Raw genomic sequence first — 53112 nt, forward strand, 5'->3', positions numbered from 1 at the left:
ATATTCGATAGGAAGATTAACCATTTTGGTGAATGTTGATCCTGTTAAAAATCCCCTTTTTTATCCTCCATTCAAACAATTATCAATGTTTTTCTATTCCTAATGCATAATCACGGTTAAAGCATGGACATTTTACAAAACATCAGCAATTCGGTATATAAGATCAACACGGCATTTGGTTCGGGCACGGGCTTTTATAGCGCTCAGGATAGGGTGATTATCACCAATTACCATGTTGTTTCTGGAAGCCTGGCCGTCAGTGTTGAAGACGCGAATAAAAACAGGTACCTCGCTAAAGTAATCTTTGCCAACCCAGGAAAGGACGTTGCTTTTTTAAAAGCTGAAGACCTTCCTGTGCCTATTCAATCGGTCCATACAAAACACGGTACCAACGTGTCGACCAGAGACAAACTGTTGGTATTGGGCTTCCCCTATGGTATGCCTTTCACCGTCACAGAAGGGACGGTATCCAATCCCCGTCAAACCATTGGAGGAAGGGATTTTATCCAAACCGATGCAGCGATCAATCCAGGAAACAGCGGTGGACCCGTAGTGAATGAAAAAGGAGAGTTGTTGGGAATCGTCACAGCTAAATTTACCCAGGCTGATAACATGGGATTTGCCATTCCTATGGAGACCCTACGTGAAGAACTTGAGATCATTGAACAACTATCCGGTGATTTTACTTTGGGATGTACCAGCTGTAATTCCCTGATCCTAGAGAAAGCTGGCTATTGCCCCAACTGCGGGGTTGATATGGATGAGGGCTTGTTTGAAGAAAGTCCCTTGGCAGACTTCAGTGTGAAGGTGGAAAAAGCCATTCATAAGTTAGGAATCAACCCAGTGTTGACACGCTCGGGAAATGAGTACTGGAAATTCCATCTGGGAAGTGCTGAGATCCGAATGTTTGTCTATGATACCAATTACCTCTTCGCTACCTCTCCTCTGAATGAGCTTCCGCGAAAAAATCTGGGGGACATATACGAATACATCATGACAGCAGATACTGGAGAACATAGGCTGTCCATTTCTGACAATCAGATCTTCCTTTCTTATCGGATTCATATCAGCGATCTCTATTCTCAAAACGCCGAACAGGTATTGAAGAACCTATCCCAGCTAGCTGCCAAAGCAGACGAAATGGACAATATGTTTGTTAAGGATTTTGGTGCAGAAATGACAAAATATAGCCGATAAAAAATATGTAAAAAGTTGCGTAATTTTTATGCACCTGTTGTAACCATTCTGCATATAACAGAACATAAATCAAAGATTCTACCATGAAAAATAAATTCGCCTTCAGTCTGATATTACTTGCATTCATTAATTGTGCTAATGCACAGGAAAAATCAAAGAATGAACAATTATTAGACAGAATTATATTTTTAGCTCAAGAAAATTCTGTGAATACAGAAAAAGTTGATTGGAACATGGTATCTAAAATAATCAAAGAAAATCTAGATATTAAAGATTCATCAACAAATGCACTTGCAATACCGGTACGGTTATTACTTACAGAATTAAATGACTTTCATGGAGCATTGATAATCAATGGTGAAAGATATATGGGTGATGTCAAAAAAAATGATTTTCAACTTCCTTATGAATTGAATCAAGAAATTCCTTCTACATTATATAAAGAATCGTTGGAAGGATATAAAATTAAAGCCGAAATTCTAAGTAAAAATATTGGTTATATAGTAATTCCTGCCATAAATATTGGCAGCGACCAAAATGCTATAGTTTTAGCTACAAACACCATAAGAGATAGTATCTGTAATCTCCTTTCAAAAAAACCCACAAAACTTATCATCGATCTGCGTACCAACATAGGTGGCAATATGTATCCAATGCTATCGGGCTTAGGTTTATTGTTTCCCAATATGCAATTAGGAGGAGACTCAAAAGATGGAAAATCATTTTACTCAGAATGGGAACTAAAAGATGGAAATCTTTATATGGGAGGAAGTCAGATGACTTCACTTCCAATTAATTGTAAGTGTACTAATAAAATCAAAAAATATGTTGTATTGACAAGTAGATATACTACAAGTTCCGGCGAAGCAGTAGCTTCATCATTAAAAGGTCAGCAAAATATTACGCTATTAGGTGAGCAAACCGCTGGCTATTCCTCTACAAATAGTTGGTATCAACTAAGTGAAGAAATATTATTTAGTCCAGCAATAGCATACTACATGAGCATGGATAAAACGTTTCATATAAATGGAATATTTCCTGACATTCAAATTAAAGAAGTCTTTGATTTGGACAATTTAAAAAAAGGAAAAACAATAGATAAAGCCATTGAAATTCTAAAATAGGACTGGCTAGAGCAGCTTGTATTGAAAATAACTGATTGAGTGATAAATCAATGAATCAAGCTTTAGTAAATAATCAATACCATATTTCCTTTTAATAGTCAACTTATTTTAAACTCAAACGGGACTTCTGCCGCATCCTTAAACCTATCCCATTAGCCCAAGCAAAACTATGCAATGGAAAAATGTAAGTCTTCCTTTCTTAATCCTAATTCTTTTAGGATCCTGCAAGAGCATAAAACCTAGTGCAGAAGACAAATTGGTTTATGCCAGTTTGAAGGAGATAAATTTCCCTTTCAAGGAGATTAAAACTGAGGAAGGAGCGCATTTTATCACAGAATTTTTGGATGAAAAACAACTTGAGACACTTGCAAGCTGGAAAGGATCCAAGCCTCCGATAAAAAGTCTGCTTCAGTCTGAATGCCTAGGTTGCCCCGACCCTGTGAGCAAGCTATCCCCTATGTACCGCTTCAAAAAAGGAAAATTCATTCATTATGGGTTCAAAAATAGCCTGGGTGTCCAAAATTGGGTTTTCCGCAAAAACGGGGCTTTTATCAGGCAGTTTTATATGTATCAAGGCGATAATCCCAATCAAATCATAGCCGCAATGAGCAATAAGAATCTTGAAGAGTATTCAGTTATTGAAGGCATTTATCCGATTGAAGTCACCAAAAAAGAGGTTTATCAGGAAGTAGTGGAGTACAACAATTCCCAAGCTCCGGAGAATTGGTACTCATCCCCCTTCCCTACCAAACTAGCGATTCTTCAACCCTTTCAAACTAGCAAAGTTGAAGTCCAATATAAATTCAACAGCGGTTTGTATTCCCATCAAGAGACCGATCTTACGGGAAAATTCAAGATCATCAACTTTGTTGAACCTGTTTTTATAGCCAATGCTGTCTCTCAAAATCAACATCCAAGCTACATTTCTAGCACAGACGGTTATTATGCCAATGCCACTTTTTACCTGATCACACTTGACGAGGATGCAGCGCTAAGCATAGAAGTGAATTCAAAAATAAAAGCACAGCAATTCAAATTCTCGGTCTTTGAAAATAACGCATATCGCTCCCTAGAGGAATATAGAACACTTCCAGCAGAACTGTTGGAAAGCTATCAGGGCAACTTGAAAAAAGGAGGGGGGTATTTGATTCGCATCATTCACGAAGGGCCCGAATACAGAGAAGAACCCTTATTCAAAATAAAAATCAAAAAAGTCCTCCAATGAGCTGTAATAGAAAATGAGCTTTTCACTACAACTTTTGATCGCATCCGCTGTTTTAGCTTCGTTTATTTTGTTGCTGCTGGCAAAGGCAAAGCAGAATATTATCAACTATTTATTGCTCCCCGGCTCCATACTTTTCTTTAGTGCAGCAACTTGGTTTCTAAGCCTGGAATATTCCGGATATCAGAAAAGGAATAAGCTAGACGGGGCATGGGAAATAAACTATATGAGTCAACTTTCGGAAAAGCAGCTCTTTGATAAAGAACTAAAGAGTTTTTCATCCTTGCTAAACTATCGCAATGCCTGGAAAGGTTATGAAGCCTTTTTTATGGATTTTGGTAAATATGAAGGCATGCCATTTTCCTATGAGCAGACCATGAAAGATGAAATCTTTTCCCAGATGGAAAATGAGGAATACGGAGAAAGCTACTGGACTAAGGCATTCAATCTGATTTTCCATTATAAAGACAGTATCCAAGACTATCGTAATCTGAATTATGAAGCTGTTTTTGGAATTCCCACTGCAAACCCTAATCAGGAGATGGAGGATGATTTTGGCGATCTGACTATCCCTGAGAACTACCTGTATTTTGAAAAAGTAAGCCAACTGGAATACCTGAGCCAAAAATTAAGATTTCTGGATAGGTCTCCGCAGCATATACATATGCTATGGAAGCAAAACAAGACCTACTTCTATACCTATTTTTCCAAAAACAGGTATGACCACTTGTGCAAACGGGTAGTTGATGAGCTGATTTCTGTGCATAATGAGATAGTTGCAGCTCCTTTCCACCGGGAATTCTTTTCGATGTATGATGTATCTGATGAGGGTTTTCTGGATTTTCCTTCCCGTTCATTTACAAAAAATTTCATGTATTCATGGCCATTTAGCTTTTGGGATAGGCGATTTACTGAAAATAATGACCGAGAGGTATATAGCATCTTAAAAGAAATCCAAAACCATTACCAAAATTAAGATGAAGGGCGCAACTACATTCTTTATTTTAACTGGACTTTCCTTTGTAGGACTGACATACTATTATGCCTTGCTGTCAAAAGAATTGATAGAACAGGAGAATGAGCGAGTCTATATAGAACAAGTCATTTTGGAAAACAATTTGATTTCCATGGATGATGAAATTGCCGCGCTTCAGGATAACAACTCCGCCCCTTACCAGTACATGGAGCTCGATAAAACACAGCTACAAACGGTCATATACTGCATGGGAAAATTCCATGGAGAAGGTGAACTTACACCAGTTTGCGCCACTCCTATTTTGAACCTTATTGAAAAAGAAATCGGAGAGTTGGGTTTCTTCCTAGCTGTCATAGGCTCAACCATAGACTATGCTACTATTTCCTATAATCACACCTTTTTAAATCAATTGTTTACTGAAGATGCCCCCATATCAGACAGGCTTTCCTTGTTTTTTTTGAATCGATACAGAAATCCGGAAATACTTCAGAACTCCTTCGAAACCCATCAGAAAAATCTCTTCGAAAACATTCCTGCAAGTTTATATCGGAAGGTATTTGAAAAGCAGGTTCATGAATACTTATCCGCCTATGAAGAAATCAAGGGAAAACCCGACAAGGAGGCATTTTTCGAAGACATATACTTCAAAGCAAACAGTCAGAATCTGCATGGAAAGTATAGCAAATACACGTTCTGGAAAAGAAGGGAGTTAGAGAAAAATGAAGAAACAGTGTTGTCCATTTTACAGGAAATAAAAATGCACTACAATGGACTCCAGTAATTTAAATTACATGGTAACCTTACTAAACCTAAAACCATGGAAATAATCCTTATTGTATTCTTGGTAGGCCTGCTTGGTTTCATCTTATACCTTGCCTATAGCTTTCTTAGATGGATAGTTAAGGAAAAGCTCCGGTACGTGGTTTTTCTAAGTCTTGCCATCGTTTTGGTTTTGGGCATTAGCATACACCAACTGTTCTTTGAAAAAATGGAGTTTATCCAATCCCAGGTATACCCGGAGCTGTATCTGATAAAAGATCCCAGTAAGGCAAAAGGGGGATTACATCAGGCTATTCAGGAAAAAACACTTGAGCACCTCCGAAAGAATCTACCTGAGCATGAGGTCAGCACACTAGCCACTGACTATTCCATAAAATTTTATGAGTATACCAGGAGTTGGAGCATCAACCTTTTTGCCGATGCAGGAACTTCCTATTTCCTTGAAAACGAAGAAGACCTGGGTGGTTTTGTGGTAGAAGATTTAGGAATGTACAGCAAGCAACTTTTGGCTTCTTTTCAATTCCTCAACTGCAACAATGACACAAACAGTCCCTGTGGAGAACTCAGTTATTTCAATGAAGGTCAATTGATGAAAACAGATATCCTACATCAAATCTTCCCTTTCTCCCCATTCAGGAAAAATCAGGACACCCATGAAAACGTAACCGAACTTCATAAGATCCGAGAATTGCAAAATGCATTTGCCAATCAAGATGAACTGCAATTTTTAAAACTCTTCCCATCAAACTTTAGCGAATTCAAGGGCTTTTTTGGATGGAATGAAGACCAGGACAAACCAGAAAAACTTTACCAGCAATCCACCAACTACATCACCTATTTTTTTCAATTAATCAAAGAACCGGATTACCAAAAGTTTGACAGCAAGCTTATCGCCATTGCCAAAAACGGAAAATGGCAAGCTGATGCCGTCAATCATTTTCAGGATCAAGCTATGGACTACATCAAACAATCACAGCGATACAACTTAATCAATGAATTGGAATTCGATGAAGCAAAATCAGTCCTCTTTTTTCTCTTTGATGGGCCGCATCCACAGGTTGATTTTGAATTTACCGAAGGGCTGAACAACCACAAAATGCATATTGTCAATGATTTATTTGCCCATGGGATTCAGGATTGGGATCATAATGAACCGATGAAGGAGGACTTAAAAAATTACCTTGAAAATGAGCATTTCTTTATCCGGGATATAGATATCAATAAGGACATGATCCTGGACAAGGTAGTGAGTGCGGTCCCCTATCGGGGAGATGAACTACTGCTCTTTGTCAAGAAGAGCGGAAACTATGAATTTGCCCTAAAAACTAGCAATTTCTCGCAAGACGGGGGCAATCAAATTGTGGATATCAAGGCTTACGAAGAAGGGTTTATTGTCCTCACCGCATTTCCTGACCGTGGATTTTCTGAGGCTGAATTCTATATCACATTCAAACAGGACCAGTGGATCTTATCCAAAACGGTTTATAGGGAAAAATCAGGCAATCAAGCAGATGCAGCAATACAGGTTTGCGAAGTGCTGCAGGATTTAGATTTAGCGGATCCTGATTTATTTATGAAACTCAAGCCGATTCCAGAGGAAGGGGAACGCAGTAATTCTTGTGTCTTTTTATGAATAAGGGAAAAAACATATCAATCAAAAGGTTAACAAAAATCCTTTTGGAATATACCCTTTGGTTCATTGCTTCGGTGACTTTAGGTATATACTACATGTATCTGATTCTGGGATCGCCACTGGAACCTGACAGCCTGATTACAATTGTAGGCAATGAAATCTACTTTTTTGCCCTTACCCGGGTAGGCTTCATCATAGGTAGTATAGTTTTCATTCTATTCCTCCTGGTTGATACTACCCTGTTAAAGTCACATCTCAAGTCATTCCTACCTCAATTACCAGTACGGATAGTATCCTTATTAGCCCTCACGGTGATGGTGGGTATGATTCATTATCTGTTGGAAAAAACCCTAAATCTAATTTAAAGTCCAAAGAAAGTAAAAATAAGTAGCCATGAAAGTGAGAAAGCCAAGTCCCTTAAAAACCAATACTAATCAAATGCAAAAGTCCGCTACTTCCATCCTCATTTTGGGTTTAATTTTGTTGATCTCCTGTTACCAAAAAAAAGAATCAGGCAACGCTGAGCAACGTGTTTTGATTGAAGACGCAGCTTCTGCTATCCATACAAAAGACAACCTCTCCCGCTTTCAGCAATATCTTTCAGGCCTTAAAACCAGAAACCTACCACATATAGACAGAACAAACTTTGACAGTTTTATCGATGAGGACGATCTGGTAGAAATTGATGAGCACGCATTAAAACTTGAAGAAATATATCCGGAAATCCAAAATAAGAACTCGAAGTATTATGTCATTTATGCTTACAGGTTAACCTTGTCTACAAACTTTTACACAGCAGTGGTCACGGTTAGAATCGGGGCTCATGAACTGGAGACCACCCTGATCAACTACGATCTGAAGGGCAAAATCATAGCTCGATTACCCATTGCCTATGAGGAAATAGCTGAGGAAATGACTCAGCAAGGATCCAGAATAAGCGAAAACAAAATCACAACCCAGCTGATTACCTGGGATTTAATCAAAGAAATAGAAGAGAAAGAGTTCAGGATCCTTCCTGATGGGATGATTGAGGAAGTTAGCGCAAAAAAACTAAGTGAGGTAATCGAGGAATACCCGTTGGTTTTGTCTGTATTGGAAAACCTTAATCTGGATCCTTTGGCGGTCAAAAGCGACTTGATCAGAACCAAGGCTCTACCTCATGAAATTAATGAGTTCATTCTTTTGATTCCTGAAATTGTGGACGAAGAAGAACAGTATATTAAGCTCAACAGCCATGTATTACTAACAAATCCCCACACAGGAGCAATCACACACAGCTTTTTTGAAAGTGCAGCTACCAATCAATGGGTTTCAGATGCTATTGAGCTGCAGGATATAAGCCTGGATACCGCCCCGTATCGAGTCAGTGATAAGCTAAGAGCTTTTGGGATTCGGGTTTCCTACCGAGGCATGTCAAGAGTAAATCCTTACAATAATGAAACGCTTTCACTCTTTATCAAAGCAGGAGATCATCTTAAAAAAATCCTTTCAAATTTCCCTATTTCCACATTCACCGGTGAGTGGAACGGGGACTGTGACGGAGAGTTTCTCGACACAAAAAGCATTTTCATCTTATCTAACGAACAGACCCACGGTTATTATGACCTATTGGTGAAAAGAATGCTTACCCAGACCAGAAACCAAGAAGATGAAGACGGGGAGTGTGATTCCACAGAAAAGATTTCTAACCTAACTACAACCTTAACATTCAACGGCCAGGAATACCTGCAATCCCCAGTCAAACAGTAACGACTTGTAATCTGAATCCAAAATCAAAAACCTAAAATGAACTAATAAAACCACATCATGGAAATCTACATCATCCCTGCAGTATTGCTTTTGATCCTTCTGATCGGCATACTGACCAACAACCGGATCATTGCCAAAAAAAACACGGTATCCCAAGCTTACGGCAGTATTGAAATCTACCTTAAAAAAAGGTTTGACCTACTCCCCAACTTGGCAGCGATGCTCAATAGGTATATGGCCCACGAAAAGGAGCTATTACTCCAGGTAACGAAGCTCCGCAGTCAGGCAGAAAAGGCAGGAGATCATAAAGAAAACATCGAAGCTTCCAACCAACTAACAAAACTTATAGGCGGACTATCGGTGAATATGGAGAGTTATCCGGAACTGAAGGCAGACCGGCAGTTTATCAATCTACAGGTTGAGTTATCAGACATGGAAGAACAAATTTCCGCAGCCCGAAGAGCCTTTAATGCGGCGGTAGTCCAATACAATAATCAAATCCAGATGTTTCCCGCAAACCTGATTGCCAGCATTCGAAAAGATCAGCAAGAGCTCTTGTTGGAAATTCCCAAAGCAGAACAAAAAGAAGTAAACCTCAATCAACTTTTAAATTAAAACGCTATGCAAATGTTTGAAAACCTTCCTTGGTACGGGTATGTAATCTTGGCCCTAGCTATTGGCTCCTATGCTTATAAATACTTTAAGATCGGTAAAACCGAATTCGATAAACCTACCCATCAAAAAGCAAAATTCAAGAAATCACCAGACAGCCAACTTAAAAAAGACCAACTTTTCTCCCTTGCTTTTTATACTCCTATTGCAGAATGGTGGGGTGCGGACACCAACACCCTCACGTTTCTGGATGCAAAGGCTATTCAACCCTATATGAAAGGTTGGGGAATAGATACGCAAACCGATTATTGGAATCTTGCAGAGTATTTCATGAAGGATGGTCGGCGCTTGTATTTTGATTTTATCCATCAGATGATTCAGACTGTACCGAAAGAAAATTGGGAGGTGATCTTAGATCAAAAATTCGGAAACAATGAGCTGGCTCAGAGCTATTTGAAGCTATTAAGCACTGGAGAATCCTTACATAAACTAAAGGAGAAAGGGATTCTCACGTTTGATTCAGAATTGGACTTGGGTATAGCCGGTTATGATGCAGCCATTTTGGTAGGACAGGCCAGAAAAGCCTTCACTGCTAAACTAATTACAGAGGAAGATGCCTGGAAAGTCATTGACTTTGCCAAACAATTGGCCAAGAGCAAATTCTCCTCATGGAAAGAATTCGGAAAAAGTTTCGCCCTGGGATTGGAAATGGATATGAGGGATGACCATAATAATTACACAGAGGAAATTTTGCATCTCTACAAACAAGCTTTGGAAGCCGAATCCAGCCCTTGGAATAACATTAATTGGTCTTAAGCAGCTTATGGAACCTCTACTCATCCGAGAAACCTTCACCCAGGTCCAAAAATCCCTGAATGATATTCACTTGCAGCGGAAACGAACCCTTTTGTTGCTTAAAATCATGTGGGGCATCACCGTCATCTATTTTCTAGGAATGCTAATGGTGCTGGCGGCTCATTATTTTCCAGCTGTTGCCATTCCCTTTCCACAAATTCAGCTTAGCCCATCCAAGCCCTATACCCAGATGTACATGGTCATGGGCTTGATGGTATTGATCTATGCTTCTTCTTTTTATTTTGTCAGGGTATTTCAAAAATTCAAAATATCAGAAAGCAATACCATGGTCAAAATGGTCCAGAGACTATTTCCCGGAATGGAATTTACCCAGGGAGCCAATGCTCCCAAAATGGAAATTCAAAACAGTAAACTGTTTGCCCGGGTAAACAAAGAAAGCACTATAATCAATTTTGGCCAGATACGGAGTAAATCCAAAACTTCAGAAATCAACCTAGCTGATATTGGAATACTCGAAAAAAACCTATCCAACACAGCCACAGATGTATTATTACAGATACCGCTCCTGAATATGCTGGTGGTACTTTATCAATACATAGTTAAAAACTTGCTCAGCAATGTACCCAAAGACAGTTTGAATTACTCCTTCAGGGGCATGTTTTGCTGGCTAAGGTTTCAGAAAAAACTAATTGGCCATACCGTGGTGATTCCCAGAAATCAGAATATCAAAATAGATCGATGGGCCAGTTTCAATTTTAGGGATGAAGAGCAGGTCCACTTGGAGGACCCTAGATTCACCGAAGAGTTTATTGTCTATGGTACAGACCAGGTGGAAGCCCGATATGTGATATCAACTGCCTTGATGGAAAGAATATCAGCATTGAAGTCCAAATTCAACCGCCCAATTTTCCTATCTTTTCAGGATAGGCAAATGTATTTGGCTGTAAAAAATGAAAATGGGTTGTTCTCTTTTACCTCTGAAAATTTGAATAGTTTATCAGTAGTTGAAGAGTTAGCCAGTGAAATTGAGACTGCATTAAACATTGCAAAAGACCTTAGGCTTTCCGTTTAATCTCAGCTACATAGAACCATCAATTTTTCTTTCGGAAGTTTCCATAATCTTTTTCGTTTTTGCGGAACAATGAATTACGAAACTGCTACTATTATAGGGCAGCCCACTTCTGGTACCAATGGAAATATCAACAGCTTTACAATGCGGGGGATTTCATCGTCTCCTTGAGACCGTTGCAAGGATAAAATTCTTTTATGTAGTTTATTTGTAGATATTTACGCGTGTTTTTATCTATGTTTTTTGAATGGTTTTATGTATTTTAGGGTATGAAAAACGAACAGAAACTTGGCTTTTCGGATTATTTAGTTCAAAAGAGAAAAATCAAACAGGAATTCTTCAGCCAGGTTCATTTCTGGATCGGTGCAGATAACGTAGGCAGGATCTCTGTAGAGTAATCGGGAGTTTTTTGTCTTCCTATAAGCTATCGGGCGGATGATGACCAGAACCTCTTACTGCACCATTGTAAAGATATGTCCTAAAGAGATTTAAACAATCTTCCCAAAAGCTCCAAATCCGCCTCAAAATGGTTCAACTTTTCTATCTCCAGTTCCAGAATACAAGCATTAACTCCGATTATTTAAAGCTTAGAGTTCTGAATGCAGCTTCAAAACCCTTTCAAAATCTTCCATAAATTAGTTCGATATAACTATGGCTTTGCCAGCTCCACTCCTTCTAAAAATCCCCTTACCTACTCGACTAATTATTGTAATTTTACCATTCTGATATGCATAATTTTACTGCAGACTCATCTAAACATAAAATCCAAACACCCTTAGCCGTACTTTTTGGTCGAAATCCGGATTGGCCATTTTTTGACCATTCTTATAAATAACCCATAATTCTTAATTATTAGTGGTTTTTAAAAGCGAATTCCCTGATCTATTACCATGTTTTTTTATGAATGTACCATCTTTTCGGTAATAAGAATGTTTAAAAATATCTTAATATACAAACTTATAGTTTGTATATTTGAATCAAAATAAACAAAAAGATATTTTTATAGTTTAAAAAAAGTTGAAAAAAGAAACTATTGGTTTGGAAAAAGAGCAAAAAATAAACCGTCTTCTTAATTTACAACCTCCGAGAGTCGTGTATTTAAGTTCGTGGTTAACGGAAAATGGGTTCTCCACGCAATTGCTAAACCGCTATAAGAATAGCAATTGGATATATTCCATAGGAACGGGAGCTTGGATGAGATCGGGCGATAAGCCTACCTATCAGGGTGCATTGTTCGCATTGCAACAACAAGCTGGCCTGAATATCCATCTTGGAGGAAAAACGGCTTTATCTTTATTGGGAAAGGCTCATTATCTAGAGCTATCCACAAAACAAATAATATTGTTCGGGGGAAGCGAAGAGAAATTGCCCGCTTGGTTTTCAAAATATGACTGGGGGTTAAAAGTGAACTACTACAGTTCTTCTTTTCTACCACCCAAAATAGGGCTGCAAGCTTTGGAACAGGGGACTTTCAGTTTGTTGGTGTCAAACCCTACAAGGGCCTTAATGGAATGCCTGTACCTAACACCCAAAAAGCAAGAACTGGTCGAGTGCTACGAGATCATGGAGGGATTGAACAACCTCCGGCCAAAACAGGTACAGGAACTTCTGGAGGCATGTACCTCCATAAAAGTAAAGCGACTTTTCCTGTATATGGCAGAAAAGGCACGGCACGATTGGTTTAAATACATCGATTTGGAAAAAATCAGTCTTGGAAAAGGGAAGCGCTCAATGGTAAAAGATGGTGTTTATATATCCAAATACCGTATCACTGTCCCTAAAGCATTGGAAAATTATGAGTAAATACAAACATCAGGTTTCTCTATTGTTACAGGTGTTGCCGGAAGTGGCAAAGGAACCTGTCTTTGCACTGCACGGTGGTACGGCTATCAATCTATTTGTACGGGACATGCCTAGATTGTCCGTAGATATTGATTTGACCTACGCACCCATAAAGGACAGAAAAACGTCCTTTATGAATATTATTGATGGTCTCGACCGTATAAAAATCAAGCTTGAAAAAATTCTGCCAGAAGCAGTGGTTTCCTTAAAGTCGGAAATTTTAAAACTTCAAATTACTACTGCAAATGCACAGATAAAAATAGAAGTGAACCAAATCAACAGGGGTGTTATGGATGAAACGGTAACCTTGCTGCTGTGTGAAACAGCCCAAGTAGAATTTGATGCTTTCTGTGCCGTTCCGGTAGTTCCTTTAGGGCAGTTGTACGGTGGAAAAATCTGTGCGGCATTGGACCGTCAACATCCCAGGGATTTGTTCGATGTAAAATACCTGTTGAAAAATGAAGGATTTACCGACGAAATCAAAAAGGGTTTCATGTTGTTCCTTTTGAGTAGCAACCGTCCTCTGCACGAAATGTTGCATCCCAATTTTATCGACCAAAGGGGAACTTTGGTCAACCAATTTGAAGGCATGAGTCCGGAACCCTTTACTTATGAGGATTTTGAAAAAATCCGAGAACAATTGGTTAATGTAATCCATCAAAGCTTAACGGAAGAAGACAGGGAATTCATACTGAATTTTGGCAAAGGAACACCTGATTGGAGTATCTATGATTTTGAACGGTTTCCTGCCGTACAGTGGAAACTACAGAACCTTATTAAACTTAAAAACGGCAACCCTGAAAAGCATGAAAGTTTTGTTGCTTCATTGAAGAAAATATTAAAACTATTGACCCTAGATGGATAGATGTGGCTTAGCGATATTGTTGTGCTGTTTTTTCTTTCCATTTCATTATCCAAACGTTTGGATAATGAAATGGAAAGAGCCATACGCAAGATCAAGGTAAAACAAAAAGTATCAGGACAGTTCAAGTCAGTAGAAGGAGCAGACCGCTTTTGTGTAATCAGATCCATAGTGGATACCCTGATCAAACGTTCCCAGAATATCTTCGAAAATCTTAATTACATTACCCAATTACAACCTGAGTAGTTCCAACTTTTTAAATACAATGAGGAAATATCTCCATAGTATTCTTCGTCTTCCACTCCATATCCACATCGGCCAGTTGTGGTACAGGGTTGCACGGCAGACACTCCATGACCGCCTAAAACAAAAGAACGAGCCCAAATGGGAATCTGGACCCGGTTTTTTAACTTAGGATGCCAGAGTTTATCAGCAGATCCTAATTAAAGAAGTTGCGTGACCCGTGCGTAGGAAAGTTATTTTCATGTAGATCTTGACCCGTATAGACTCTTTTATTTACACACCTACATGCTGTATCACAATGTTAATGTTTCTTACTCTATGACCTGAATCAAAGCTAGTCTCACCTCCTCTAGAAAAAGTCCGAGGTTTTGGGCATTTCACAAAAGACACTTTCTAATATAGAAAGTAACAAATCCCAGCCTACTGTTACACAACTCGCTTTGATGGGAGAGATTTGTGCGTTGGATGTACTGAAATTATTATCCGAAAACGGAATACATTTTTCTCCCCGCAAGCGCTCTGTAGCTGAAAAAGAATTACGAAATCTAAAGGATACCCTTAAGAGAATTATTAGGAAATAAATTCTATAATATCCGAAAAACGGTAAGTTCAACTCTTTTTTTTAAGAAGCATTTATTATTCCTTCATTCGACCTTACCAATCTCTAAAATGAATATACTTTTTCTCTTTTAGCCTCATTTTAAGCGAAAAAAAAAGACGATCACATCAGTCAAACTCATGAAGTTTAAGAAATCTCAAACTTCACCTTAATATGTAATTTAGCGCTAAAGAGATTTAAACAACCTAGCCAGAAGCTCCAAATCCTGCTCGAAATGGTTCGACTTCTGTATAGCTAGCTCCACCACTCTGGGCAAAGTCATTTTTGAATGGTTTTGCCCATTTTTTTTGCTCTTTTATTCATTATTAATCAAGTAAATAAAGTTGATCACCTCTTTTATTCTGGTGGCTCGATGTTCTTCGCCGTCGAACGTCAGGTTTTCAGGGAATATCGAACCAATCAAACGCCTTTTTTGACTTAAGCCACAGGATGAAAAAATAAAATCAAGCTTTCCAGCAAATTAAAATGCTTTTTGAAAGAGTTTTCCAAATTTATTATCTGGTTATGGAATAAAAGATTTTAGCTGGGCAACAAACTTATCATTTACCACACACATCTTACTGCACAAACTTCATTTTTTATTGGCTTTGGTCTTGACCCTACACCTAAGAGTTAAAACCTCAAAACACGGACATTTACCCAATCTTTTAATCAATCAAACAGCAAACAACTAACCTGTGCCGTCACTCCCTTTCTGCCAGACTGCCGGTTACTTTTTTTAGAGTTTTCATCAACCTCATGTTTTTGATTTTTGCTGAGGTCATCACTTCTCAATCGCTTTCCCTTTATTAAATCAAATTCTAGTTCGGTTTTCTAAATAAATTAAAGAATTATTTTAAAGCCTTGGGAATCATTTAACCTAAGTTTTACTCCCTACGTAGCTACTTTTGTGCAGTTGATAATTTACGATGAAAAAGAGTCGATTTTATAGAAAAAATGTAAGCGAATGCGTTTACAAAATTTTACTTTGCACTAACTTTGCACTATAAAACGAGGGAAAAATATATTCTATATTTAAGATTGATACTCCCAAATTCATAAAAAAAACAAGTCAAAAATCTCAGAAAAGAACTAAGTGATTTTGACTTAGTATGTTCCAAAAATAGCAATTCCGCGATCTCCTCAGTTTTGAATCTTAAGGTTATAATTTTATCGTCTTTCCTTGTCATCATCCATTTTGCAACCTTGATCTCAGGGAAAGTAAATGTTTATGCTCAGTCGGAAATTTTTTTTCAAGATTCCACCATAGTTCCCGGCAATTACCTCATGGAAATCTGGGACAATTCGAATGGTCTACCTCAAAACACCGTTTACGCACTGGAAAAAGATAATCACGGTTACCTTTGGACTGCCACTGAGGAGGGATTGGTCCGATTGGACGGAACCAACACCAAAGTTTTTGACCAAGAGACCAACCCCCTGATGACCGAGCAGACATATTACACATTTTTCAAAACTCAGGAAGGAATCTGGGCCTCTGCTAATCGGAGTATTGCGCTTTTGGAAAAGAACATAATTAAAGTTATCGACTGCCATGAAATCACCGATAAGACCTGGATAAGGGCAATTTCGAAGACCCAAAAGGGCGAATTATTGATAGGTACCCATACCGGAAAAATCCATACTTGGAAAAATGGAACATTCGGCACTCTTGATTTTTGGAAACCTGACTTTCCTTTGGAAATTTTTTCATTTTACTCGGTCAGCCCTTCCAAGCTACTGGTGGGTACCACGCGAGGACTCTATGAATTGGATTTGATCGCCGAAAAATCCCAATTAGTATCCTCAGATTCATTTGTAGCCCAAAAAGTGTTTGGCACTACTCACTTCTTGCTCGTATCCAATCCAAACGAAGGTATTTATCGATTGAAAGAGAATTATGAAACGGAATTAATAGTTTCTTATCGAGAATATCCAGACATCAACGCAACTAGCCTGACCGTCGATTCCAAAAACAGGATATGGGCAGGGTCTCTGGAAAAAGGGATTTTATCAATCGAAAACGGCAAAATATCCCGTTTTATCTACCCAGAGTTGAAAAATTATTCAGTCAGAAAAATCATCAAAGAGGATGATATCATCTATTTGGGAACCTTAGGAAAAGGTCTTGCGGTAGTGAAAGATGCAAAAGTCAAACAACTGACTTTTGATGTGCTTCATGAAAAAAACATCAAGCCCATTTTTCTAGCTCAGGACAGCAGCATTTGGATAGGAACCATGGCAGACGGGCTTCACCGAACCAAGGGCCAAAACATCCATTCCTTGACCACCAGAGAAGGACTGATCCAAAACAGAGTGACTACAATAGGTGCTTCAAAGGGGAAAATATATGCTGGTTCGTCGACCGGCATCTCAGTCATAGACCAAAAATCCGGAAAAGTGATCGATACCATCACTTCAAAGGATGGGCTCAAAAGTCACTATGTTCAAGCGATTTATGAGGATTCGAAAGGATGGCTATGGATTTTGACCCGATCTGGTGGCATGCACTATTATGATGCAGAGGGAATCTTCCATTCGGTAGATCTTCCTTCCGAATTTGATCGAACCAGCTTTATTAGCATCCTGGAGCTGAAAAACAAGCAAATTATCATTGGAACCCTAAACGGAGGAATCTTTAGGATCGAAAACGGCCAATTCCTCAGTAACCAAAAACTGCCGCTTACCCCCGGTGAAGACGTAGTGTACGATATCCATGAAGATAAGAGTGGCGATTTGTGGTTTGCAACACACGGAGGGATTCTGTTTTTTTCCGAGGGAAAATTCAAAGCTATCAAAAAGCCAAACGGACTCAAATCACAGAGTGTATATAGCATCACCGAGGATCCGGTAGATGGGATCTGGGTTAGCAATAATTTTGGGGTTCAATATTTTTCAGATACAGAACTGGCTAAGTTTAAAGAGAATCCTGACCAGGATTTTTTCCTTGCCTCCACCCTTTACAACCATGAAATGGGGATGCCGAATTCGGAGACTAACGGATTGATTTTTCCGGCTGCAATTTTTGATTATTCCAGGAAAATTTGGGTTCCTACGGTAGAAGGTGTGGGTATTATAGATCCTATTTCACTCTCAGAGATTGCGAAAAATCCAATCAACTTTATTTGGGACGAGCTTATTATCGGCGATCAAATCACAGCGATTGAAAATCAAATCATAATTCCAGCAGGGGTTCGGATGTTTCAGATTTCTTTCAGTGTAATTGATTTTGAAAACCCTTCCCAGTATTCACTTTTCTATAGAATTGGCAAAAAAACAGGCCCTTGGATTCCCATAGAGAATCAGCGACAGTTAAATTTTAATGGGTTAAAACCCGGAAAATATGAATTGGAAATAATCATCCTTCGATATGGTCAGCTCGAAATGAACCAAACTATTCCTATCGAAGTAGTGGCTACATTTTTTGAAACTCCTTACTTTTGGGTTCTTATCGGCTTGGCAATTATTCTTTTGGTGTATTTCATCTTCCAACACTACTTCAACAGCAAGATGAAAACGGAACTGGAGGCAAAAGTAGCTAAGCGGACATTGGAACTCAGCCACTCCAATAAAAAACTGAAAATCGCTGTAAACGAAATTGAGGATCAAAATTTCATCCTAAAGGAAATCACATGGAATCAATCTCATCTGGTACGAGCACCACTAACCAAAGCACTAGGAATCAATCAACTGTTGATCAACTATCCAAAGTACACTAATGTGGGAAAAAGCAAAGAACAACTCGAATTGGAACTTTTGGAAGCTTTGAGACAACTTGATAAAATAGTAAAGGAAACACATTCCATGTCCGAAAATCTCCAAAAGTAATGACAATTAATACCCCTCAGGTACTTATTATTGACGATGATCCCGGAGTCCTCTTTCTCCACCAAATCATCGTCATAGAAGGTGAGCTAAACAGCTACCCAAACACTTTTCTTGATGCAGAAAAGGCTCTGGACTACATTATTCCTATAGATGCGTCTACTACCAAAATTTTGATTTTTTTAGATATCAATATGCCCCGAATCAACGGGTGGGAATTCTTGGAAATACTACTCGAGAAAATCAAACATGCGGACATCAAAGTGGTGATGGTCACTTCATCACTAAGCAAAAGTGAACGGGAAAAATCCAAGGAATATGAGTACGTTATTGATTTTTGGGAAAAACCGATGAATGAAGAACAAGTATGTCTTCTTAAGGAAAAATTGGGGAGTTGGCTTGGGGAATAGTTAGCTAATCAAATTTAAAAGTGAATGGGATTTGCAATACAGATGAAGGTTCATGGGCTTTTCTCGGAATAATTTTGGGATTTATATTTCTATTTGCTTGAGCACTTTGGCAGGAATTCCTCCTACCACATAATTGCGGGCCAAAAAGCTCTAAATCCTCCTCAAAATGGTTCGACTTCTGTATCTCCAGCTCCATAACTCAAAAGGACAAACCCCTTGTAAATCAGTATTTTACAGGGGGTTTATTTTTAATCTAGTCACAAATGAGTCACAAACCCTGTTTTTTATATAATTATTTAACTCAATTGGTCATTTAAGTAGGCAACCAATGCCAACCTAATAACATCGCTTTTATTTTTATTTGTTAGCTCTATATGAATTATAGTGGGTAAGTGTATAAACTAAATTAATTTCTCAGAGTAAAACACTCATAACCCACAAAACCCTCCATTTCTGACGGGTTTTGATCTATTATATCAGCGTATCTTAATCCTTCAGGAAATCCCTTAGCACGTAATTCAAAATCCCTCCATGCTTATAGTAAGCGATCTCGACCTCTGAATCCAATCGGGAAAGCACCTCGATTTTCTTCTCCTGAGAATCTGATGTTACGATTACTTCAAATTTCTGTGAAGGCTTCAATCCCATCTCAATTCCTACAATACTGAATTCTTCCTTGCCTGTCAAGCCCAAACTCTCCGTGTTTTCTCCAGGTAAATACTGAAGTGGAAGCACGCCCATTCCTACTAGGTTGCTTCGGTGAATACGCTCATAGCTTTGAGCAATCACTGCTTTGATTCCCAGTAAATTGGTACCTTTGGCAGCCCAGTCACGGGAAGATCCAGAGCCATACTCCTTACCTGCCAAGACTACTAGCGGCACATGTGCAGCTTGATATTTCTCAGAAGCTTCAAATACACTCATTTCCTCATTACTAGGAATGTAAGTGGTGAACCCTCCCTCCTGGGTGCTGAGCTGGTTTTTGATCCGCACGTTGGCGAAGGTTCCCCTTACCATTACTTCATCATTACCTCTTCTGGAACCATAGGAATTAAAGTCTGGTCGCTCTACTCCTCGTCCATTGAGATATTTACCCGCCGGGGTATCTGCTCGGAAAGACCCTGCCGGAGAAATATGATCCGTGGTGATGGAATCTCCGAGCTTCAATAGTACCCTAGCATTTGTAATGTTTTTAGGTTCTGGCACATCCACAGATATTCCTTTGAAAAACGGCGCTTCCTTGATATAGGTACTGCTGTCATCCCATGGATAGATTTCTCCTTCACCGGCTTGCAATTCTTTCCAGATATCATTCCCTTCAAAGATCTCTCCGTAGCTTTTCTGATAATCATCTGGAGTTAGAACTTTTCTTGCCACTTCAGCTATTTCCTCATTAGTTGGCCAAATATCCTTCATGAATACCGGTTCCAAATTTGGATCATAACCCACCGGCTCATTGTACAGATCCACATCTACACGACCTACAAGTGCATATACCACCACGAGCATTGGTGACATGAGGTAGTTCATTTTCACCTGAGGATGAACTCGAGCTTCAAAATTTCTATTTCCTGAAAGTACCGAAGCAACCACTAGGTCATTATCCTCGACCGCTTTCGCGATATGTCTTGGAAGAGGGCCTGAGTTACCAATACAAGAAGTACATCCATAGCCTACCGTATGAAATCTCAAAGCTTCAAGGTCTTCTAGCAAATTAGATTTCTCCAAGTAATCCGTTACCACTTTCGATCCCGGAGCCAGGGAAGTTTTCACCCATGGCTTCACATCCAAACCTCTTTCACGGGCTTTTTTGGCTACCAAACCGGCTCCTAGCATCACAGAAGGATTGGAGGTATTGGTACAGGAAGTAATTGCTGCGATGACGATAGATCCGTCATATAATTCAAATTTCTCATTATGGAGACTGACCGAAACGGTCTTTAAGCCATTTTTAATCTTGGTTTTAATCTCTGTTTCTGCAGGTGCTTGTACCCCCGATTGATCCTCTGTCTGTCCTCCTCCTTCTTCAAGAAATCGGCCCAAATCTTCTCTCTTATCAATTGGAATGTACTGCCGCCCATGAACTGACTCAAGTAATTCACCGAATTTCGGTTTGAAATTTCTGACCAAAATCTTATCCTGAGGACGCTTAGGGCCGGAAACGGTAGCTTCTACAGTTCCCAAATCCAACTCCACCACAGAGCTATACTGGATCAGATCTTCTTCTTTTCTCCAAAGCATATTGGCCTTACAATACTCTTCCACCAATTTGATCTGCTCCTCAGATCTATTGGTTTTGCCCATGTAATCAAGTGTGCGGTCATCTATGGGGAAATAAGTCACTGTGCAGCCAAATTCAGGAGACATATTGGCAATCGTAGCTCTGTCTGGAACAGACAGGTGATCCAAACCTGGACCAAAAACCTCCACAAACTTGCCTACTACGCTCTGTCTTCTCAATAACTCTGTGATCGTAAGCACCATATCGGTTGCGGTCGTTCCTGCCGGAAGTTTACCTGTCAGCTTTAGACCTACGACTTCGGGCATGATGAAGTAAATCGGCTGACCAAGAATAGCAGCTTCCGCTTCTATTCCTCCCACTCCCCAGCCTACTACTCCGATTCCATTTACCATAGGGGTATGAGAATCTGTGCCTACTAGTGTATCTGGAAAGACCAAACCATCGCGTTTGATCACTCCTTGTGCTAAATATTCTAGGTTTACTTGGTGGCAAATCCCCATTCCGGGAGGAACTACTGAAAAATTATCAAAAGTTTTCTGAGCCCATTTGAGGAATTTATATCGCTCAGAGTTCCGCTCGTACTCCACCTCTACATTTCGCTGGTAACTGTAGTTTGTACCAAAGTAATCTACCTGAACCGAGTGATCAATCACCAGATCCACAGGAATCAAAGGATTAATTGTGCTTGGGTCTTTACCTTTTCTTTTTGCTTCAGATCTTAACGAAGCAATATCCACTACGGCTGGGACGCCTGTAAAATCCTGCATCAATACTCTCGCAGGTTTGAAAGGAATATCTTTGTCTGAGAGTTTTGGTGACCAATTTAGCAACGTTTCCAAGTGCTCTTTGGTGATAGCAAAATCATCGAAATTCCTTAATGCATTTTCCAACAAAATTCGAATTGAAAATGGCAAATGCTTTACTTTGTGACCTTTTGCTTCAAGTTTCTCCAGACTCCAGTAGGTATGATCTCCAGTAGAAGTTGTTAGCGTAGTTTTAATTTGGTATGGGTCTTGGCTCATGATTTATAGAGGCTAGGGTAAAAAAAAAGGATTCATAGATGTAACTCAAAATACTTACTTAGGATTCCATCTTCTCAAATAGAGTCCCAAAGTCTTGCCATTATTCGGGCAGATTTCTCAACTTTAATTTAACTAAAGAAAAACAAATTTTTACATGGGCTACATTCTGCTAAGAACTTTCAGTGCATTCTTTCTATTTGCTGCATTTTTCCCCTTAGTCAAGCTGGACTATTGGTGGGTTCGGATTTTCGATTACCCTAGGCTTCAAAAACTAGTGATCACCCTGGTACTGATTATTTGTTGGATCTTAACATTGGACATAGAGTCAAATCTAGAACCCTATCTCTGGATTTTTGCATTGGCAATAACTTCTATTTACCTGATTACCAAAGTATGGCCGTTCACTCCACTGGGTAAGAAAATGATCGATACGGTTCCATATTCTGTGGAGGCCGGAATTCATATCCTAGTTGGAAATGTGTATCAGTATAACACAAACTATGGCAAACTTGTAGCTCTGGTTAAATCTGCCGATCCGGACTTGGTATTCTTTGTAGAAACGGATAAAGCTTGGGAAAATGGTCTTGCTGAATTAGAAAATAGCTATCCAACACGTATAAAACTTCCAATGGACAACACCTACGGGTTGCTGTTATACACTCGAATGGAAATAATCCGGCAGAAAGTAAATTATCTGATCGATGATCAAATTCCCTCCTTGGAAATAGATGTGAAGTTGCGAAATGGGGAAGTAATTACCATTTATGCGATTCACCCCACACCGCCAGTGCCTGGAGAAAATGACAAAAGCACCGAAAGAGATGCGGAAATTTTGCTTGTTGGAAAAAAATCAAAAGAAAATAACAAGCCTTCTTTAGTCATAGGAGATCTAAACGATGTAGCATGGAGCTACACTACAGAATTGTTTTTAAAAAACTCCGAGATGGCAGACCCCAGACGTGGTAGAGGGCTTTTCAATACCTTCCATGCGAAAGTCCCTCTATTCCGATGGCCGCTGGATCATATCTTTTTGAGCAAGCACTTTGGGTTGGCAAGCCTCAAAGTCCAAAGGGGGATAGATTCAGATCATTTCCCAATATCTATCAAAGTCGTATTGACAACTACAGACGATACGGATACAATCCAAGCCAACGGGGATGAAAAAAAAGAAGCCCATGAGAAGATTTCTCGCGGGCTCAATGATGATGAAGATAAATAGCAATTAGTTGTTTTCTTGTTCTTCAGCCTTTTGCTTACGCTTGAAGCCTTTATTGAACGGCCAGGTGTACTCAAGGGCGTCCATACCGCGATTCAAATTATAAGTGGCTGAATCTGCATTTTGAAGTGTACTCTTAAGACTCTGAGCAAATTCAGGATCATTCAACAGCATACCCAAAGAATTATTAGGATCGTTAAACTTGTCTGTGATGGCACTTAGCTTGTGAGTCATTTCCTCAGAGTTAGTCGCAGCTTCTTTCAAGCTCTCCATAGATTGTCTCAGATCAGCAGCCATTGTAGTATCAGTGACAAGGTCATTGAAAAGATTTCCTTTTTGATTCAATTTGGATGTGAAGCTATTCAATTCATTTATCATTCGGTTACTATTGATGGAAGCCTGATTAAGGTTTTTCACAATAGCACGGAAGCTCTCTGCAAGCAGTGAATCAGTTAGTGCAGCTCCTACCATCCCCTCGCCTTGGGCAAGTTTGCTCGTAAGGTTTTTTAGGTTTCCTGTAATCTCCACCAGGTTTTCATTATTCACCTGCAAGGTTTCCATCATCTGATCCGTATCCAGCGGCATCACAGACACCAGTCTATCGCCATCTTCCACAGGAGGCGCCAAGGTAGTTCCTCCATAGATCACAATGATCTTGTTGCCGATCAAACCATCTGAACTGATAGTGGCCTTAGAGTCCTTACGTATGAATTCTACTACTTCTTCTTCCACGTTCATTTCTATTTCTACCTGAGCATCTCCGTAGAAATTGATTTTACGGACGGTCCCGATTTTAACACCAGAAAACCAGACGTTATTCCCAGTCTGAAGCCCTCCGATATCATCGAATACAGTCTTTAGCTGAATTGACTTTACAAATTTTTTCTGTTGGCCACCAAGTGTCAAGATACCTGCCACCAAAATTGCTATGCCTAGGAAGACGAATATGCCTACTATGACGGTTCTTTTATTTTCCCCTCTCATGAGTTGATGAAATTATAATCGTAAAATGATTTTATACGTTTGTCTTCTGCGTGAGGAAATACCTCCTCAAAAGTCCCAACAGCGTCAAACTGTCCATCCAACAACACTGCCACTCGATCACCTGTCTCTTTGGCACAGGTCAAATCGTGTGTAATGACGATGGATGAGGTATTATACTCTTCCCTTACTTGGTTGATCAGCGTGTTGATCTCTCCGCATGTAATTGGATCCAATCCAGCAGTAGGCTCATCATAAAGCATTATTTCAGGCTCCAAAATCAACGTACGCGCTACTCCAATTCTTTTCTTTTGACCTCCGGATAGCTCAGAAGGCATTTGGTCGATAGACTGGGGTAATCCCACGCTATCCAGCAAACCTTCTATTTTCATGGCGATCTCCTTCCTGGTAAGATTCTTAATATTTCTCACTAAGGGGAATTCCATATTCTCCCGAACAGTCATACTATCGTAAAGTGCTGAGTTTTGGAAAGAAAACCCAATTCTCAAGCGTAATGCATTCAATTCTCTGGTTTTAAGTGTGGAAACTTCTTTGCCCAACACATTCATTGATCCCGAATCTTGCTTCAAGAGGCCAACCATGATCTTAATCAATACAGACTTCCCAGATCCTGACTTTCCTAATACAACCAGATTCTCACCTTTGTGCAAATCAAGATCTACCCCTTTTAAAACATCCAAGTCTCCAAAAGACTTCTCCAAACCGCGAATTACTACAACCTTCTCTTCCATGATTAAAATGCTCGGATTGCGTTTACGATTTGAAGAACCAGCAATTCTTCAATGAATATCAAGAACATAGCCATAACCACCGCAGCATTTGCCGCACGGCCTACTCCTTCGGTTCCTTTGGACGAATTATAACCTTTATAACAGCCTACAATACCAATAGTGAAGCCAAACAACAATGCCTTAAGTACCGAGGAAATAATATCAAGAAAACTTATAGCTTCAAAAACCTCTACAAAAAAGGTCAGTAAACTTACATTCTCATTAGCATTCACACTGAGAAAAGATCCCATTAATGCTACAAAATCGGTGAACATCACCAGTACAGGCAACATAAATGTAGTCGCTAGCACCCTGCTAACTACCAGGAATTTGAAAGGATTGGTAGCAGAGACTTCCATGGCGTCGATCTGCTCAGTTACTTTCATAGAACCGATCTCGGCTCCTATACTAGACCCAACCTTACCTGCTGCAATCAAAGCCGTAACCAAAGGGCCCATGGCACGAACTACTGCAATGGAAATAAGGGAAGGAAGCCATGAAGTAGCTCCGAAGTTAGCCAGAGAAGGTCTGGATTGATTAGTAAAAACGATTCCTACAATAAAGCCCGTCAATGCAATTAACGGTAGTGATTCTACACCTATACGGTAACACTGATGAATAACCTCCCTAAATTCATAAGGTGGCACAAATACTTCTTTGAAGAATCGCCTAAAGAAATTCCAAGCGTCCGCCAGTCCGATAAAAAACTTATCTATTTTCTTTGAAAGCAGGGGCTTTCTGTCTTCTGCTTTTTCAGTCATACATTCTTTCTGATGGCTCGAAATTAATTAAATTATTCTAAAGGATAGTTTTAAAATACTTCAAAGTCCCAAGATGGAAATCAGATCTGTTTCACTTAATGGTTTTTCAAAAATTTGACTTATCCTTTTGTCAGAATTTGCCCGCTGAGTTTCTTCCTGTTGAACTGAACCTGATTGCAAAATTACTTTAGAATTAGGACTCACTTTTTCTACCTCATTCACAAATTCCCATCCACTCATTTCAGGCAAATTTAAATCTATCAAAAGCAAATCTATAGATTCAGTTTTAAGAAAATCCAATGCCTTACTCGGTGTGTCAAAGTAAACAAATTCGATTCCCGAATTAATTTTCAAAAACCGCTTTTTATATAAAATTCCTTGAATTCTATCGTCGTCGAGAAGTAAGATTTTTTTGATAGGTGTAGATTTCATTCTGGAAAATTCAATGGTCATAGACTAAGTTGAGATCACTAAAATTAAAAAAATTTAAGTCAAATTTTAATACCTGTCCCAACGCTATTGCGGTCAATTCAGTTCGATACCGACTTGAGATGTACTGTCTTCTTCGCAAATTCTACTGGAGATTTAATCCGAAGTCTAGTAAGCCAAATTTCTACTTCCATTCAAAAAAGTCTAATTTTTAGTCAAGACTAATTTTTTTAGCCTATCCATATTATGTGAACCCTAAATCCTATTCAATAATCATAAAATCAGCTTGTTAGCTATAAAAATATAAAGTGAAGCTTCCTGACTCAGGAGATGATTTTGTGGCAGTGACAAAAATAGTCCTATGTCAACCTTTTTTATCAACAGGAGATTATTCTGTCAGTAAAATTGCACTACCCTACCCCAAAACAGGTTTGTATTTTAGTTATTTCGCCAAGATTTATTTTCAAGAAAATGATGGAAGTGGCCAAGCCAAGAAAAAAACGAAGTAATCTATTCATACGATTTCTCCTATATATTCGAGTTCATTTTAACCTTCACGAGAGTAAGGAATATAAGCTGGAGACCATAGAATTCATCACAAAAAACGTAGAGTTCAAAGGCGCAAATCTCCGGATTTTGATCTTCTCTATTTCTGTTGCCTCGGTAGTATTGAATGTAAATTCCATGTCGGTAGTTATCAAAGCGATGCTCATTTAGCCCCTAATGAATCCCATTATGGGGATCGGGATGGTAGCGGGAATCAATGATTTTGAGTTGCTCAAACGCTCGTTGAGAAACCTCGGAATAGCCGTATTTATAGCAATTTTAACCTCCTTGATTTACTTCACTTTTATGCCTCTGGACAATGCCCAATCCGAGCTGCTTGCCCGAACCCGATCCGACGATTTGGGAAGTGCTGATCGCACTCTTCGGAGGACTCGCCGGGATCATTTCCGGCTCGCGAAGAGAGAATAAAAGCCCAAGGTTTTGAAAAACACCGATCAATCAAAGTGGAAGCGGACAAACTGATATGAATCTACCATTACCTTTTGAGAAGGAATAAAAATTCTATTTCCGCTATTTCCCAGATTTTCCAAATCCTATATACATTTAGTAGTCAAACATTAATTCCAGCATATTATGAAAAAGCTATTCTTCCTATTGATCCTCACTTGGATCGCTACCTCTTATTCTTTTGCCCAAATTAAAGCCTATGACGAAACTATGGCCAAAGAAGTCGGCGCGGATGATTATGGAATGAGAAAATACGTTATTGCTTTCCTCTACCGGGGGGAGCGAGTAGTTGAATACAAAGATCAGTAGCGCACAGATATCCAAGCTGGACATATGGCTAATATTAATAAGCTGTCAGAAGAAGGGCAACTAGTCATGGCAGGGCCTTTCTTCGGGAATGAGGAATTACGTGGACTATTCATTTTTGCAGTAGAAAGTCTGGAAGAAGCTGAAAAGCTCACGGCTACAGATCCGGCAGTAAAGGCTGGTGTGCTCAAGATGGATGTGAAAGAATGGTATGGCTCTGCCGCCTTAATGCTGATGGCGGATATGCATTCAAAAATCGCTAAAATTAACATTTAGGGCACCCTCGATCTGACGATAGATTACCATCTTTTGATTTAAAAGATTCAGAAATCACCTGTAGTTGAGGGCGATCAATTTTAAAATAAGGAGAATGCCAATTTATCTGTCAAAAGCTCTAAGGCTCTAATCGCCTTGACAGAATTCCCTTTCTCATTTAACTCAGGACTCCAAACAGCAATACTGAACTTATGTGGCATCACGGCGGCAACTCCGCCTCCTACCCCACTTTTACCGGGAAGTCCAACTCTATAAGCGAATTCTCCTGCTTCATCGTAAAATCCACAAGTCAACATCAGCGCATTAATGCGTCGAGCATGGCTTTCTGATAGAATCTCCCGATTGGCAAAAATCGAAAACCCGTCATTAGCTAGAAAGGAGAAGGACTTGGCTAGATCTACACAATTCATTTCTATAGCGCATTGCGAAAAATAAACATCAAGCACCTCATCGATGGGATTGTTAAAGTTCTTGTAGGATTTAAGAAAGTAAGCCAATGCTGTATTTCGTGCCCCATGATTCTTTTCTGAATTCTTGACAGCATCATTAATTCTCACACAACTCTCACCTGAAAGCTCATTGATAAACTCTGAAATTTGATTGGTCGGATTTTCAAATTTGCTACACAGTGCATCAGTGATCACTAAGGCTCCAGCATTTATAAAAGGATTTCTAGGAATTCCTTTTTCGTATTCCAATTGTGCGATAGAGTTAAAAGGATCACCACTAGGTTCAACATTCACCCGGGACCAAAGTTTTGAATTGAATGATTGGAAAACCATCGTCAGTGTATGGACTTTGCTGATACTTTGGATAGAAAATGGAACTCGGTGATCCCCTATACCATACACATCTCCTTTGAGATCCACCAATGCTATCCCAAATTGATCTGGGTTTACTGAGGCAATTTCAGGAATGTAGTCGGCTACTTTCCCTTTAAGATTCTCCTCCTGCACCTCTTGGTACACATCTTCAATTAGCTGCTGATAGTCCATCTCAGAAAATTGTGGAAATTTAATAGACATTAAAAGCCATTGCCCAAAAGAATTAACTCTTACAGTGTTGACACAGGCCAAGGTTGCTAATTTTAATCCGTCACCACTTCTATCTTCCCGCCTTTTCTGAACAAGTCATGGCCAACATAATATCCGTTTATTGCTATTTCATTGACTTTAATCTCTTTTAGATTTCTGCCACGATTAGGGTTGAGAATTACAAGATCATTTCCATTTTTCACCTTCCAGGTCACCTCCTCAAAAAGCGGGACTGTCACCAAGTAATCTGCATCGGCAGGCGACATGGGATACAAACCCACAGCCGCGCAGACAAACCAAGAGGACATCTCACCTGCATCGTCCATTCCCGAAAGCGCCAAGCCTTCCGGGCCAATACCATAGAGTTCGGCCATGATTTTATCCAAAATCGCCTGTGATTTCTCGGGTTTTCCTACATAAAAATACGCAAATGGCGCTTCGTGATCAGGCTGATTTCCTTTACAAATACTGACCATACCCGCCATTCTCTTGGCGGCATATAGCCAATAATGGCTGGGTCAGTTAGAGGAGCTGTGCCAATAAATGGATTCACCAGATCTGAAGGCTTTTCCTGAGAAAAGGAAAAGTGGCATGAAATCGAGCAAGTCGCAGGCGTCACACACTGGGATGATTATCTACCATGCGAGATTCCATCCCGTTTCCTTCGTCACGGGACAGGTTATGACCAATAAAAATCAATTATAAACACATGAAAAAACGAATAAAATCAGGTAAAGTAATTTTGAGATTAATTTCATGGTGTTAAGCAGTTGGCTGATTTAAGTATTTACCAATCAGATAATTACAATTTTGGAAAAATGAACACACAAGTCTAACCAAACTCCATCCTTATTCAAATAGGGTTTTGATCTATGGGAGCCTTTTTTAGATGTGACAAATTCCAATTCCCTAGAAAAACATCCAAGAAAAGAGTCAAACTTCACGAAGTCATAACCTTACTGCAAAATATTATTTGTACTTTTGCGCCTTCAATTAGGCAAACCATGCAGAATATTCGGAATATCGCGATTATCGCACACGTTGACCACGGCAAGACTACACTCGTGGACAAAATCATTCACGCTTCTCAGATTTTCAGAGAGAACCAGCAGTTTCAGGATTTGATTCTTGACAGCAATGACCTGGAACGTGAAAGAGGAATTACCATTCTTTCAAAGAACGTATCCGTTCGCTACAAAGACGCTAAAATTAACATTATCGACACCCCTGGTCACGCCGATTTCGGTGGTGAAGTAGAGCGTGTATTAAAGATGGCTGATGGCGTAATCCTTTTGGTGGATGCTTTCGAAGGGCCTATGCCACAGACCCGATTTGTATTGGGCAAAGCATTGGATCTTGGATTGACTCCTATAGTAGTAGTAAACAAAGTAGATAAAGAAAACTGTCGTCCTGACGAAGTGCATGAGTCAGTATTCGATTTGATGTTCAATTTGGACGCTACCGAAGAGCAGCTGGAGTTCCAGACACTTTACGGATCAGCTAAGCAAAACTGGATGGGTCCTGATTGGAAAAACCCTACAGATACTATCTTCCCTCTTTTGGATGCTATTTTGGAACATATTCCAGCTCCGAAAATCGAGGAAGGTACACTTCAGATGCAAATCACCTCACTGGATTATTCCAACTTCGTAGGTAGAATTGCTATCGGCCGTGTAAAAAGAGGCACTATCAAAGAAAATCAGCAAATCGCCTTAATGAAAGGGGATGGCACAATCAAAAAAATGAAAGTGAAAGAACTTCATTCGTTTGAAGGGCTAGGAAAACTAAGAGTAACTGAAGTAGCTGCAGGTGATATCTGTGCAGTGACAGGTATCGAAGATTTTGAGATCGGTGATACCATTGCTGATGCTGAAAATCCAGAGGTTCTTGCTAGAATATCTATCGATGAGCCTACAATGAATATGCTCTTTACTATCAACAACTCTCCTTTCTTCGGTAAAGAAGGCAAATTTGTGACTTCCCGTCACTTGAGAGACCGTTTGATGAAAGAGACTGAGAAAAACTTGGCACTTCGTGTAGAATCTACAGATTCTGAAGACAAATTCTTGGTTTACGGTCGTGGTATTCTTCACTTGTCTATTTTGATCGAAACGATGAGAAGAGAAGGTTACGAACTTCAGGTAGGTCAGCCACAGGTAATCTTCAAAGAAATCGACGGTGTGAAATGTGAGCCTATCGAAACCTTGTTCGTAGATGTGCCTCAGGAAACATCCGGTAAGGTCATCGAGCTTGCTACTCAGCGTAAAGGTGAATTGCTTGTCATGGAGCCAAAAGGTGATCTTCAACACTTGGAATTTAAAATTCCTTCAAGAGGCTTGATCGGGTTGAGAAATAACATGCTGACCGCTACTCAAGGTGAAGCAATCATGAACCACAGATTTACTGCCTATGAGCCTTTCAAAGGTGTAATGCCAGGTCGTACTAACGGCTCATTGATCTCTATGGATGCTGGGCAGTGTACTGCTTACGCTATTGATAAACTTCAGGATAGAGGCACATTCTTCGTAGATCCAGGAGATGAGCTATACGCGGGTCAGGTAGTCGGTGAAAACTCTCGCGACAATGATATTGTGGTAAACATACAGAAAGGCAAGAAATTGACCAACATGCGTGCTTCAGGTTCTGATGACAACGTGAGAATCGTACCCGCTAAGAAGTTCTCTCTAGAGGAGTCTATGGAATACATCCAAAAAGATGAGTACCTAGAGATCACTCCTAAGTCTATCCGAATGAGAAAAATCTATTTGGAAGAAGGCGAAAGAACCAGAATGGCGAAAAAAGACGCTTAATAAGATTGTAGAATAAAGATTCTAGAGTCAATATATTGAATCCCTCAGATGCAAGTCTGGGGGATTTTTAGCTTTCTACCAAAGATGGTGAACCTCGTCCCGGATATGGTTATCGTACACTTTTTTCACTGCTTGCATTTGCTCTGGGGTGATTTCAGGAAGTTGTCCCGCCTTTACATTTGACTCCAATTGAGATGAATTAGAAGCACCTGGAATCACCACGCTTACTTCCTCACGCATCAGAATCCAGCGAATCGCTATCGCAGCCAAAGGTCCGTCCCCTTTAAAAACCTCTCGGATCTCTTCCACAGCTGGAAATGCTTTTTCCAGAGGCACACCTGAAAAAGTCTCTCCCTTATCAAATGCCTTCCCTTCACGATTGAAGTGTCGATGATCGTCTTTGGAAAAAGTAGTTTCCGGGGTGATTTTTCCTGAAAGTAACCCACTTGCCAAAGGAACACGAATAATTAACCCTACATTTTTGGAAGCTGCTAACTTAAAAAGCTCTTCTGCGGGCTTCTGTCGAAACATATTGAAAATCACCTGAACACTGGAAACAATCTCATATTCCAAAGCTAGTTTGGCTTCCTCTACTTTCTCCACACTCACACCCATGGAAGCTATTTTTCCTTCTGACTTCATCTTTTCAAATAAGGTGAAAATTTCATCTCTATGATAGACGGACGTAGGCGGACAATGTAGCTGAATCAAATCCAATCGATTCAGCCCAGTATTTCTCAGACTGTCCTCTACATGGCGCCGTAGCTTCTCGACAGTGTAAGTTTCATTGATATGAGGTTGGATTCGTCTGCCGCATTTGGTAGCCACATAGATTTTCTCGGATCTTTGTCTTACCACTTCGCCTACAGCTGCCTCACTTAGTCCGGCATCATAGACATCAGCGGTGTCCACAAAGTTGATCCCATGGTCAAATGCGGTATGCAATATTTCTTCAGCGATTTTTGGATCAAATGGCTTTCCCCAGCCACCACCAACTTGCCAAGTGCCTAGACCAATTTCAGAAATTTTCCATCCGGTTTTTCCTAGCGTTCTGTACTTCATTCTTCCGTAGATTAATATTAAAAAGAAAATAAGGATTTAAAAGAGAGGCTAAAAACTGCCTGATTATTTAAAAGTAATTTAAATTTTTATCTTTAGAATCACGGTTCGAACTGATATTTGTCCGTTAGAAAAAACCTACTATCTCTCTAGCCTAAAACCAATACAAATGAAATCAAGAAGACAATTTATCAAAACCATCGGCGTGGCAGGTGCCACCGCTGTCTTACCTATAACCTCAATCGCTAAAGAAATGGCAAAACAAAAAATGATTCACCAAGTTTATTTTTGGCTACACGATACAGCCAATACACAAGAATTCCTTACCGAAGCTGTTCCGATGCTTGGCCGCTGCAAGACTGTAGGTAAATTCATCGCAGGTACGCCTGCGGCCACAGAAGACAGGGATGTAGTCGATCATAGCTTCCAAGTATCTTGTACGGCTTTCTTTGATAGCTTAGAAGATCAGTTGGTGTATCAATCAGACCCTACTCACCTGGCGTTTATCGATAAATACTCCCACATGTGGAAAAAAGTACAAGTGTACGATATCGCTATTTAAAGCAGATCTAAAAGCACCTCTCACGCGTAGTTAACTACAGCTAAGTCTGATAATTATGAATAGCTCAAAGTGGATTTACTGTATGTTAATTTTGCTCATCTGGTCATGTGAACCAAAAGGTGAGATAATTCCAGCCCCACAATCTGCAAAAGTGAGAGGTGCTATACTAGAATCCATGGAGGAATGGTATTATTGGAACGCAGAAATTCCAGCTGGTATCAAGACCACCAACTATAGCACCAATCAAGAGCTTTTAGATGCACTTATTTTTAAACCTCTAGATAGATTCTCCTACCTGACTACACAGGAAGCATTCAACAAAGCATTTGTAGGCAAGAATGCGGGACATGGGTTTGGGTTTGCATTCGATGCCACTGAGAGACTGTATCTTACTTTTGTTTATGATGAGTCCCCTGCAGGAAAAGATGGCTGGCAACGGGGCTGGGAGATTATCGAAATCAATGACAAAGCCATTTCAGCATATAAAAATGCTTCTGGGGGATACGATTTTCAATTAGGAACCTCAGATCCCGGAATCACAAATTCCTTCGCTTTCAAATTGCCTGACGGTACCAATACCACACGCACAAATGTAAAAGCTGAATACCAGTCAAACTCAGTTTTGCATCAGGAAATAATCACCTTTGCTGACAAAAAAGTTGGGTATTGGGTCTTTCAGAGTTTCAAAGCTACAGCCGGACAATCACCAACCATAAGCCTAGAGGTGGATGAATCCATGAAATTTTTCGAAGAGGCTGGAATAGATGAATTAATTATAGACCTGAGATACAACGGTGGTGGGTCGGTAGCTGTAGCAGAGCAAATCAACAATTACCTGATACAGGCTTCGAATTCCAATAAATTGATGTACACTAATAAGCTGAATTCCTTGAAAACGGATATTCAGAAAAGTGTGGATTTCAAAAAGGCAGGAAGTTTAAACCTTGATAAGCTGATTTTCATCACTTCCCGTGGTACAGCTTCAGCTTCAGAATTAGTGATCAATTCGCTAGCTCCTTATTTTGACATCACATTAGTTGGGGATAACACCTATGGCAAACCTGTTGGCTCATTTCCCCTTTCCAGCTACAATGAAACCTTAAAGGACAACAATGTAGAGTTAGTTCCTATCACTTTTGCCACTGCTAATTCTGAAGGAAAAGCAGAATATTTCGAGGGATTTCCAGCTGACTTTGCAGTAGGTGATACTCCCCAATTCATCTGGGGCGATGCTAGTGACCTGCGCCTAGCTGCTGCTTTGCATGTTATTGAAAATGGTTCTGTCAGCGGAAGATTATTAAATACTTTCTACAGACCAAAGTGGGAAATGATCGATCAATTCAAAGGTTTGCAGCAGGAATTTCCAGCCTATTAAAGCTAATAGGAGATTAATTCAAAATAAACAAGGCCGCTTTTTCAATTTAAAAAGCTGTTTTTTTCTCTGAAAATCTGAAACCATTAACATCCATGACTCTGGATCCAGCGCAAGGTAAAAGGCTATTTAACGAGTGGCAATTTCACAGCGGGCCGAAGTTCTATCATCCCTTTTTCCGCGATTGTTTTTTCCACCTCTTCAATACTGATAGGCACAAATGCACTCAAATTTTCTACTCCATCAACTGTGACTACAGCTACATCCTCGATTCTGATATATAGTCTTTCTTCCCGAATCCAGATCATCGGATCAATTGTGAATACCATTCCTGGCTGCAGTTCCACACCATGCACTCGCCCTACATCGTGAACTGTCATTCCTACAGGATGCTGGAAATGTCCTCGAAATTTGATTCCTTCCTCGACAGCTTTTAAATGGGCTGGGTTCACGAATGTCTTTCCTACCATATACTCCTTCATCTCTGCGGCAGCTTGATCCAGCACTTCGTTAGAAGTAACTCCTGGTTTGATATATCGAAAAAGCGCATCTCTGTATGCTACGATAAATTCATAAAGCGCACGCTGTTCTTCAGTGAATTTGCCATTCACCGGCCAGATACGCGTCACATCGCTCGAGTAATACTTGAAATCAGGAGCATAATCCATCAGCACCAAATCTCCATCTACAAGCTTGTCTGTTTTATGAAAATAATGACCCATGTAGCCATTTGTCCCTCCTCCAATGATCGCCGGATAAGAATCCCCCATAGCTCCATGTAAAGTGAAAATATACTTGGCAGCTGCTCCTAGTTGATATTCATAGACACCAGGCTCAGTAGATTTCATTGCTTCAATGATTGCCAAACCTGCGATCTGAGTAGCTTCTCGGATAATTTCAATCTCCTTTTCACTTTTAATCAGTCGCATTCCGTCAAGGATAGGCGTCAGGTCTTTGATTTCAAATTGAGGAAATTGCGATTGCAGTTTTTCAATAAATGCTGCTTCCCTGGAAGCAGCTCCATCCCAGGGGTCAGAAGCGGCCATAACCTGTTTGGCCAAAAGTTCGTCCCTGCTGTCATTCCCACTTTCTACTGGACTAAATTCTACAAAAAGCGCAGGAGCCGGAGGCCTGATCAAACCTGTTCCGCTTAAATCACTGGCCAAAAATTCGATCCCCTTCACCTGGTCAATTCCCGTTAGTTCTTTCACCAAATCTGCATCTTCCGCTGAAAGCACTTTGCCCTGATTATTCTCCATTCCCTCATTTCTATGGGGTAAATAAAGCGTTGAACGCTTATTTCTTCCATTGAGAAGAAGGTATGCGTGGGGAGATTCTACTCCTGTCAAATAATAAAAAGAGTTGGATTGGCGAAAAACACTAACTCCAGGAGTGCCACCTGAACCTTGGATCACCGCAATAGATTGGTTTCCAATGGCATCAAAAACCTTTGCTCTTCTACTGGCAAATTCTTCTTTTGAGAAATCCGTTTGGTAATAGTTTTTCTGCTGTGCAATTGCTGGAATACTAGTTAACAAAAACAATAAAACTGCTATGGTATTTATAATTTTCATCGTAAACTTGTTGCTTATGCTTTGATGGATTCACTTACATTATGCTTAGATAGACTAGTCTGGTTTTACTATCAAAATAGGCACTTCCCGCTCAGCTGAGATCAATCGATCCGCTACACTTCCAATCAACAAATCATCCTCATCAGCATTTCCTTTGCTCCCAATGATTATCAAGTTAGCCTGATGCTTCGAAGCAAATTCATGGATAGATTGACTGATATGATTGCCACTGTCTTCCACACATATCAATTCCTCGTTTAGCCCCGTTTTCTTCTGTATCTTTTTGAAATTACTCTCAGCCTTGGTCAGTAAGGATTTCTGATACTTTTCCTGATTTTTGAAGTAGGGAAAATATTGGAAACCAGCCCTCAATATATGCACAGGCATCAATATGGATGAAAGTTTCTTGGACAAATTCATCCCTCTAATAATCACTTTTTCTGAATATCCCGAAAAATCTAATGCCAAAACGATGCTTTCAAATGCTGTATTGGCCTCTTCAGGTACAAACAGACAATCGGATTCAGTCATACGTATCACTTTGCTGCTAAATACTCCCGTTCCAGCTTCAATTGCTTTTTTGCCCAGCACCAATAGATTGAACCGCTGGGAATCCACCCACTTAACGAGCATATCCAATTTCCCTCCCATTTCAATTTTAATATGAATGCTGGATTTCTTGTTGCCAAAAACCTTATCCACCAATTCCATCAGCTCATCCTCCAAAACTTCCTCTAGGGGTTTGGGAAGTTGTTGGGTCAAGGCCGCCAAATCAGCAGAATCACTCTCTAATGCAACAAAATGCACTAATGTGAGGGAGTCAAATTCGAATACATCATCCAGTTTTTTGAAATACCTCAATAAAAATTCATCCGTCTCGCTCAGATCAAGAAAAATTCCGATGTTCTTTAATGGCTTCATGGCTTTTTATCTTTATCAATTTGCTTCATTATCACTTTGGCCAGGCGATTTGCATAGGATTTTTGATCCAGCTCATCAGTCAGTTGCTTGTCTCGGGCATATTCTTTTTTCACCCCTTTCAGCAGGGAATAGCACATAATTATCAAAATAAACAGAAAGGGCAAACCGGTAGAAATCGTGGCTGTTTGCAAAGCTGTCAGCCCGCCACCGATGAGCAATACGGCCGCCACAGCACCTTCCGTGGTAGCCCAAAACACATGTTGAGGAGTAGGAGTGTCTAGTTTACCACCAGACGTAATACTATCAACTACCAAAGACCCAGAGTCAGAGGAAGTTACAAAAAAGCTAGCAACCAATAGAATCCCCAAAATTGACCCCACCATTCTAAGGGGGAATTTCTCCAAAAAGACAAATAGTGCCGTGGACTCATCCGAGATTATTGCCTTAGCAAATTCATGATTCCCCCCGGCTAAGGTGTCCTGCATATCCAAAAAGATAGCCGAACCGCCCAAAGTTGTCATCCAGAAAAAAGTCAAAATGCTGGGTGCTAATAATACGCCAAAAATAAACTCACGAATCGTCCTTCCCTTTGAAATCCGGGCAATGAACATCCCAACAAATGGCGACCAGGAAATCCACCAGGCCCAATAAAACACCGTCCAGTCTCCCTGCCATTCCTTATTTACAAAAGCTTCAGTCCAAGTAGATATTTCGACCAGTTCATCGACATAAATGCCCATATTTTGGATAAAAGACTTGAAGACAAATAAGGTAGGCCCAAAAATCAGTACAAAAATCAAAAGCAAAGCTGCTATTCTCACATTCCATTCGCTCAGAAATTTCACGCCTTTGTCCACACCAGACACTACCGAAATGGTGGCGATAGCGGTAATTCCAGCAATCAGCGCTACCTGAATCCATACATTATTTGGAGTACCGAAGACATAAGAAAGTCCCCCACTCACTTGTCGCACACCAAGTCCCAGAGAAGTCGCTAAACCGAAAATAGTCGCCATCACAGAGAAAACATCAATCACATCTCCCATCCATCCGTGAATTCTATCCCCTAGCAAGGGATAAAAAACCGACCGGATAGTCAAAGGCATATTTCTATTAAAGGCAAAAAAAGCCAGCGATAAAGCTACGACAGCATAAATGGCCCATGCGTGAATTCCCCAATGTAAAAAGGTAAAACTCATCGCATCTTGAGCTGATTCTACAGTAAAGGGATTTGCTACTGGAGGTTTGGCATAATGAGAAACTGGCTCAGTCACCCCATAGAATAATAAGCCAATGCCCATCCCTGCGCTAAAAAGCATGGAAAACCATGAGCTGGTGGAAAAGTCCGGAGTAGCATCTTTACCTCCCAACCTGATCGATCCATATTTACTAAAGCCCAGATAAAGACAGAAAATGATAAAAAAGTTGACCGCCAAAATGAATAACCAGCCAGTCTTATTTGTCACAAAAGTTTTAAAGGAATCAAACAAAACCAGCATGGGTTCGCCTACAATAATAGTGACTGCCATAAATACAACCAACAAAATCACCGTTGGGAAAAATACAGGGTTATGGATGTCTACGTATTTGTTTTTCATAGGCTAAAAATTCGGTTCGTTAAAAAGCACTTTTGGTGAATCTTGTGCTTATTGATTTATGTAATTATCTCGATCTCTGGAAAGAAATAAAAAGTTAAGGAATTCTATCTTCCCAAAAGAAAAGGGTTGAATTATCTTCAACCCTTGAGTAATCATTATTTGCAAATATGAGCCATCCTTGCCTTGGCTATGTCACCACAAACCGCCAAACATCTATTGGTCTGTGTCACTACAGACCAACAAAAGTGAGCCCAGAATTACTTTTTATTATGTCTTTCTATCAACACATCCATCACCTCATCCAGCTCATAGCCCTTAGCTTCCAGCAACACCAGATAATGGTAAAGCAAATCAGCTGCCTCTCCCATAAATAGCTCTTTGTTATCATCCTTAGCCTCGATTACTATTTCCACAGCTTCCTCGCCTACTTTCTGAGCTACCTTATTGATGCCTTTGGCAAAAAGCGAAGCGGTATAAGACTGATCGGTGGGATTGTTTTTGCGGTCCTTGATAATGGCTCTCAATTGATCGATAAAGCCTGTTTTTGAAGTATTGACCTCATCAAAGCACGTATCTGCTCCTGTGTGACAAACCGGTCCACGAGGATTCGCTTTCACTAAAATAGCATCTCCATCACAATCCGAAGCCATACTTACCAATTCCATAAAGTTACCGGAAGTCTCGCCCTTGGTCCACAGCCTATTCTTACTACGGCTGAAAAAAGTCACCATCCCAGACTCGTTGGTTTTGGCTACCGCTTCCTCGTTCATGTAGCCCTGCATCAGGACTTTTCCACTTCTAGAATCCTGCACAATCGCCGGTACCAAACCATCCATTTTCTTAAAATCTATGTTCATATCTTTTTAACCTTTGGGGTTTCCAAAACCCCGAAGGTTTTGATTATTATCTACTATTTTATTTCCCTAATAAGTTCAAAAATCCTTATAGAAAACTATCAATAATTATTTAAACCTTCGAGGAGATTTTTCAGTCGTTCCTCCTTCCAAATAACACCCCAAAGGTTCTTTCACTTTCTAATACTTATTCCTTCAATTCCCAAATACCCTTTCAATTCCGGGATACTTATTTCTTTAAAGTGAAAGATACTTGCCGCTAACGCAGCATCTGCTTTGCCAAAGGTAAACACATCTTTGAAATGTGGCATCGTACCCGCACCGCCTGAGGCTATCACCGGAATGGAAAGTGCAGATGAAATCTCTGCCAAAAGCTCATTGAAGAAACCTGCCTTGGTGCCATCATGATCCNTGTGGCATCGTACCCGCACCGCCTGAGGCTATCACCGGAATGGAAAGTGCAGATGAAATCTCTGCCAAAAGCTCATTGAAGAAACCTGCCTTGGTGCCATCATGATCCATGGAAGTCAGCAAGATCTCTCCTGCTCCCCGATCACACACCTCCTGAGCCCAAGCTTGGGTTTTCAGCAAAGTAGCCTTTCTTCCGCCATGCGTATGTACAAAGTCAATTCCATCCACATTTCTAGTATCAATGGCGACCACGATGCATTGGGAGCCGAATTCAGCAGCCATTTCATTGATGATCTGAGGATTTTTCACCGCCGATGAATTAATGGAAATTTTATCTGCTCCAGCATTCAGCAAAACCTTCACATCTTCCACTGTAGAAATCCCTCCTCCAACGGTAAAAGGAATATTGATGGCTTTAGCCACTTTGGTAACGAGTTCGGCCAATGTTTTACGTTTGTCCACCGTAGCTGTGATATCCAAAAACACCAGTTCATCAGCTCCTTCATCAGAGTAGATTTTTGCAAGCTCCACAGGGTCACCTGCATCCCTTAGCTCTACAAAGTTGACTCCTTTGACAGTACGACCCTCTTTGATGTCTAGGCAGGGAATAATTCGTTTAGTAAGCATTGTTTAACTTCACCTTTATATACTTCATTATTCGATATTCAACATTCATCATTCATCATTTTGAATTACGATATATGATTTTGGATTTACGAGTTCCCCGCCAGTGTTCATCTCATTTTTCAACCTTAACCATTTAACAATGTAGAGTGTAAAGATTGTAGATTGAGGTTCAAGTCAATGTCTTAAATCCCATAACGTAAATCGCCATTCTTATCAGTAAATCACACAAAAGCTGCCAGTTCCTCCAGCGTCACTCTTCCTTCATAATACGCTTTTCCTACAATCGTCCCATATACTCCAATTTTCTCCAATTCCTCAAGATCTTTGACTGAGGAAACTCCGCCACTGGCGATCAATTTAACACCAGGGATTTCTTTTAAAATCTCCTTGTATAAATCGATAGAAGGCCCTTGCAACAAACCATCCTTAGCCACATCGGTGCAGATCACATAGGTAATTCCTTTGGCAACATAGTCTTTGATAAATGGAATCAAATCAACTGAGGTAGTCTCTTCCCAGCCTCCCACAGCGATTTTCTTGTTCTTGGCATCTGCTCCAAGGATAATTTTCTCAGAACCATATTTAGTAATCCATGCTTCAAACAGCGCAGCATTCTTCACAGCTATACTTCCTCCTGTCACTTGCTTAGCTCCCAAGGTAAAGGCTTTCTCAATTTCTTCATCCGCTTGAATGCCTCCACCAAAATCAACCTGCAAATTTGTGCCGGTAGTGATTCGCTGCAAAACATCCGCATTCACAATCTTTTTGGCTTTGGCACCATCCAAATCCACTAAATGCAGACGACGAATACCCACTCCTTCAAAACGCTTGGCCATTTCTAGCGGATCGTCATGATATTCTTTTTTACTGCTGTAATCGCCCTGACTTAGTCGGACACATTTACCTCCAATGAGGTCGATAGCTGGAATAATTTGCATTTTTTTTAAAGTATCAAGTCGCAAGAATCAAGAGTGGACACAAGATTTAGAAAATTAAAGTTTCAAGAAATTAGATAATAACTTTTCACCCACCAATCCACTCTTCTCCGGGTGAGCCTGAATGGCATAATAATTATCCCGATGGAGCATGGCGGAAAAATCATGGATGTAATGCGTCTGGGCAATGGTCAGATCGCTCAACTCAGCAAAGAAACTATGTACATAATACACAAATGGCTCAACGGACAGATCTTTCAAGAGTGGATTATCTGCCAAGTTCTCCAACTCATTCCAACCCACATGAGGCACTTTGAATTCCTGAGAATTCTCTGGCACAAATCGCTTCACTTTGACTGGAAATACACCCAAGCATTCAGTATCATTCTCTTCAGAATGCTCACAAAGCAATTGTAATCCGAGGCAAACACCTAAAAAAGGCTGCTTGATTTCAGAAATCAATTGATCAAGCCTTCGCTCTTTTAAGTATCTCATAGCAGAACTTGCCTCTCCCTGACCGGGAAAGATCACTTTATCAGCAGCTCGGATTTTTTCAGGATCATCAGTCAATTCAGCTTCCACTCCCAATCGCTCCATTGCATAGAGCACCGACTGCACATTGCCGGAATTATATTTAATGATTGCTATTTTCATTCTTCGAAGACGGAAGACGGAAGACAGGAGACGGAAGTGGCACATTCTTCGGTCTCTTGTCTCCTATCTTGGGTCATTTTATTTTTACTTTCCACCACTGACTACATTTACTACTTCCCGCTTCGGTCTTCGGTCTCCCGACTACCCAGCATCTCCTCCAGCACTTCCTCTATTTCCGGAAGCGACTCATAAAGCTGCTCATAACTCTCGATCACAAAGTATTTATCCTGAAAGCGATCCTTCCAGTATTCCTGATTCAGAATCATACGCACATCGTAATCGAAATGGGCAGGTTCATTTGAAAGGCTGAATTTAGTCTCTCCAGCCGAACTTAGGATGCCTGCACCGTATATTTTTAATTCCTCTTCTTCTTTTATTAGTCCAAACTCGATGGTAAACCAGTAGATCCTACTCAGCAACTGGATCGCCCAAGGATTGTCTATATGCCTTAGAGCAATTCCAGAGAGGTTTTCCAGAAAGTCCACATAGGGCTGATTTGTCAGCAACGGCATATGTGCAAAAGCATCATGAAACATATCAGGTTCTTCTAAATAATCCAGTTGCTCCATAGTACGAAGCCAGGTGGAAGATGGAAACCGCCTGTTATTCAATAGTCCAAAAAACAAGTCATCGTCAATCAGCCCCGGAACTACATGCACTTCCCAGCCTGTGCTTTTAGCCAGAATCTGATTCAACTCTTCAAAGTTGGCGATTTTATCAGCTGTAAACTTTACCAGCTTCACTCCTTCCAGATAAGCTTTAGAAGCAGCTTTTGGCAGATTCGGCATTTGACGCTCGAAGAGAATCTTCCAGACTTTAAAATCCTCCTCCGTGTACAATTCATATTCCTGCCTTAGTTTTTGGAGTCTCGGGTCGGTAAAGACCCAGTTTTTTTGTTTTGTGTTCATATTCATGGTATTTGGGTGTATTCTGTTCTTTTAATTACTCTTCATTTATCATCCTTGCGAGTGACGAAGGAGCGACGCAATCCCTCTTTTAATACAGGGACTGCCGCGTCTCGTTCCTCGTCTCGCAGTGACGAATATCATACTGCTTCTGGAAAAGCAGCATAGCACTAGAAACAAAAAGGCCTATCCCGGAAAGGAATAGGCCTCTATATTTTTCACCAAAAAACCATAGCAATCCTACCCCTTCATCGAAGATGGTGGTAAGAATGATGCACGTAGGTTCTTGGAGTTGGATTCATAGCCTAAAGATAGGCGCTCTATTTCTTAAAGACAAAAAATCATGCTGTCTTATTTGCAATGGGAGGTAAGCCCAAAGCTTCATAAATAATTCTTTGTTCTATCGGAGTTAGCAGTCCGTTCTCGATTGGAAGTTTTCTGTTTTTAATCCAGCGGGAAAGTGTCTTGAAAGAAATACCATATTCATCTGCGATTTGCTGTCTGGTTTTGGCTTTTTGTACCATAAAAAAATAATAGTTGAAATGGGATATTGCTTATAAAGTAATTGACCTAAAATAAAAGGAATTTCAGTATTTTTCAAACTTATTTTATAGGCAATCCCTCATTTTCATACAGTTAAAATAAATTTTGTCCGATTTTGTCCGATTTATTAAAACTTTCTTTTTTTAATTTTGGAGACAATAATTTTTTCTCATGAACAACTTTACATCCTAGATCAACTATTCTTCCCGACACTTGGTCAGCATCTTGGGTCAATTCCTATAAACTCATTTTAATAGTATCAGGGATCACAATTTTTGTATTCCTACCTACATTTTCCAACGATTTCCAACTGGCCTGGGACGATACCTGGCAGGTCTTGGAAAATCCACTTGTTCACCATTCATCTTTGGAGGTAATACTGTTTCATTTTACCCATTTTTGGCAAGGCCAATACTCACCTGTCAACTCGCTTTTTTACCTGTTGATAAATCTGGTTTTTGGGATGAATGCCACCGCTTTTCATACTGCATGCCTGTTGATCCACCTAATTAATTCCTGGCTCGTCTTTAGTATTTCTTTACGGTTTATTAAGAGATTTTTACCAACCATTGGTAATTCCAGAACTCATGGTTATGCATTTTTAGCAGCTTTGCTTTTTGCTATACATCCTCTTCAGGTAGAATCCGTCGCTTGGATCAGTGCTTCCAAAATTATCCTCTATGGTCTGTTTACCCTGTCCGCGATCTGGTCTTATTTCAGGTACATTCAGAACAGTAAACCGATCTGGTTAATCATTACTGCCTCAGCTTATGTTTTTGGATTTGCCTCCAAGGAACAGGCAATCATTCTTCCACTGAATTTGTTGCTTATTGATTTTGCCTGGGGCCGATTTACAGGAATAAAATAAAGAGGAGCCAATTCCTTTCCTCCCGGGTTATCATTGAAAAAATCCCGTTTTGTTTGATGGCGTTTAGCTTCTGGTATTTTTCATTGATAAACAATCTCGGAACGATAAATCAGGACGGTTATCCTTTTTATCAGAGACTGGTGTTTGGCCTGTATAGTATCACCGAATACATCTTCCGATTTCTGGCTCCCGTCAAGTTGTATTTCTTCCATCCGTTCCCTATTTCTCCCGGTGAGTCCCTTCCCCTGTATTTTTATGGCTACATCATCCTAGTTGGAATTATAGGCTATTTCATCTGGGACAATTTTCGCAAAGGAAACAAGATTGTAGTAGTTGGTTTTTTGTTTTTCTTCATCAACCTCCTGTTAGTATTACATATCATACCCTTACCCCGTACTGTAATCACCGCAGATCACTATATGTATCTTAGCATAATAGGAATAGCATTGATAGTGATTTGGCAAGTCGATCAGTGGCTTTCCCTCAAGAACAGATATATATTAATAGTGGCAGGTTCTGTATGGCTCATTTTTTTGGGGATCCATACCTATGTAAGGACAGCTGACTGGAAAGATAGTGAGACAGCTAAAGCCAGCGTGAATGAAATCATAGAGAAAAAGCAAAAAGCACAGGAACCCGAACTCTTTAACCTCATCGAAAATGAATGATTTTTTAGTATCCATCGTGGTTCCCTGCTACAATGAGGCTGAGAATATAGCTCCCCTTCTTGTGCGTATAGAATCAACGCTAAAAGAATATAGCTATGAAGTTTTATTGGTCAACGATGGTAGTAAGGACGGAACGCAACTGGAGATAGAACTGGCCTATTCCCGTAATTCATCTGTCAGCTATATCAGCTTCTCTAGGAATTTTGGACATCAGGCTGCCCTCAAAGCCGGGATAGACCATGCAACTGGTGATTGTATTGTCACTATGGACGCCGATTTGCAAAAACCACCGGAAGCCATCCCGGAAATGATAGCGCTTTGGCAAAGAGGCAATGACATCGTTACGGCAGTCTGCAGAAATGAAGGACAGTCTTCCCTCTTCAAAAGACTGACGTCTACGGGCTATTACAGGCTTTTGTCTTGGCTCGCGGATCATGAGGTCTTGCCGAACGGTGCGGATTTCCGGCTGTTTGACAGAAAAATAGCCGATATTATCCGGGGTGTCCAAACCCAAAACCTGTACCTAAGGGGGATATTTTCATGGATAGGATACAAACAGGCTGTTACCTACTACCGGGAGGAAAAAAGAAGGTTTGGGAAAACCAAGTACGGGATCTGGAAAATGATCAACCTGGCAAGCAATGGGATCACCTCATTCAGCGTAAAACCCTTACGGTTTGCACTGGCAGTAGGGTTGTTTTTTGCATGTCTGGCTTTCGGATATGGTATCTATGCGATTACCATGGTGTTTCTCGGTATGACAGTCCCGGGATGGGCATCTCTAGTGGCCAGTATTGTGTTCCTATCCGGAATACAGCTAATGGTACTGGGAGTAATAGGAGAATACATAGGCAAAATGTACATGGAACTTAAACATAGGCCTACTTACCTTATTTCAAAAACAAACATCACTCTTCCTTCTGATACACAGAGGGAAGGGATCCATTTTATGAATCCAAAAGACTTATCTGCCGATAGGCAAGGAAGGAGGCAGGCTATGACTTGACAGTATTTTGATTTTCCTTCTGCTGTCGCAGACAAGAGAAAGAAAGCGTAAGTGAAAACGAAAAATTCACATCAATAAAAAATAAATTCTTAAATTAAATTCTTAGAAACATGAATACTAAATTCAATAAATTAGTAAAAACAGCCGCTGTGGGGATCTTCTTTATGGCGCTATTACTGAATGTGAAGTTGAGTCTTACAGATCCTTTCATCAATATGGATAATGCAGCTTTGGCACAATCTAGTTCTTCAATATATGAGGCTTGTCCTGGGACTGAGATTGCACTACATTATCAAAATTTCATTGGGTACTCTGTTGGAATGGATAATATGGGAATTCCTATATATAGACGTATATATAGATGTGAAGAAGGTGGATGGTGTTGTCCGATGGAATATGCTTAATAATAAATTTACTGATATGCCTTGGGTCACAGAATGAAATACCCAAGGCATAAAAACAAAGTCTAATGAAACGCATCTATTTAATTTCAATATTATTACTTTTCACATGCTGCAAGAAGAATAATGACACATTTATAATACACAAACACATATTATTGAACCTACATCAGGAAAACAGATATTCTTATCAGAAATAGTAGAAAGTATAGATGTGATACATCCAAGTGAAAATGAAATCTAGCAGATGCTGAAAAACATTTCTTCTACGAGGAGAAAATAATTGTTCAGGACAATATAAAGCAGCAAAAAATCCAGATATTCGATATTAACGGAGATTTTCTATTTGAAATCAAAGCTACGGGTGAAGATCCTGGCCAGTTTAAAACCCCAAATTGTGTAAGAGTTAATCAGGCTGGTGATAGGTTACTAATCTATTGTTCATTGACAAAAAAAATGCTTCAATATCAAAATTTGAAAATGGATTAGAGTCTCTACTCCCTAGCCAAGCAATCCCTCCTCCAGCAGACCCTTTCTCAAAAACGGCCATCATAAATATTGATTCGGATTACGCCTATGAAAAGATTCAGACTATGAATCTTGATCAAAACCAATTCACCCCTAAACTTAAAAAATTAAACACACCCCATAATCAAAACCCTGTATTCATAATCTATCACTTAAAATAAACAGACATTGTTTGAAAATATATCAAACGAAACCTTTAAACTAAATGGAAGTTTTGCAATGAAAATCTGGCCACCAGCTGAATTTCCCTCATAGAATCCTGATATTCAGTCTTAAAACGCTCGTGGTTGTTGCCCATTTGTAATTGAGCTTAATAAGAACCGTGTTTTTCATTAACTAAAGAGTAGAACCAACTTATCTAAAATTTCTTCACTTAATCCTCTATTCAATAGCGACTATTCTTCTCAACTTGCTTACTTCTCTCAACAAGTTGATTAGCAGAAAAATATCCCCAAAACCTGCAAAAGGAAATAGATGGCTCTAATCATTTGATTTAGAGGCATAAATGAATGCGTATAAATGTTGGTCTCTAAATTGGGGATTATGATTTAACAATTAACCAACTAGCAAAAGTAAATATGGCCACTCAAACAAAAATCTTCCAACAGGGAATCAAAATTTCAAAAGCTTTTCACTGATGAGGTAAAAGACATCTCATCTATTGGGCAGAAAAGCATTTAGTAATAGCATTGCCTAAAATGAGTATAGGTGCTACTTCACCAAAGCTTTCAGCAGCTATTGACAAGCATTTAGCAGAGACCAAAGAACATGTGAACCGTCTGGAAGAAGTATTTGAAATTCTTGGTATGAAACCTCAGGTGATTAAATGTGATGCTATGGAAGGTCTCCTAAAAGAAGCGGAATCAATTCTCGAAGACACTGATGCCGATACTATGGTGAGGGATGCAGGAATTATTATTGCCAGCCAAAAGGTGGAGCATTGCGAAATTGCTTCCTATGGAAGCTTGGTAGCATTTGCAACTAAGATGGGTTTCAAAGATGCTGCAGCAATTCTGAGCGAAACCTTAAATAAGGAGAAAGAAACTGATTCCAATCTCACAAAATTGGCTACATCAGAAATTAACGAAGAAGCTGCCAGTGAGTAAGGATTAAACTGGGGTGGATTATTTCACCCTATTTATATGTCAATAGCTTTACTTATACTAGATTAAACGTTCTGGGTAAGAAATGAATAAAAGCGGATAAAATAACCGTTGCCATCCAATCCAACTTCTGTGAATATTCATGAAGTTGAATTCCAAAGCAATGTTGCCGTGTTACTTCTTACATTACGGGTAGAAATCTACAGTTAATTTAACGTCATCTTAACAGTTGATATTGGAATTGGAAAGATACAGTAATTATGAAAGATAGGAAACCGGCTGTTTTATACTTAACCTTGTCCCCCAGATATATCACTAATCTACACTGTAAGTCTGCCAAGACTCTGACACAATTCTCAACCTTTTACTTGCTGTAATTCCAGCTTCAAATTAGGACAAGTTTTTTCCTAAGAATAAAAAATTTACCTGCATTTTTTAAAATATCATCATACCCACTACTGTTTTTTTAAAATTATTGTCAATCCTTTTTGGACAACATTTATAATTTAAAAATTAATAGTATTTTGAAAATACATATTAAATTTATGGTCAGCCTTCGATGCAAATTGATTGTTCAGCAACAGTTGGATAGGATTGGCATTCAATATTTGTCTATAGATCTTGGACTGGTGGAGACCAAAAACTGTATTACGAGTTATCAGATTGATGAACTTAGGAAAAGCCTGCAACTTGTTGGTTTAGAAATACTTGATAATAAAAAAAGTATTTTGATCGATAAAATCAAAAACGTGGTCATAAAAATGATTCACTACAATGAAGAATTGCCTAAGGTAAATCATTCTGATTTCATCTGTAAAAAGATAGGTTACGACTACACTTATTTATCAAACATTTTTTCTGAGGTAGAAGGAATTACTATCCAGCAATTTATTATAACACACAAAATTGAACAGGTCAAGGAATTATTACTTTATAACGAACTATCTCTAAAAGAAATTTCTCACAGAATGAACTATAGCAGTGCTTCCCACCTTTCAACTCAGTTTAAAAAAATAACTGGACTTACGCCAACATTATTTTATCGATTAAAAAAAGGGAAATAAATACCTGAAAGGTTTTGATCTGACTATAGATACTTTTCACAATCCCCCAAACCTTCAGGAGATAAATAAAAAAAACTCTCCTATTACAAAACTGCCTAAAAAATAGTTTAAGCTACTTATTCTAGATAGGGAACGTTTTTAATCACTCAAACAGATATTCAATACTTTTGTTAGCCAAATTATTTAAAAAATAAAGACAGTTCTGAATATTCAGAACTGTCTTTATAATAAAAGATTCGATTGATCAATAATTCCTATTTACCCGGAGTGATATCAATGATAACGGTACGGTTATAAGCACGCTCCTCAGGAAATTTGTTTTTGAACGGAGAGACTTTTTCATCTTCACCAAATCCATTTACCACAAATTTCACGTCAGTTTTTCCAGACTTCAACAAGCTTTTTTCCAGAATACTTTTGACATCGTTTGCCCGAGCCTGAGATAATCCAAGGTTGTATGCTTCCTCTCCAATTGTATCTGTATGACCTTCAATTGTTACTGTACCTCCTTTAGGTATTTTTGGCGCAACAACCTCAATAAGGAATTTCTCATACGATGCAATTGCCTTGGCATTATTGAATTCATAGATAACACTGAATCTATTTCCTTCCGAACTGGTTGGGGGCGTCCAAAGCACCATTTTTACCGGAGTCTCTTTTCTTATGGTTTGGCCATTTTTAGTCTGACCTACCATGGTTACTGTATAATCTCCTTCTGGTTTTCTTCCTAAAATCGATTCACCGGCAATACTTATTTTATCTTCAGTATAAGGTCCGAAATTCTGTACATTTCCTTGTGAATCTTTGACTTCCAATTCCCAAGAGCTGAAGGCATTCGCCGCACCGTCTACATTGAAAGTAACATAACTTTCTTCCGGTGCTACCAAAGAAACCGGTTTTAATGCGGCATCCAAACCACCTTTAAATTCCATCAACAATACAGGAGAACTGCTTTCAATCGACACCCGACGGTCACCATCAAGGAGAACATCAAGCTCGCGGGTTCCACCTGCCTTTTTGGAAGGTATTCTCGGTTTAGACAACCCTTCTGTAGCAATCCTGGAAGCGCCTATTCCCCACGTATTTGTCAAATAATTTTTGACTGATTCAGACATGCTTTTTCCTTCCTGAGCTCCTTTTTCTGAAGAGCCAACCAATTTGATATTTGTTGAAGGATGTTTAACCATACGGTCACCAAGTATATTCAATACATTGTAATAAACCATCAGTTGTCGGTCGGCCCGGCCAGCTAGATCTTTCGGCGCAAAGACATCCAATTGATCTGCTTTGAAATCTTTCACCTGATTTTTTTCAAGGGTCACATAACGGTTTGGGATGACGGGTGAATCTACATCAAAGTAAACATAGTTACGAATTGGAAAAGTCTCTATGATGCTTGTTACTCCATGTTCGTTTTTCGGAGAGTTTACTGCAAACCCAACTACTGGTTCCACAATTGGAATTGTAGCCGGAGCTTGAACTACCACCGGAATTTTACGGCCTTTACCAAATTTCAAGGCTGCCCCAACCCGGAGTGTAGTCAAAGTCCATGTTTCAGAGGAACGTGGATTCTGTCCAAAATAGGGCTGGATAGCTATGAATGGAGAAAGCACCGTTTGTATTTTTCTGTTTTGAGATGAAAGCTGGATATCATGTCCTGCTCCTATCTGCATAGAAACCAGTGTTTGATTGGTATTGCTGAATTCCCCATTTACCGCAGGAGTCGGAGCCTGATCCGGGAATTCCGGGTTAATCCCCAACTGGTAAGTGAAGGCATTCGTTCTGTTGAAAGCAAACCTTGGACCTGCATACAGATAGAAGTTGTTTTTAAATGGAGCAAAACGAAGGCTTGGCTCAACAGTAAGATAACTTAAATCGGTAGACAAATCTGCCGGACAATTGCAAGGAGTGGTGATCTGGTCGAAGGTACTTTTTCTACTGTCATACCCCGCCTGAAGCATCATTCCAAACCTTGATTCAGGATTATGATATTCGATCACGGGACCAAGAAACAAGCCTACCCCATTTCCATGGTTAAAACCCGCAGGAACGGTTAAACTTGAGTTTAATCGTTGGGTAAGGCCTTGATTGAAATTAAAATTCGCTCCAGCTGCAGCTCCAAACTTCCAAGATGGCCTAGTGTACTGATCTTCTTGTGCTTGAACCGTGAATTGCGTTCCTGCACCAAATATCAGAGCGCCAACAATCAGAGCTTTGACCTTGGGGATATTAGGGGACCACGCAGCGCGCAATCCCTTCGTTTTATGTGTTATTAAGTTCATTAGTTTGAATTAAGGTTTTTCAATGGTATTTGTATTCGTCATCACTACTGCTCCATTGAGAACGAGCATTCTTCCTACGATTTTAGCATTGGAATTCATGGTGATTGAGGTTAATGCCAATACATTTCCTTTGAAGGCAGTGTTGTCTCCAATCGTAGCAGAGCTTCCCACTTGCCAGAAGATATTTTCGGCTTTAGCTCCTCCGCTTAGGATGATACTTCCACCTGCTCCTCCCACTGTGGTGAAACTTGAACCAATCTGGAAAATCCAAACTGCATTAGGATCACCCTGTGCATCCAATGTCAGGTCACCTGCCTGGATCAAAAGCGATGTATTGCTTTTGTAAATACCCGGTGCAAGTGTTTTTCCACCCTGATCACCTGCTACAGTAGCTGGTGCCGGGGAAGTAGCTCCTTCAGCAAACAAATAGGCTTCTAACAGATGTTGTTTAGCTTGTATCAGCATTGCTGCTACACCTGCAGGAGATGCATCATCGGAGGCATAGATTGCTCCGTTTACAATTGTTGCAGGAGGGAATCCGGTTACTGAAGACCGTGCTCCTGGGGTAATACCCACATCCAGATTTCGGATCACGCTGAATCCCGCATTATTGCTAATGCCAGTGGCAGCGAAAATTCCAAATCTTCCGGCAGTTTTAAGATCTACAAAGTAGGCAGACTGCTGATTCAAGGTTGTGAAAGTCCAAACATAATCCTCGTTCAAACCAGTTCCAGCTAGATTCTCCGCACCAGTAGTAATCGTAGCTGTGTAGGTCGTGTTAGTTGAAAGCGGATTGTTTGGAGTAAACGAAGCCGTGGTTCCACTATAAGTTACAGATCCATTGATGGAGTTTGCTCCTTGTTTAAGCGTAAATGTTGTTCCTGAAATCGTCCCAGGATTCATTGGCTCACTGAAAGTCGCTTTGACCACTTTGTCAAGTATTACGTTTGTCGCGTTGTTTTGCGGGTCAGTAGATAACACTTTTGGAGCAACAGCTGCAGGTGTGGTAAATGTCCAAACATAATTGTTTTCCAATGCTGTACCTGATGAATTCTTAGCACCAGTAGTAATAGTAGCGGTATAGACAAGGCCAGGCAACAGTAGAGTGTTTGGTACAAATGAGGCCGTTGTCCCTGTAGAAGTTACCGTACCTGCAACTGTCGTATTACCTTGTTTCAGTGTGAATGTTGCTCCTGTTAGTGTAGCAGGATCCATTGCTTCACTGAAAACGGCTTTGACAGTCTTGTTCAATGCCACGTTTGTCGCGTTGTTTACAGGATCTGTAGAAGTTACAGTCGGAGCAACTGGCGCATTAGCAGCAGCTGTAGTAAATGTCC

The 53112-nt window shown here is 39.9% G+C and carries 50 protein-coding genes and 3 pseudogenes; 33 read left to right on the plus strand and 20 right to left on the minus strand.

What is annotated here, in order from left to right; genetic code table 11:
- The first annotated feature begins 123 nt into the window (after positions 1 to 123).
- The 18 genes from U3A58_RS18795 to U3A58_RS18875 all read left to right on the plus strand — a co-directional run bounded on the left by U3A58_RS18795 (position 124) and on the right by U3A58_RS18875 (position 18958).
- The gene (locus tag U3A58_RS18795) at positions 124 to 1197 is read left to right on the plus strand and encodes a trypsin-like peptidase domain-containing protein (protein ID WP_323825941.1); all 1074 of its coding nucleotides are present in this window, start codon (positions 124 to 126) and stop codon (positions 1195 to 1197) included.
- Positions 1198 to 1280: 83 nt separating this feature from the next.
- The gene (locus tag U3A58_RS18800) at positions 1281 to 2321 is read left to right on the plus strand and encodes a S41 family peptidase (protein ID WP_323825942.1); all 1041 of its coding nucleotides are present in this window, start codon (positions 1281 to 1283) and stop codon (positions 2319 to 2321) included.
- 169 nt (positions 2322 to 2490) lie between these two features.
- Complete coding sequence (locus tag U3A58_RS18805; protein ID WP_323825943.1) at positions 2491 to 3546, plus strand: hypothetical protein; 1056 nt, start codon at positions 2491 to 2493, stop codon at positions 3544 to 3546.
- Between the two features lie 13 nt (positions 3547 to 3559).
- Complete coding sequence (locus tag U3A58_RS18810) at positions 3560 to 4519, plus strand: hypothetical protein (protein ID WP_323825944.1); 960 nt, start codon at positions 3560 to 3562, stop codon at positions 4517 to 4519.
- A 1-nt stretch (position 4520) separates the two neighbouring features.
- Positions 4521 to 5300: a hypothetical protein gene (locus U3A58_RS18815; protein ID WP_323825945.1), complete on the plus strand. Its 780-nt coding sequence runs from the start codon at positions 4521 to 4523 to the stop codon at positions 5298 to 5300.
- Positions 5301 to 5336: 36 nt separating this feature from the next.
- Positions 5337 to 6932 carry a hypothetical protein gene (locus U3A58_RS18820; protein ID WP_323825946.1) on the plus strand — a complete coding sequence of 532 codons (1596 nt, stop codon included), beginning with the start codon at positions 5337 to 5339 and terminating at the stop codon, positions 6930 to 6932.
- Positions 6933 to 6976: 44 nt separating this feature from the next.
- Positions 6977 to 7297 carry a hypothetical protein gene (locus tag U3A58_RS18825; protein ID WP_323825947.1) on the plus strand — a complete coding sequence of 107 codons (321 nt, stop codon included), beginning with the start codon at positions 6977 to 6979 and terminating at the stop codon, positions 7295 to 7297.
- A 28-nt stretch (positions 7298 to 7325) separates the two neighbouring features.
- Positions 7326 to 8681, plus strand: coding sequence for a PA3715 family protein (locus tag U3A58_RS18830; RefSeq protein ID WP_323825948.1), 1356 nt, complete (start codon positions 7326 to 7328; stop codon positions 8679 to 8681).
- 57 nt (positions 8682 to 8738) lie between these two features.
- A complete protein-coding gene (locus U3A58_RS18835) occupies positions 8739 to 9296 on the plus strand; it encodes a LemA family protein (RefSeq protein ID WP_323825949.1) in 558 nt (185 codons plus the stop codon).
- 12 nt (positions 9297 to 9308) lie between these two features.
- A complete protein-coding gene (locus U3A58_RS18840) occupies positions 9309 to 10109 on the plus strand; it encodes a DUF1266 domain-containing protein (protein ID WP_323825950.1) in 801 nt (266 codons plus the stop codon).
- 7 nt (positions 10110 to 10116) lie between these two features.
- Positions 10117 to 11181, plus strand: coding sequence for a DUF3137 domain-containing protein (locus tag U3A58_RS18845; protein ID WP_323825951.1), 1065 nt, complete (start codon positions 10117 to 10119; stop codon positions 11179 to 11181).
- 266 nt (positions 11182 to 11447) lie between these two features.
- Positions 11448 to 11576 (plus strand): hypothetical protein, encoded by a 129-nt coding sequence (locus U3A58_RS18850; RefSeq protein WP_323825952.1) that lies wholly within the window; start codon positions 11448 to 11450, stop codon positions 11574 to 11576.
- A 619-nt stretch (positions 11577 to 12195) separates the two neighbouring features.
- Positions 12196 to 12981 carry a type IV toxin-antitoxin system AbiEi family antitoxin domain-containing protein gene (locus U3A58_RS18855; protein ID WP_323825953.1) on the plus strand — a complete coding sequence of 262 codons (786 nt, stop codon included), beginning with the start codon at positions 12196 to 12198 and terminating at the stop codon, positions 12979 to 12981.
- Positions 12974 to 13885, plus strand: coding sequence for a nucleotidyl transferase AbiEii/AbiGii toxin family protein (locus U3A58_RS18860; protein WP_323825954.1), 912 nt, complete (start codon positions 12974 to 12976; stop codon positions 13883 to 13885). Before U3A58_RS18855 ends, U3A58_RS18860 begins: the two co-directional genes overlap by 8 nt.
- Positions 13886 to 13954: 69 nt before the next feature.
- Positions 13955 to 14128: a hypothetical protein gene (locus U3A58_RS18865; protein ID WP_323825955.1), complete on the plus strand. Its 174-nt coding sequence runs from the start codon at positions 13955 to 13957 to the stop codon at positions 14126 to 14128.
- Positions 14129 to 14493: 365 nt separating this feature from the next.
- On the plus strand, positions 14494 to 14706 hold the full coding sequence (locus U3A58_RS21870) for a hypothetical protein (protein WP_416377312.1): 213 nt from the start codon (positions 14494 to 14496) through the stop codon (positions 14704 to 14706).
- Positions 14707 to 16010: 1304 nt separating this feature from the next.
- The gene (locus tag U3A58_RS18870) at positions 16011 to 18551 is read left to right on the plus strand and encodes a ligand-binding sensor domain-containing protein (protein ID WP_323825956.1); all 2541 of its coding nucleotides are present in this window, start codon (positions 16011 to 16013) and stop codon (positions 18549 to 18551) included.
- Positions 18551 to 18958: a response regulator gene (locus U3A58_RS18875; protein ID WP_323825957.1), complete on the plus strand. Its 408-nt coding sequence runs from the start codon at positions 18551 to 18553 to the stop codon at positions 18956 to 18958. The genes U3A58_RS18870 and U3A58_RS18875 overlap by 1 nt, the downstream gene beginning before the upstream one ends.
- Before the next feature lie 486 nt (positions 18959 to 19444).
- Here the strand turns inward: U3A58_RS18875 and acnA are convergent, their stop codons facing one another.
- A complete protein-coding gene (gene acnA / locus U3A58_RS18880; protein ID WP_323825958.1) occupies positions 19445 to 22222 on the minus strand; it encodes an aconitate hydratase AcnA in 2778 nt (925 codons plus the stop codon).
- Positions 22223 to 22376: 154 nt separating this feature from the next.
- On the opposite strand from acnA, the gene U3A58_RS18885 reads away from it, so the two are divergent.
- The gene (locus U3A58_RS18885) at positions 22377 to 23441 is read left to right on the plus strand and encodes an endonuclease/exonuclease/phosphatase family protein (protein WP_323825959.1); all 1065 of its coding nucleotides are present in this window, start codon (positions 22377 to 22379) and stop codon (positions 23439 to 23441) included.
- A 3-nt stretch (positions 23442 to 23444) separates the two neighbouring features.
- On the opposite strand, the gene U3A58_RS18890 is transcribed toward U3A58_RS18885, so the two are convergent.
- From U3A58_RS18890 to U3A58_RS18905, 4 genes are read right to left on the minus strand one after another with little or no spacing between them, the layout of a single operon-like run.
- Positions 23445 to 24422, minus strand: a complete 978-nt coding sequence (locus U3A58_RS18890; protein ID WP_323825960.1) for an MlaD family protein — start codon at positions 24420 to 24422, stop codon at positions 23445 to 23447.
- Positions 24419 to 25171 carry an ABC transporter ATP-binding protein gene (locus tag U3A58_RS18895; RefSeq protein WP_323825961.1) on the minus strand — a complete coding sequence of 251 codons (753 nt, stop codon included), beginning with the start codon at positions 25169 to 25171 and terminating at the stop codon, positions 24419 to 24421. Before U3A58_RS18895 ends, U3A58_RS18890 begins: the two co-directional genes overlap by 4 nt.
- Before the next feature lie 2 nt (positions 25172 to 25173).
- Complete coding sequence (locus tag U3A58_RS18900) at positions 25174 to 25971, minus strand: MlaE family ABC transporter permease (RefSeq protein WP_323825962.1); 798 nt, start codon at positions 25969 to 25971, stop codon at positions 25174 to 25176.
- Positions 25972 to 26031: 60 nt separating this feature from the next.
- Positions 26032 to 26403 (minus strand): response regulator, encoded by a 372-nt coding sequence (locus U3A58_RS18905; protein ID WP_323825963.1) that lies wholly within the window; start codon positions 26401 to 26403, stop codon positions 26032 to 26034.
- A gap of 468 nt (positions 26404 to 26871) precedes the next feature.
- Between U3A58_RS18905 and U3A58_RS18910 the strand changes: the two genes are divergently transcribed.
- From U3A58_RS18910 to U3A58_RS18925, 4 genes are all read left to right on the plus strand, one after another.
- The gene (locus tag U3A58_RS18910; RefSeq protein WP_323825964.1) at positions 26872 to 27117 is read left to right on the plus strand and encodes a DUF389 domain-containing protein; all 246 of its coding nucleotides are present in this window, start codon (positions 26872 to 26874) and stop codon (positions 27115 to 27117) included.
- Between the two features lie 6 nt (positions 27118 to 27123).
- Positions 27124 to 27375: a DUF389 domain-containing protein gene (locus tag U3A58_RS18915; RefSeq protein WP_323825965.1), complete on the plus strand. Its 252-nt coding sequence runs from the start codon at positions 27124 to 27126 to the stop codon at positions 27373 to 27375.
- Between the two features lie 165 nt (positions 27376 to 27540).
- Positions 27541 to 27723, plus strand: a complete 183-nt coding sequence (locus U3A58_RS18920) for a hypothetical protein (RefSeq protein ID WP_323825966.1) — start codon at positions 27541 to 27543, stop codon at positions 27721 to 27723.
- A 9-nt stretch (positions 27724 to 27732) separates the two neighbouring features.
- Positions 27733 to 27996, plus strand: coding sequence for a YciI family protein (locus tag U3A58_RS18925; protein WP_323825989.1), 264 nt, complete (start codon positions 27733 to 27735; stop codon positions 27994 to 27996).
- 80 nt (positions 27997 to 28076) lie between these two features.
- Here U3A58_RS18925 and U3A58_RS18930 read toward each other — a convergent pair whose 3' ends face one another.
- Together U3A58_RS18930 and U3A58_RS18935 are read right to left on the minus strand one after the other, a co-directional pair.
- Positions 28077 to 28991, minus strand: a complete 915-nt coding sequence (locus U3A58_RS18930) for a glutaminase (RefSeq protein ID WP_323825990.1) — start codon at positions 28989 to 28991, stop codon at positions 28077 to 28079.
- Positions 28992 to 29083: 92 nt separating this feature from the next.
- The gene (locus tag U3A58_RS18935; protein ID WP_323825967.1) at positions 29084 to 29506 is read right to left on the minus strand and encodes a glycoside hydrolase domain-containing protein; all 423 of its coding nucleotides are present in this window, start codon (positions 29504 to 29506) and stop codon (positions 29084 to 29086) included.
- Positions 29507 to 30034: 528 nt separating this feature from the next.
- Here U3A58_RS18935 and typA point away from each other — a divergent pair.
- Positions 30035 to 31840: a translational GTPase TypA gene (gene typA / locus U3A58_RS18940; RefSeq protein WP_323825968.1), complete on the plus strand. Its 1806-nt coding sequence runs from the start codon at positions 30035 to 30037 to the stop codon at positions 31838 to 31840.
- Between the two features lie 75 nt (positions 31841 to 31915).
- On the opposite strand, the gene U3A58_RS18945 is transcribed toward typA, so the two are convergent.
- On the minus strand, positions 31916 to 32902 hold the full coding sequence (locus U3A58_RS18945) for an aldo/keto reductase (RefSeq protein WP_323825969.1): 987 nt from the start codon (positions 32900 to 32902) through the stop codon (positions 31916 to 31918).
- A gap of 166 nt (positions 32903 to 33068) precedes the next feature.
- Here U3A58_RS18945 and U3A58_RS18950 point away from each other — a divergent pair, with 166 nt between their 5' ends.
- Both U3A58_RS18950 and U3A58_RS18955 read left to right on the plus strand, forming a co-directional pair.
- Entirely contained in the window at positions 33069 to 33461 is a 393-nt protein-coding gene (locus U3A58_RS18950; protein WP_323825970.1) for a Dabb family protein, read from the plus strand.
- A 55-nt stretch (positions 33462 to 33516) separates the two neighbouring features.
- Positions 33517 to 34836 carry a S41 family peptidase gene (locus U3A58_RS18955; protein WP_323825971.1) on the plus strand — a complete coding sequence of 440 codons (1320 nt, stop codon included), beginning with the start codon at positions 33517 to 33519 and terminating at the stop codon, positions 34834 to 34836.
- 122 nt (positions 34837 to 34958) lie between these two features.
- On the opposite strand, the gene U3A58_RS18960 is transcribed toward U3A58_RS18955, so the two are convergent.
- The 10 genes and pseudogenes from U3A58_RS18960 to U3A58_RS19005 all read right to left on the minus strand — a co-directional run bounded on the left by U3A58_RS18960 (position 34959) and on the right by U3A58_RS19005 (position 43836).
- Positions 34959 to 36407, minus strand: coding sequence for a Xaa-Pro peptidase family protein (locus U3A58_RS18960; protein ID WP_323825972.1), 1449 nt, complete (start codon positions 36405 to 36407; stop codon positions 34959 to 34961).
- 54 nt (positions 36408 to 36461) lie between these two features.
- Complete coding sequence (locus U3A58_RS18965) at positions 36462 to 37328, minus strand: universal stress protein (protein ID WP_323825973.1); 867 nt, start codon at positions 37326 to 37328, stop codon at positions 36462 to 36464.
- A complete protein-coding gene (locus U3A58_RS18970; RefSeq protein ID WP_323825974.1) occupies positions 37325 to 38926 on the minus strand; it encodes a BCCT family transporter in 1602 nt (533 codons plus the stop codon). Before U3A58_RS18970 ends, U3A58_RS18965 begins: the two co-directional genes overlap by 4 nt.
- A gap of 257 nt (positions 38927 to 39183) precedes the next feature.
- On the minus strand, positions 39184 to 39783 hold the full coding sequence (gene hisIE, locus U3A58_RS18975) for a bifunctional phosphoribosyl-AMP cyclohydrolase/phosphoribosyl-ATP diphosphatase HisIE (RefSeq protein ID WP_323825975.1): 600 nt from the start codon (positions 39781 to 39783) through the stop codon (positions 39184 to 39186).
- Positions 39784 to 39953: 170 nt separating this feature from the next.
- A pseudogene (locus U3A58_RS21875) lies at positions 39954 to 40085 on the minus strand (imidazole glycerol phosphate synthase subunit HisF); the annotation flags it as partial.
- Between the two features lie 111 nt (positions 40086 to 40196).
- A pseudogene (gene hisF, locus U3A58_RS18985) lies at positions 40197 to 40818 on the minus strand (imidazole glycerol phosphate synthase subunit HisF); the annotation flags it as partial.
- A 221-nt stretch (positions 40819 to 41039) separates the two neighbouring features.
- Positions 41040 to 41756, minus strand: coding sequence for a 1-(5-phosphoribosyl)-5-[(5-phosphoribosylamino)methylideneamino]imidazole-4-carboxamide isomerase (gene hisA / locus U3A58_RS18990; protein WP_323825977.1), 717 nt, complete (start codon positions 41754 to 41756; stop codon positions 41040 to 41042).
- Positions 41757 to 41810: 54 nt separating this feature from the next.
- Positions 41811 to 42407 (minus strand): imidazole glycerol phosphate synthase subunit HisH, encoded by a 597-nt coding sequence (gene hisH, locus U3A58_RS18995; RefSeq protein ID WP_323825978.1) that lies wholly within the window; start codon positions 42405 to 42407, stop codon positions 41811 to 41813.
- Positions 42408 to 42517: 110 nt separating this feature from the next.
- Positions 42518 to 43315 carry a phenylalanine 4-monooxygenase gene (locus U3A58_RS19000; RefSeq protein WP_323825979.1) on the minus strand — a complete coding sequence of 266 codons (798 nt, stop codon included), beginning with the start codon at positions 43313 to 43315 and terminating at the stop codon, positions 42518 to 42520.
- A 338-nt stretch (positions 43316 to 43653) separates the two neighbouring features.
- Complete coding sequence (locus tag U3A58_RS19005; protein WP_323825980.1) at positions 43654 to 43836, minus strand: hypothetical protein; 183 nt, start codon at positions 43834 to 43836, stop codon at positions 43654 to 43656.
- A gap of 356 nt (positions 43837 to 44192) precedes the next feature.
- Between U3A58_RS19005 and U3A58_RS19010 the strand changes: the two genes are divergently transcribed.
- The 7 genes and pseudogenes from U3A58_RS19010 (at position 44193) to U3A58_RS19035 (ending at position 49493) form a co-directional block, all read left to right on the plus strand.
- Positions 44193 to 44723, plus strand: a complete 531-nt coding sequence (locus U3A58_RS19010; RefSeq protein ID WP_323825981.1) for a hypothetical protein — start codon at positions 44193 to 44195, stop codon at positions 44721 to 44723.
- A gap of 56 nt (positions 44724 to 44779) precedes the next feature.
- Positions 44780 to 45391: a hypothetical protein gene (locus U3A58_RS19015; protein ID WP_323825982.1), complete on the plus strand. Its 612-nt coding sequence runs from the start codon at positions 44780 to 44782 to the stop codon at positions 45389 to 45391.
- Entirely contained in the window at positions 45384 to 46397 is a 1014-nt protein-coding gene (locus U3A58_RS19020) for a glycosyltransferase family 2 protein (RefSeq protein ID WP_323825983.1), read from the plus strand. The genes U3A58_RS19015 and U3A58_RS19020 overlap by 8 nt, the downstream gene beginning before the upstream one ends.
- A 110-nt stretch (positions 46398 to 46507) precedes the next feature.
- Positions 46508 to 46801, plus strand: coding sequence for a hypothetical protein (locus tag U3A58_RS19025; protein ID WP_323825984.1), 294 nt, complete (start codon positions 46508 to 46510; stop codon positions 46799 to 46801).
- A 273-nt stretch (positions 46802 to 47074) separates the two neighbouring features.
- Positions 47075 to 47287: pseudogene (locus U3A58_RS21880) on the plus strand (6-bladed beta-propeller); the annotation flags it as partial.
- Between the two features lie 737 nt (positions 47288 to 48024).
- Positions 48025 to 48432, plus strand: coding sequence for a YciE/YciF ferroxidase family protein (locus U3A58_RS19030; protein ID WP_323825985.1), 408 nt, complete (start codon positions 48025 to 48027; stop codon positions 48430 to 48432).
- Positions 48433 to 48953: 521 nt separating this feature from the next.
- Positions 48954 to 49493, plus strand: a complete 540-nt coding sequence (locus tag U3A58_RS19035) for a helix-turn-helix domain-containing protein (RefSeq protein ID WP_323825986.1) — start codon at positions 48954 to 48956, stop codon at positions 49491 to 49493.
- 254 nt (positions 49494 to 49747) lie between these two features.
- Here U3A58_RS19035 and U3A58_RS19040 read toward each other — a convergent pair whose 3' ends face one another.
- A complete protein-coding gene (locus tag U3A58_RS19040; protein ID WP_323825987.1) occupies positions 49748 to 51775 on the minus strand; it encodes an OmpA family protein in 2028 nt (675 codons plus the stop codon).
- A 9-nt stretch (positions 51776 to 51784) separates the two neighbouring features.
- Positions 51785 to 53112, minus strand: a 1328-nt coding sequence (locus U3A58_RS19045; RefSeq protein ID WP_323825988.1) for an ice-binding family protein, incomplete at its 5' end; no start/stop codon positions are given.

It is taken from the genome of Algoriphagus persicinus, from assembly GCF_035156415.1.
Lineage (GTDB): Bacteria > Bacteroidota > Bacteroidia > Cytophagales > Cyclobacteriaceae > Algoriphagus > Algoriphagus persicinus.

What these genes read in the sequence shown, in the direction of transcription:
- U3A58_RS18945 (WP_323825969.1), bottom strand. Translation starts at nt 32,902, where the DNA reads ATGAAGTACAGAACGCTAGGAAAAACCGGATGGAAAATTTCTGAAATT.
- U3A58_RS19025 (WP_323825984.1), top strand. Translation starts at nt 46,508, where the DNA reads ATGAATACTAAATTCAATAAATTAGTAAAAACAGCCGCTGTGGGGATC.
- U3A58_RS18890 (WP_323825960.1), bottom strand. Translation starts at nt 24,422, where the DNA reads ATGAGAGGGGAAAATAAAAGAACCGTCATAGTAGGCATATTCGTCTTC.
- U3A58_RS18875 (WP_323825957.1), top strand. Translation starts at nt 18,551, where the DNA reads ATGACAATTAATACCCCTCAGGTACTTATTATTGACGATGATCCCGGA.
- U3A58_RS18895 (WP_323825961.1), bottom strand. Translation starts at nt 25,171, where the DNA reads ATGGAAGAGAAGGTTGTAGTAATTCGCGGTTTGGAGAAGTCTTTTGGA.
- hisA (WP_323825977.1), bottom strand. Translation starts at nt 41,756, where the DNA reads ATGCAAATTATTCCAGCTATCGACCTCATTGGAGGTAAATGTGTCCGA.
- U3A58_RS18820 (WP_323825946.1), top strand. Translation starts at nt 5,337, where the DNA reads ATGGAAATAATCCTTATTGTATTCTTGGTAGGCCTGCTTGGTTTCATC.
- acnA (WP_323825958.1), bottom strand. Translation starts at nt 22,222, where the DNA reads ATGAGCCAAGACCCATACCAAATTAAAACTACGCTAACAACTTCTACT.
- U3A58_RS18800 (WP_323825942.1), top strand. Translation starts at nt 1,281, where the DNA reads ATGAAAAATAAATTCGCCTTCAGTCTGATATTACTTGCATTCATTAAT.
- U3A58_RS18935 (WP_323825967.1), bottom strand. Translation starts at nt 29,506, where the DNA reads ATGGTCAGTATTTGTAAAGGAAATCAGCCTGATCACGAAGCGCCATTT.
- U3A58_RS18905 (WP_323825963.1), bottom strand. Translation starts at nt 26,403, where the DNA reads ATGAAATCTACACCTATCAAAAAAATCTTACTTCTCGACGACGATAGA.
- U3A58_RS19020 (WP_323825983.1), top strand. Translation starts at nt 45,384, where the DNA reads ATGAATGATTTTTTAGTATCCATCGTGGTTCCCTGCTACAATGAGGCT.
- U3A58_RS18870 (WP_323825956.1), top strand. Translation starts at nt 16,011, where the DNA reads ATGGAAATCTGGGACAATTCGAATGGTCTACCTCAAAACACCGTTTAC.
- U3A58_RS19040 (WP_323825987.1), bottom strand. Translation starts at nt 51,775, where the DNA reads ATGAACTTAATAACACATAAAACGAAGGGATTGCGCGCTGCGTGGTCC.
- U3A58_RS19015 (WP_323825982.1), top strand. Translation starts at nt 44,780, where the DNA reads ATGGCGTTTAGCTTCTGGTATTTTTCATTGATAAACAATCTCGGAACG.
- U3A58_RS18860 (WP_323825954.1), top strand. Translation starts at nt 12,974, where the DNA reads ATGAGTAAATACAAACATCAGGTTTCTCTATTGTTACAGGTGTTGCCG.
- U3A58_RS18915 (WP_323825965.1), top strand. Translation starts at nt 27,124, where the DNA reads ATGAATCCCATTATGGGGATCGGGATGGTAGCGGGAATCAATGATTTT.
- U3A58_RS18930 (WP_323825990.1), bottom strand. Translation starts at nt 28,991, where the DNA reads ATGGACTATCAGCAGCTAATTGAAGATGTGTACCAAGAGGTGCAGGAG.
- U3A58_RS18810 (WP_323825944.1), top strand. Translation starts at nt 3,560, where the DNA reads ATGAGCTTTTCACTACAACTTTTGATCGCATCCGCTGTTTTAGCTTCG.
- U3A58_RS18815 (WP_323825945.1), top strand. Translation starts at nt 4,521, where the DNA reads ATGAAGGGCGCAACTACATTCTTTATTTTAACTGGACTTTCCTTTGTA.
- U3A58_RS18885 (WP_323825959.1), top strand. Translation starts at nt 22,377, where the DNA reads ATGGGCTACATTCTGCTAAGAACTTTCAGTGCATTCTTTCTATTTGCT.
- U3A58_RS18900 (WP_323825962.1), bottom strand. Translation starts at nt 25,971, where the DNA reads ATGACTGAAAAAGCAGAAGACAGAAAGCCCCTGCTTTCAAAGAAAATA.
- U3A58_RS19030 (WP_323825985.1), top strand. Translation starts at nt 48,025, where the DNA reads ATGAGTATAGGTGCTACTTCACCAAAGCTTTCAGCAGCTATTGACAAG.
- hisH (WP_323825978.1), bottom strand. Translation starts at nt 42,407, where the DNA reads ATGAAAATAGCAATCATTAAATATAATTCCGGCAATGTGCAGTCGGTG.
- U3A58_RS18965 (WP_323825973.1), bottom strand. Translation starts at nt 37,328, where the DNA reads ATGAAGCCATTAAAGAACATCGGAATTTTTCTTGATCTGAGCGAGACG.
- U3A58_RS19005 (WP_323825980.1), bottom strand. Translation starts at nt 43,836, where the DNA reads ATGGTACAAAAAGCCAAAACCAGACAGCAAATCGCAGATGAATATGGT.
- typA (WP_323825968.1), top strand. Translation starts at nt 30,035, where the DNA reads ATGCAGAATATTCGGAATATCGCGATTATCGCACACGTTGACCACGGC.
- U3A58_RS18830 (WP_323825948.1), top strand. Translation starts at nt 7,326, where the DNA reads ATGAAAGTGAGAAAGCCAAGTCCCTTAAAAACCAATACTAATCAAATG.
- U3A58_RS18950 (WP_323825970.1), top strand. Translation starts at nt 33,069, where the DNA reads ATGAAATCAAGAAGACAATTTATCAAAACCATCGGCGTGGCAGGTGCC.
- U3A58_RS18970 (WP_323825974.1), bottom strand. Translation starts at nt 38,926, where the DNA reads ATGAAAAACAAATACGTAGACATCCATAACCCTGTATTTTTCCCAACG.
- U3A58_RS18840 (WP_323825950.1), top strand. Translation starts at nt 9,309, where the DNA reads ATGTTTGAAAACCTTCCTTGGTACGGGTATGTAATCTTGGCCCTAGCT.
- U3A58_RS18805 (WP_323825943.1), top strand. Translation starts at nt 2,491, where the DNA reads ATGCAATGGAAAAATGTAAGTCTTCCTTTCTTAATCCTAATTCTTTTA.
- U3A58_RS18850 (WP_323825952.1), top strand. Translation starts at nt 11,448, where the DNA reads ATGAAAAACGAACAGAAACTTGGCTTTTCGGATTATTTAGTTCAAAAG.
- hisIE (WP_323825975.1), bottom strand. Translation starts at nt 39,783, where the DNA reads ATGAACATAGATTTTAAGAAAATGGATGGTTTGGTACCGGCGATTGTG.
- U3A58_RS18795 (WP_323825941.1), top strand. Translation starts at nt 124, where the DNA reads ATGGACATTTTACAAAACATCAGCAATTCGGTATATAAGATCAACACG.
- U3A58_RS18845 (WP_323825951.1), top strand. Translation starts at nt 10,117, where the DNA reads ATGGAACCTCTACTCATCCGAGAAACCTTCACCCAGGTCCAAAAATCC.
- U3A58_RS19000 (WP_323825979.1), bottom strand. Translation starts at nt 43,315, where the DNA reads ATGAACACAAAACAAAAAAACTGGGTCTTTACCGACCCGAGACTCCAA.
- U3A58_RS18865 (WP_323825955.1), top strand. Translation starts at nt 13,955, where the DNA reads ATGGAAAGAGCCATACGCAAGATCAAGGTAAAACAAAAAGTATCAGGA.
- U3A58_RS18910 (WP_323825964.1), top strand. Translation starts at nt 26,872, where the DNA reads ATGATGGAAGTGGCCAAGCCAAGAAAAAAACGAAGTAATCTATTCATA.
- U3A58_RS18920 (WP_323825966.1), top strand. Translation starts at nt 27,541, where the DNA reads ATGAAAAAGCTATTCTTCCTATTGATCCTCACTTGGATCGCTACCTCT.
- U3A58_RS18955 (WP_323825971.1), top strand. Translation starts at nt 33,517, where the DNA reads ATGAATAGCTCAAAGTGGATTTACTGTATGTTAATTTTGCTCATCTGG.
- U3A58_RS18835 (WP_323825949.1), top strand. Translation starts at nt 8,739, where the DNA reads ATGGAAATCTACATCATCCCTGCAGTATTGCTTTTGATCCTTCTGATC.
- U3A58_RS18960 (WP_323825972.1), bottom strand. Translation starts at nt 36,407, where the DNA reads ATGAAAATTATAAATACCATAGCAGTTTTATTGTTTTTGTTAACTAGT.